Below are 57671 nucleotides of genomic sequence, written 5' to 3'. Positions count from 1 at the left end.
GTTCTGAATATCAAAATCACCCTAGACCTATTTTTGAAGATATTTATAAAACATATATTGAGATGCATAAATTATATCAAAAATATGGATTCAAACCATTTATTATCGGTAGTGGTAGAAATTCACTTGATACTGAAGCGTACTACGGAGAAAAAAGAAATGATTAAATGCGGTTTATTTATAGCTTTTGAAGGAAATGATGGTGCAGGTAAATCAACGATTTCACGCGAAGTTTATGATATTTTATCTCTAGATTATAATAATATTGTTTTTTTAGATAAAAATTATCCTTTACTACCATCTGGGTATAGTATGTATCACATGGGAAAAATACGAGATATCCTTTGGGATTATGACATTTCAGCTCCATTGGGTGAACTTGGTAACCGGCATTGGATTCTATTGATAGCATCATGGTTTTCTGTTTTAGATAGTTTAATTATTCAACCTTGTTTATTGCAAGGTAAAATTATTATATGTGATAGTTGGTATTATAAATATCTAGCAAGATTCTTACTTAAATCCACGGAATTAGCAAAATTAAGTAAATCGGTTCTATCTATAAACACAAAACCAGACATGGTTATATATCTTGATGTTCCGCCAAACATTGCTGAAAAAAGGAAAAAAATATTAAAACCCAGTGAATCTGGAAAATTAGAGACAAATGAAAAGTATGATTTTATAGAATATCAAAAACACGTTCTTAATCAATACCAGACGTTTTATGATGACACTTGGAAAATTATTGATACTGACACATTAACTAAAGATGCAGTAATTAAATTAATAGTGGATATTATTCAAGTGGAAATGCTGAAAAAAATGTAATTACTGCAAGCTCTATATTTACTGAGGTTATTTTAGCTGGAGGGAAATAATGGATAAAGAATTTAGAAAATTAATATTAGCCTCCTCAGGAAATTCTTTCACCTTGTATTTGGAGATGATAATATCATTCACGCTAATCACATATCATTGGAACGGTGGAGCGATATACTCATCTTTATATACAATTTCATATGCTGCATCGTTACTATTTCTAACGCCCTATGTTTCGTCATTTGTGGATGAAAATATAAAACCAAAAAAGTACATTATTATCATTTCGTTACTTTGCGGTGTTATTACCACTTTTCAATACAACATTGATGACATTAATATATATATTCTTTATTCTTTTATTAAAAACATCCTTCGTTTATTTTTAGGACCTTCTAATTTTTTAATATTAAAAAACATATCAACCAACCAATTTGAAAAAAACTTTAGTTATTGGCAGATTTTATTTCAAATATACAAAATGTCGGCCCCGTTATTTTTAGGTTTTATTCTTATCTATTACTCAGTAAAACAAATTATTATTTTAATATCAGTGCTTTATTTTATTTCAGCAGTCTTATTATATTTTTGTTTCAGAACCATTGATTAATGTTAACCGCAAAAAAAACAAGATATCACTAATTAATTACTTTAATATGATGGAAGATAATAGAATATTGTTTTCATTTATTGTTATTTCCATTTTAACTTGTTTTGGCTATCTATCAGATAGTCTAATAGCTCTTAGCTTTATGAAGCAGGGATTAAATGGAAGCCATTATAGTTTTGCTATGTGTCTTTCAGGTGTTTCAGGTGTTTCAGGTGTTCTAATTGGTTTAGTATTTGGAAAGTATAAGATTAACATATCTTTAAATATTATGTTATCTTCATTCTTTTTGTGGGGGTCGGGGTATCTTTTAATAGGAATAACAAATCAATTTAACGATTTATTTCCTGATAAAATTAATTTATTTTTTATATTTTTAGCAATGGTAATAATAGGAGTAGGATCGTCTATGAATAATATTATTGTTACCATTTATATGCAGAAATTCGCAACGAATGATAACTCGGCTAAAATATTTGGCTTAACGTCAATTTCTGTTGGTTTTTCCATGTTTATTGGCCCTTTGATAGGTTCCACAATATCTTATTTTTTTTCCATAAGCATCGTTTTTTTTACAACATTTATAGGTATTTTTTTAACCATAATTGTGGTTGTTTTAATAAATCGTAAATCCACGTCATGACACAGTTTTACTGAGGGCCAGTGGAGAGTGTATTAGAGAAGGTATTAAAAGACAATTTAATGTTGTAAATAAATTTTTTGTTGTTTTTTAGATATGCCAAGTTTATTTATATTCATAACTTGGCTATTTAAATTAATATGAATTATGATTAATAAAAAATAAATTTATGATGGAGCGAGTTAAAGTTTAACTTAAATAATTGAAGTGAAATGGTTAGTGCTAAAATATATATTCGGCACTATGGGTGATGAATTTATATTGAGGGTTTTTGGTGTGATTTTATATTATGTAAGAGTTGATGGTTTATTCGGAAAATTAATTTACACTTAAGGTGTTAATTTTTTAATAATGTATTGCATAGAGTTTTCCTTAATATGGAAATATACTTTTCATGAGTTGTTAAGATTGTTTTATGAGCCGTGTAAATAATTTGATTTATTTTAAGTAATCATTTGACTGATTATTATGTCGGGTTATTTAGTGATGAGGATGAATATTTTTGTATCTAGGTAAATATTGAATGTGTGGAATTGTTCTTCCAGGAAAAATAATGGTTTCTATCGTGTTTTATAATTAAAGTGAGGTAAATGGATTTTACCTGAATGAATTATTCACAATAGCTATTCAGAAACGATGAAATTATGATTAAATTATCTGAGGTATTCGTCCACACTTCCTTTATCAGATTTATGCTTTGGTGACTTAAACGATTTTGAAAACTGTTTTTTAGTTTTTTATCGTATATATACCGGATAATACCTATATGTTGTCGTTCTTTTCAGGTATAGCCACTCATATTCTACTTACTTTTAGCTTCTTGGTAGTAAGATAACGCTTACAGAAGGCATTTAGAATTGCCAGAAAGTTGCTATTCTGCCTTTACTCACATTGCTAACATCTGTTTCTAGCGTTATGTTAATTAACTCAGCATCAATATATCGCTGAGAGGCCATTCGTCTTACTAAAATAAAAGTGGAAGGAACTTCCGATTTATTAACTTGCAAACAGAGCCTGGAGGAAAACCTATGGAGATGTTATCAGGAGCTGAAATGGTCGTCCGATCGTTAATTGATCAGGGCGTTAAGCATATATTTGGTTATCCGGGGGGGGCAGTACTGGATATTTATGATGCCCTACATACGGTTGGGGGCATTGAGCATATCCTGGTACGTCATGAGCAGGGGGCAGTTCATATGGCTGATGGTTATGCTCGTTCTACCGGGAAGGTTGGTGTGGTATTGATTACTTCCGGTCCAGGAGCAACCAATGCCATTACCGGTATTGCCACAGCTTATATGGATTCAATTCCAATGGTTGTATTGTCTGGTCAGGTAGCCAGTTCCTTAATTGGTAATGATGCATTCCAGGAATGTGACATGGTGGGGATCTCCCGCCCGATCGTGAAACACAGCTTTTTAGTGAAAAAAGCGGAAGATATTCCGAAAGTGCTGAAAAAAGCTTTCTATTTGGCCGCCAGTGGTCGTCCGGGGCCGGTAGTCATTGATTTACCAAAGGACACGGTAAATCCGGCAGTGAAACTCCCCTATATTTATCCTGAGCAGATAAGCATGCGCTCTTATAATCCGACGGTGCAAGGGCATAAAGGGCAGATTAAACGGGCACTAAAAAAACTGTTGAATGCGAAGAAACCCATCATATATGTAGGTGGTGGGGCAATTAATGCAGATTGTTCCGCAGAATTGCTGGTATTGGCAGAAAAATTCAACATTCCTGTTGTAAGCTCCCTGATGGGGTTAGGCAGTTTTCCGGCCACTCACCAGCAAAGCCTGGGAATGCTCGGTATGCACGGTACATTTGAAGCTAACAAAGCAATGCATAATTCCGATGTGATTTTTGCTGTTGGCGTACGTTTTGATGATCGTACAACCAATAACTTGGCGAAATATTGCCCGGAAGCAACTGTTTTGCATATTGATATCGATCCAACGTCAATTTCGAAAACTGTTGCCGCAGATATACCTATTGTTGGTGATGCTAAACCGGTGCTGCGGCAAATGTTGGAATTGTTGGAGACAGTGGAAGATACACAGGACCCGGATGCACTGAAAGATTGGTGGTTATCTATTCAGCAATGGCGTAGCCGTAAATGCCTCAATTTTGATCGCAGTGGTGAAAAGATTAAACCGCAAGCGGCTATCGAGGTTCTCTATCGTCTGACTAAAGGTGAAGCTTATGTCACTTCGGATGTTGGGCAGCATCAGATGTTTGTTGCATTGCATTACCCATTTGACAGGCCAAGACGTTGGATCAGTTCTGGTGGTTTAGGGACAATGGGATTTGGCTTACCGGCTGCGTTGGGGGTCAAATTGGGGAAACCGGAAGCAACAGTAGTCTGTGTGACGGGGGATGGCAGTATTCAGATGAATATTCAGGAATTGTCCACGGCGTTGCAATATGGGCTGCCAGTACTGGTTCTGAACTTGAATAACCGTTTCCTGGGGATGATAAGACAATGGCAAGACATGATTTATGCAGGCCGTCACTCTCAGTCCTATATGGAATCTTTGCCTGATTTTGTCAAACTGGCTGAAGCTTATGGTCATATTGGCATTTCTATCCAGAGTTATGACGAGCTGGAAGGTAAATTGGCAGAAGCTTTGAAAGAGGTGACTGAAAATCATCGGCTGGTATTTGTTGATGTCACAGTGGATGAAACTGAACACGTATATCCTATGCAGATCCGTGGAGGAGCAATGGATGAGATGTGGTTAAGCAAAACGGAGAGAACCTGATTATGCGCCGGATTTTATCTGTATTACTTGAAAACGAATCAGGGGCTTTGTCCCGTGTTGTTGGTCTGTTTTCCCAGCGTGGCTACAACATTGAAAGTTTAACTGTAGCACCAACTGACGATCCAACATTATCACGGATGACAATTCAGACTAAGGGCGATGCCAGGGTACTTGAACAGATTGAAAAGCAATTACACAAGCTGGTGGATGTGTTACGAGTCAGCGAGTTGGCATCGGGTTCTCATGTAGAACGTGAGATTATGTTGGTGAAATTGCAGGCCAGTGGGTATGGACGTGAAGAGATCAAGCGCAGTACCGATATTTTCCGTGGGCAGATCATTGATGTGACTTCTACCTTGTATACTGTGCAACTGGTAGGAACCAGCGATAAACTGGATGCATTTCTGGATGCCGTTCGTGACGTTGCTGAAATTGCTGAAGTTGCTCGTTCCGGTATTGTCGGTGTATCTCGTGGGGATAAAATTATGCGATGAAAAATCGCAAACTGCGGGGCAATATACATACATTTATGAGGCTCTGCGATAAAGTAGGGCCTTTTTTGGTGTCTATGAAGGAGTTAATGTGAAACTGGATGAAATCGCCCGCCTTGCAGGTGTTTCACGCACAACGGCCAGTTATGTGATTAATGGTAAAGCCAAACAATACCGTGTCAGTGATAAAACGGTAGAAAAAGTGATGGCAGTGGTCAAAGAGCATAATTACCATCCTAATGCTGTGGCAGCCGGTCTCCGTGCAGGACGCACTCGTTCTATTGGTCTGGTTATCCCAGATTTAGAAAATACCAGCTATACCCGCATTGCGAATTATCTCGAGCGCCAGGCTCGTCAGCGTGGTTATCAATTATTGATAGCCTGTTCAGAAGATCAGCCTGATAATGAAATGCGCTGCGTTGAGCACTTGTTACAACGCCAGGTGGATGCAATTATTGTTTCTACCGCATTACCGCCGGAGCATCCTTTTTATCAGCACTGGGCAAACCGCTCTTTACCTATTGTTGCGCTTGATCGTGCATTAGAAAATGAACATTTTATCAGCGTAGTGGGCGATGACTTTGAAGATGCAAAGATGTTGGCACAAGAGTTTCGTCAATTCCCCGCTGAATCTGTGCTGTATCTCGGCGCATTACCTGAACTGTCAGTCAGTTTTTTGCGTGAACAGGGATTTCGTGAAGCGTGGGAAGATGACCCTCGTCAGGTTATGTACCTTTATTCAAACAGCTATGAGCGTGATGCAGCGGCTGAAGTGTTCGCCAAGTGGTTGGAAACTCACCCAATGCCACAGGCGTTGTTCACTACCTCTTTTGCTCTGTTACAGGGAGTCATGGATGTTACGCTTAAACACAGTGGCCGGTTACCAAATCAATTGGTTATTGCGACTTTTGGTGATCATGAATTATTGGATTTCCTTGAGTGTCCGGTGCTTTCTGTAGCGCAGCGTCATCGTGAAGTGGCGGAACGGGTATTGGAACTGGTATTGGCGAGTCTGGATGAAAAACAGAAACCAAGACCCGGTATCACACGGATACATCGTGACTTATGCCGGCGAGGAAGCTTGAGTCGGAAATGATAATAAAAGCTCCTCATTAATTCTTTGATGGGGCGCTTTTGCTACCAGATTTGTAAAAGAAGTATGCAAGAACAACGTTAAGGCAATTTTTATCTGAGTGTTTCAGCGTACTCAAATGCAATTTCTTCCATACATAAATTGTTTAGTAGAAGAAAGGGCTGATAACAATGTCTTTTCAGATTGATGTTTGTCTGTTTTCTGCTTTGCTTTTACTGTTATTTATATATTAAATTGATTTTAATAATATTTATTGTGTGATGTTTTCATTGCCAATTGGTTTTAACGTTGAATGCATCAAATGAAATGATAAATATTTTTGTACATTCGTTGAATAGTAATGAAATGTAAATTATGTAAATAAATTAATAACACAATTATTTTTTCATTATTTTAGCGCAAACATTTATTCTCTTTTACTTGTAAAATTATTCAAAATTATCATGGCTTTAATTATTATTGATATTGCTAAATTTAATAATTATTCTCCTTAACTGCCAAAATTCTTCTACCAAATATAGCTAAAGCGCATCGGCTCTGGCTTGACAAGGTTTTCGTCCCATCCGTAAACTCCTTATTGTGGGGATTAGTGGGATAAAGTGGTAATTTTTGATCGCCTAAGGCAACCTGAAGATGTTTCGTGGAGCAACGTTGGTTAATCTCGATAGCAAGGGGCGGCTCGCCGTACCTACCCGATACCGGGTTATGCTAAACGAGGAATCACAAGGGCAAATGGTTTGTACCATTGACCTCCATCAGCCATGTCTGTTGCTTTATACACTACCTGAATGGGAAATTATTGAAGAAAAACTCTCCCGCTTATCCAGCATGAATCCGGCGGAACGCCGGGTACAACGTTTGCTCTTAGGTCATGCCAGTGAATGCCAAATGGATAGTGCAGGACGTCTTTTGTTAGCGAATACACTGCGTCAGCACGCAGGGCTAGCCAAAGAGGTCATGCTGGTTGGTCAGTTCAACAAATTTGAACTGTGGAATGAGCAGACTTGGTATCAACAGGTTAAGGATGACATTGCGGCTGAGCGATCTACTCAGGAACCTTTATCAGTACGGCTACAGGATTTATCACTATAAACATGGCAAACAGTCATTTTAAACATACCAGTGTATTGCTGGATGAAGCAGTCAATGGACTGAATATTCGTGAAGATGGAATCTATATTGATGGCACATTTGGTCGTGGTGGGCATTCGCGTCTGATTTTGTCGCAACTGGGGACGGCAGGTCGTTTAATTGCCATTGATCGTGATCCGCAGGCAATTGAAGCGGCAAAAGCGATCACCGATCCGCGTTTTTCAATAATACATGGGCCGTTTTCTGCATTGGCTCACCATGTAGAAGATGCCGGGCTGACCGGAAAAATCGATGGTGTATTACTGGATTTAGGTGTTTCCTCACCTCAGTTGGATGATCCGGAGCGTGGTTTTTCTTTTATGCGTGATGGGCCACTGGATATGCGGATGGATCCGACTCGCGGGCAGTCAGCGGCAGAATGGCTAATGAAAGCTGAAGCGGATGATATTGCATGGGTGTTAAAAACGTTTGGTGAAGAACGTTTCGCTAAACGTATTGCCAGAGTAATTGTTACACGTAATCAGGAAGAGCCAATTACCCGGACGAAAGCCCTGGCCGATTTGATTGCTCAGGCCAGTCCGGTGAAAGAGAAGCATAAGCATCCTGCGACAAGGAGCTTCCAGGCTATCAGAATTTATATCAACAGTGAGCTGGAAGAGATTGAGCAGGCGCTGAAGGGGGCATTACAGGCGCTTGCACCACAAGGGCGGCTTTCAGTTATCAGTTTTCATTCACTGGAAGATCGGATTGTTAAACGATTTATTCGTCATAACAGTCGTGGTCCACAGGTGCCGGCAGGATTGCCACTGACAGAAGAGCAATTGAAAGCGCAAGGTGGGCGTAGTCTGAAATCTGTTGGCAAGATGAAACCCTCAGAGGAAGAGGTAGTTGATAACCCACGGGCTCGTAGTTCTGTCCTACGTTTTGCTGAAAAAGTTAGTGAATAATGGCAGGTGAACGTCACGGGTTAACCGGTATTATCGGCAGTGATTTGCTTAGAAATGCCAAAATACCGTTGATCCTTCTAGTCGCTGTTATAGTTTCAGCCATAAGTGTTGTCACTATGACACATGAAACCCGTTTGTTGACGGCTAAAAGAGAACATCTGGTATTGGAACGTGATGCGTTGGATATCGAGTGGCGTAATTTGATCCTTGAAGAAAACGCCCTTGGTGATCACAGCCGAGTTGAACGGATAGCCGTTGAAAAAATGCATATGCAGCATGTTAATCCTGCACAGGAAAACATTGTTGTTTCACAGTGAGTCAATTGATGATTATAAGGTAAGCAATGAAAGCATCACGCTTCGCGAAGTTGAAACGGCAAGAAGATAAAGCCAGTTTTGTTAGCTGGCGTTTTGCCTTGCTGTGTGGAGGTATTGCCCTTGCTTTAATTTGCTTGCTGCTGAGAGTGGCTTACCTGCAAGTTATCAATCCGGAGCAATTGGTTAAAGAAGGGGATTTGCGTTCCCTGCGCGTACAGTCAATTCCGACTGCTCGCGGAATGATTAGCGATCGTATGGGGCGACCTCTGGCTGTCAGTGTGCCGGTAAATGCTGTTTGGGCAGATCCGAAAGAGGTATTTGAAAAAGGGGGAATGACTGATGATACCCGATGGAAAGCTTTGTCGGATGCGATTAATCTGCCGGTTGAACAACTTACCAGCAAAATTAGTGCTAATCCTAAAGGTCGCTTTGTTTATCTGGCGCGTCAGGTTAACCCATCGGTTGGTGATTATATTCATAAACTGAAATTGCCGGGAATTTATTTGCGTCAGGAATCCCGGCGTTATTACCCGTCAGGTCAGGTTACTGCTCATATTATTGGTGTGACTAACGTTGATGGTCAGGGTATTGAAGGTGTCGAAAAAAGTTTTGATCACTGGCTGACAGGTCAGCCGGGTGAACGGACGGTACGCAAAGACCGCTTTGGTCGTGTCATCGAAGATATTTCCTCTGTTGATAGTCTGGCGGCACACAATCTGGTATTGAGCATTGATGAACGTTTGCAGGCATTGGTTTACCGCGAACTGACCAACGCGGTTGCCTTTAATAAAGCGGAGTCCGGTACAGCGGTATTGGTGGATGTTAATACCGGCGAAGTGCTGGCAATGGCAAACAGCCCATCTTATAACCCAAATAATCGCATCAATACGTCAAAAGAAGCGATGCGTAACCGTGCTATCACCGATATTTTCGAGCCGGCTTCAACAGTTAAGCCTCTGGTGGTCATGGCCGCGCTGAATGATGGTATTGTTAAAGAAAATACCGTTATTAATACAGTGCCTTATAGGATCAGCGGCAAGGAAATTAGAGATGTGGGCCGTTACTCAGAATTATCTATCACGGGTATCTTACAAAAATCAAGTAACGTTGGTGTTTCTAAGCTGGCGTTAGCGATGCCTGCGACAGAGTTAGTGGATGTTTATTCACGCTTTGGGTTGGGAAGACCGACCAATCTGGGGTTGGTCGGAGAAAGCAGTGGCTTATATCCAATAAACAGGCAACGGTGGTCAGATCTTGATAGGGCCACCTTTTCTTACGGCTATGGGTTGATGGTTACGCCATTACAGTTAGCGCGGGTCTATGCAACGATTGGCAGCATGGGTGTTTATCGCCCCTTGTCGATTACTAAGGTTGATCCACCCGTGCCAGGTACAAGGGTATTTCCTGAGCCAATTATGCGCACGGTCGTCCATATGATGGAAAGTGTGGCTTTGCCCGGTGGTGGTGGAACACCCGCAGCGATAAAAGGTTATCGGATTGCAATCAAAACCGGCACTGCGAGGAAAGTCGGGCCGGATGGCAAATATGTTAATCGATATATCTCTTACACCGCAGGTATTGCTCCTGCAAGTAATCCAAGATTTTCACTGGTTGTGATCATTAATGATCCACAAGCAGGTAAGTATTACGGCGGTGCGGTTTCTGCGCCGGTATTTGGTGCCATTATGGGCGGTGTTCTGCGCATCATGAATGTGGAGCCGGATGCTTTGGCGGCAGGTGATAAAAATGAATTTGTGATTAATAAGAAAGAGGATACAGGTGGCAGATCGTAATCTACGCGATTTACTCGCGCCATTGGGTATTGATGCCCCAGAGTGCGTGTTACGCGAAATGACATTGGACAGCCGTAAATCGGCTGCCGGAGATCTGTTTGTTGCCATTAAAGGGCATCAGGCAGATGGTCGACACTACATTCCTCAGGCCATCGCACAAGGTGTCGCGGCGGTTATTGCAGAAGCCCTGGGCGAAGCTGATAACGGGACTGTGCAGGTTATGCACGGTGTTCCGGTTGTTTATGTGAGTGATTTGAATAATAAGTTATCACAATTAGCCGGTGAGTTTTATCGCCATCCTGGTAATAAATTGCGTCTGATTGGTGTTACTGGAACCAATGGAAAAACAACCACTACTCAATTAATTGCTCAGTGGAGTCACGGATTAGGTGAAACTAGTGCAGTAATGGGAACTGTTGGTAATGGATTACTGGAGCGAGTGGCGCCGAGTGAAAATACCACCGGTTCAGCCGTTGATATTCAACTGGATCTGCAACAACTTGTTCGGCAAGGGGCGACCTTTGCGGCAATGGAGGTTTCTTCTCACGGGCTGATTCAGGGTCGGGTGGCTGCGTTGCCATTTGAGGCGGCGGTATTCACCAATTTGAGCCGTGATCATCTTGATTACCACAGTGATATGGAGCACTACGAAGCAGCTAAGTGGTTGTTATTCTCTATTCACAATGTGAAACAACAAATCATTAATGTTGATGATGATATTGGCCTGAAGTGGTTATCCCGTTTATCACAAGCAGTTGCTGTGACGATGGAGAACCGTCTGCCGGAAAACTGGCAGGGGCGTTGGTTGGCGGCTCGTGAAATAAAATATTACGATAAAGGTGTCTCTATTACTTTCGAGTCTAGTTGGGGAGGCGGTACAATTGATAGTTCTCTGATGGGAGCATTTAACGTCAGTAACTTGTTGTTGGCACTTTCTACTTTATTAGCATTGGATTATCCACTAGAAAAACTACTTGAAACAGCTTCCTGCTTAGAACCTGTCTGCGGGAGAATGGAAGTATTCACTGCACCGAGTAAACCAACTGTTGTTGTCGATTATGCTCATACGCCTGATGCATTGGAAAAGGCGTTGGTAGCTGCTCGTTTGCATTGTAAAGGTAAGCTTTGGTGCGTTTTTGGTTGTGGTGGTGATCGTGATAAAGGCAAACGCCCTTTGATGGGAGGCGTAGCAGAGCAGTGGGCTGATTATGTGATTGTGACTGATGATAACCCGCGCAGTGAAGAACCACAGGCAATCGTTGCTGACATTCTGACGGGTTTTCTTGACCCGGGGCGAGCAATAGCGATTCATGGCCGTGTTGAAGCGGTAACCAGTGCCATCATGCGGGCAAGAGCAGATGATGTTGTATTGATCGCGGGTAAAGGTCATGAAGATTATCAATTGGTAGGTCATCGTCGCTTGGATTACTCAGATCGATTGACTGTTGCCCGGTTGCTGGGGGTGATCGCATGATTTCCCTTACACTGCAACAACTGGCGCAAGTTACTGATGGCGTACTGAAACAGGTTACTGAACAGCAGGCCGCAGATATCTATATCAGTGATGTTACTACTGACAGCCGCAAAGTTGGAAATGACAGTCTGTTTATTGCATTGAAAGGTGAGCGTTTTGATGCCCATGATTTTTCTGTTGATGCAGTAAATGCGGGGGCCAGTGCTTTGTTGGTCAGCCGTGTACTGGATGTTCATTGTCCGCAAGTCGTGGTCAAAGATACTCGTCTGGCTATGGGTAAATTGGCTGGCTGGGTTCGTCAACAGAGTCACGCTCGTGTCGTTGCGCTGACAGGGTCATCCGGTAAAACATCGGTGAAAGAGATGACCGCTGCGATTCTGCGTCAGTGCGGTAATACGCTCTATACTGTGGGTAATCTGAATAATGATATCGGTGTGCCGCTGACATTGTTCAGACTGACAGAACAACATGAGTTTGCCGTGATTGAATTAGGTGCAAGCCATATTGGTGAGATTGCCTATACCACGGAAATGACCCGACCAGAAACGGCACTGGTAAATAATCTGTCTACTGCACACTTGGAAGATTTTGGTTCTCTGGCGGGTATTGCAAAAGCGAAAGGGGAAATTTTTGTCGGTCTTCCAGAAAATGGTACTGCCATTATCAATATGGAAAGCAATGATTGGACGCACTGGCAACAAGTTATCGGTGACAAAAAAGTACAGCGTTTTTCCATACAACAAGCATCAGATACTGATTTTTACGCTACAGATATTCAGGTCAAACAGTTGACTACGGACTTTTGTCTGCATACTCCCGCTGGCAGCACAGAAATCACTTTGCCATTACCGGGAAAACACAATGTTGCCAATGCGTTAGCTGCCAGTGCGTTGGCAATTTCTGTTGGCGCAACGTTAAAAGATGTCCGTCTTGGCTTATCCGGGCTGAAACCTGTATCAGGTCGGTTGTTTCCAATCAATCTGGCAGAAGGAAAATTGCTGCTTGATGACACTTATAACGCCAATGTCGGTTCGATGACCGTTGCGGCTCAAGTGTTATCACAAATGCCGGGTTACCGGGTAATGGTTGTTGGTGATATGGGTGCGTTGGGTGAACAATCAGAAGACTACCATCGTCAGGTTGGTGAAGCTGCGGCTTTGGGGGGTATCGATAAGGTATTCAGTGTGGGCGCGTTAAGTGTTCACATTAGTGAAGCGAGTGGATGTGGACAGCATTTTGCGGATAAAGCCGCGTTGGTTGCAGCGTTGGTTCCACTATTACAACAACACACAGTGATTTCCGTTTTAGTTAAAGGTTCGCGCAGCACTGCGATGGAAGATGTCGTCAGCGCATTACAGGAGAGCTTCACATGTTAGTTTGGCTGGCCGAATATCTGGTCAAGTATCACACCGGCTTTAATGTCTTTTCTTATCTGACGTTTAGAGCCATCGTCAGCCTGCTGACTGCACTGGCTATCGCATTATGGATGGGGCCGCGTTTAATCGCTTTCCTGCAAAAATTACAAATTGGGCAGGTTGTTCGCAATGATGGGCCGGAATCTCACTTTAGCAAGCGTGGTACACCGACGATGGGGGGATTGTTGATCCTGTTTTCAATCACGATTTCTGTACTGTTGTGGGCTCGTTTGAATAACCCCTATGTCTGGTGTGTACTGACTGTTCTGATTGGCTACGGCATTGTTGGTTTCGTGGATGATTATCGCAAAGTTGTGCGCAAAGATACTAAGGGGTTGATTGCCCGTTGGAAGTATTTCTGGCAGTCCGCTCTGGCATTGGGTGTGGCATTTACGATGTACAGTGTTGGGAAAGATACCCCAGCAACGCAATTAGTCGTGCCATTCTTTAAAGATGTGATGCCGCAACTGGGTGTGCTTTACATTCTGTTGACCTACTTCGTGATTGTCGGGACCAGCAATGCGGTGAATCTGACTGACGGGTTGGATGGTTTGGCAATTATGCCAACCGTTTTTGTTGCGGCGGGTTTTGCCCTTGTGGCATGGGCAACAGGTAACGTCAATTTTGCCAATTATCTGCATATTCCTTACCTGAACTATGCGGGTGAGCTGGTTATCGTCTGTACTGCGATTGTTGGCGCTGGATTAGGTTTCCTGTGGTTCAACACTTATCCGGCTCAGGTTTTCATGGGTGATGTGGGCTCTTTGGCATTAGGTGGTGCACTTGGAACCATTGCTGTGTTGCTGCGCCAGGAATTTTTGCTGGTAATTATGGGTGGTGTATTCGTAGTAGAAACCCTATCAGTCATCTTGCAAGTGGGTTCTTTTAAACTGCGTGGACAGCGTATCTTCCGTATGGCACCTATTCACCATCATTATGAATTGAAGGGCTGGCCGGAACCGCGCGTTATCGTGCGTTTTTGGATTATTTCTCTGATGTTAGTACTGATTGGCCTGGCAACATTGAAGGTACGTTAATCATGGCAGATTATTTGGGTAAAAAAGTCGTCATTATCGGGTTGGGGTTAACCGGCCTCTCCTGTGTTGACTTTTTTATGGCGCGAGGTGTGATCCCCCGTGTGATGGATACCCGTTCAACACCGCCTGGCAGAGATAAATTACCTGATGATGTTGAGTGTCATAGTGGAAGCCTAAATGTTGGTTGGTTAATGGATGCTGACTTGATTGTTGCAAGTCCAGGGGTTGCTCTGACAACAGTCGAATTGCAGGCTGCGGCTAATGCAGGCATTGAAATTGTTGGTGATATCGAGTTGTTTTGCCGTGAAGCAACAGCACCGATAGTCGCAATTACGGGTTCTAATGGCAAAAGTACTGTCACCAGCCTGGTTGGTGAAATGGCGAAAGTGGCTAATTGGCAGGTGGGTGTTGGCGGTAATATTGGCCTTCCCGCATTAGAATTATTGAAGAAATCCTGTCAGCTTTATGTTTTAGAACTTTCTAGCTTCCAGTTGGAAACCACATATAGCCTGAAAGCAGCGGCAGCTGCTGTGCTTAATGTGACTGAAGACCATATGGACCGTTATCCGCAGGGCTTATCTCAGTACCGGGCAGCTAAATTGAGAATTTATCATCAGGCGAAGAGATGCGTTGTGAATGCTCAGGATGCTCTGACATTACCTGAAACGGGTATGGACAGCCGTTGTATCAGCTTTGGTGTCGATTGTGGTGACTACCAGTTTGATAGTGAAAGTGTACTTTTGAAAATCCACAACCAATTACTGCTGGCGACAGATGAAATTAAACTGACAGGGCGGCATAACTACGTCAATGGATTGGCTGCACTGGCGTTAGCCGATGCGGTTGGGATTCCCCGTAAAGCTAGTTTGGCGGCATTGAAAGTTTATCCGGGGCTTAACCATCGTTTCCAACTTGTCCATTTGAAGAATGGGGTGCGCTGGATTAACGATTCTAAGGCGACGAATGTTGGCAGTACGGAAGCGGCGCTTAATGGTCTGAAGGTGGATGGCACTCTTTATTTGTTGTTGGGGGGGGAGGGTAAGTCAGCAGACTTTTCACCGCTCAAGCCTTTTCTTAGTGGAAATAAAGTTCGGCTTTACTGCTTTGGCCTTGATGGGAAACGACTGACACAACTCCGTCCAGAAATGGCGACATTGACTGAAACGATGGAACAGGCGATACGCGATATTGCACCGCGATTGGTTGCCGGCGACATGGTGCTGTTATCTCCTGCTTGTGCAAGCCTTGATCAGTTCCGTAATTTTGAACAGCGCGGTCATGAGTTTGCCCGTTTGGCAGAGGAGTTGGGCTGATGTCTATTCCGGGGTTCAGTAGATTAAAAGACTGGGTTATTGGTGGTCGTGAAACTGATGTCACCAATATGGTGTTGTACGATCGCACACTGGTTTGGCTGACACTCGGATTGGGGATTATCGGTTTTGTCATGGTGACTTCGGCATCAATGCCGGTTGGGCAGCGTCTTGCAGAAGATCCTTTTCTGTTTGCCAAACGTGATGCGATTTACCTATTGCTGGCTTTCGGGTTGTCATTAATCACACTACGTATTCCGATGAATTTCTGGCAGCGCTATAGCAACCTGATGCTGCTTATTTCCGTTATTCTGCTGCTGGTTGTGCTGGTGGTAGGAAGCTCAGTAAACGGTGCATCGCGTTGGATTGCTCTTGGGCCTTTGAGAATTCAGCCTGCTGAATTATCGAAACTTTCTTTGTTTTGCTATCTCGCCAGTTATTTGGTGCGCAAAGTAGAAGAAGTACGGAATAACTTCTGGGGATTCTGTAAGCCAATGGGCGTGATGGTCGTGTTGGCCGTATTACTTTTGGCTCAGCCTGACCTGGGAACGGTGGTAGTGCTATTTGTAACAACATTAGCCATGTTATTTCTGGCGGGAGCAAAACTATGGCAGTTTCTGGCGATTATTGGTTCAGGGGTATTCGCGGTAGTTTTGTTAATTATTGCTGAACCTTACCGTATACGCCGTGTAACTTCCTTTCTGGATCCCTGGGAAGATCCGTATGGCAAAGGTTATCAGTTAACGCAATCTTTGATGGCTTTTGGTCGTGGGGAGTTTTTAGGGCAGGGGTTAGGAAATTCAGTACAGAAGCTGGCATACCTGCCGGAAGCACATACTGACTTTATTTTCTCTGTTTTGGCAGAAGAATTAGGTTACGTAGGTGTGGTTTTGGTGTTGTTAATGATATTCTTCGTCGCTTTTCGCGCGATGACTATAGGTCGTCGCGCATTGCAGATGGATCAGCGTTTTTCCGGTTTTCTGGCTTGTTCGATTGGTATCTGGTTCAGCTTTCAGGCTCTGGTTAATGTTGGGGCAGCTGCGGGTATGCTGCCGACTAAAGGGCTGACTTTACCTCTGATTAGTTACGGTGGTTCAAGTTTGCTGATTATGTCGACAGCTATCGTATTGCTATTAAGAATTGATTTTGAAACACGCTTGGCAAAAGCACAGGCGTTTGTAAGGAGTCCACGATGAGTGGCAAAACCCGACGTTTGATGGTGATGGCAGGTGGAACCGGAGGGCATGTCTTTCCGGGTCTGGCTGTGGCTCATCATTTAAAAGACCAAGGCTGGGAAGTTCGCTGGTTGGGAACAGCCGATCGCATGGAAGCTGATTTAGTGCCAAAACATGGCATTGAGATTGAATTTATTCAGATTTCTGGCCTGCGTGGTAAAGGGATCAAAGCACTGTTAGTCGCGCCGGCACGAATTTTCAAAGCAATTCGTCAGGCAAAGGCGATTATACGTCGTTATCAGCCAGATGTTGTGCTCGGAATGGGGGGATATGTTTCTGGTCCGGGTGGCATTGCTGCGTGGATGAGTGGCGTTCCGGTTGTCCTGCATGAGCAGAATGGTATTGCCGGGCTGACAAACCGGTGGTTGGCGAAAATTGCGATAACTGTTTTACAGGCATTTCCCGGTGCATTTCCAAAAGCGCCTGTTGTTGGGAACCCTGTTCGCGAAGATGTGCTGGCATTACCTACACCTGAGCAACGTTTGACAGGGCGTGAAGGCCCAATTCGGATTTTGGTTGTTGGTGGCAGTCAAGGGGCGAGAATTCTAAACCAGACGATGCCTGAAATTGCTGCCCGTATGGGTGATAAAATTACTGTCTGGCACCAGACAGGTAAAGGGGCTAAAGAAAGTGTTCGGAATGCCTATAACAGTTCAGTTAAATGCAAACATAAAGTTACTGAATTTATTGACGATATGGCGCAAGCTTATGCTTGGGCTGATCTGGTGATTTGCCGTTCTGGCGCGTTGACAGTCAGCGAAATGGCAGCGGCTGGATTACCTGGGATTTTTGTCCCATTTCAGCATAAAGATCGCCAGCAATACTGGAATGCGTTACCACTGGAAAGAGCTGGCGCGGCAAAAATACTGGAGCAACCACAATTTACGGTTGATGCAGTCATCGAATTATTAATTCAGTGGCAACGTCCACAATTGTTGAAAATGGCAGAGAAAGCCCGTTCAGCAGCAATTATTGATGCAACTGAGCGAGTATCGGCGGTATTAATCAATGCCGCGAAAAAATGATTCAGATCGTCTTAAACAGGACGGTGAAGTAAACCCATATAGTGAAGAAAAAAACGTGAATACACAACAATTGGCGAAATTAAGAGCTTTCGTGCCTGAGATGAGAAAAGTCAGGCACATCCACTTTGTCGGCATTGGTGGTGCTGGCATGGGAGGGATCGCCGAAGTGTTGGCTAATGAAGGTTATCAGATTAGTGGATCTGATTTGGTGCCAAATCCAGTCACTCGGCAACTCACTAAACTGGGTGCTCAGATTTACTTTAACCATCGTCCTGAAAATGTACTGGATGCCAGTGTTGTTGTGGCTTCAACCGCAATACTGGCGGATAACCCGGAAATTATCGCTGCGCGTGAAGCTCGAATTCCGGTCATTCGCAGAGCAGAGATGCTGGCAGAACTGATGCGCTACCGTCATGGTATTGCTATTGCCGGTACTCATGGCAAAACAACAACAACAGCGATGGTTTCCAGCATCTATGCACAGGCTGGCTTAGATCCCACTTTTGTTAATGGTGGTTTAGTTAAAGCCGCAGGAACACATGCTCGTCTTGGCAGCAGCCGCTATTTAATTGCGGAAGCTGATGAAAGTGATGCTTCTTTCCTGCATTTACAGCCAATGGTAGCGGTAATTACAAATATCGAAGCGGATCATATGGATACTTATCATGGTGACTTCGAAAACCTGAAACAGACGTTTATCAATTTCTTGCACAATTTACCTTTTTACGGGCGTGCGGTGATGTGTATTGATGATCCGGTTGTCAAAGAGTTAATCCCCCGTGTGGGACGCTATATCACGACTTATGGCTTTAGTGAGGAAGCAGACGTACGTATCACTCATTATGAGCAAAAAGGGGCTCAGGGATATTTTACTGTCAGTCGTCAAGATATGGCTGATCTAAAGGTCGTATTGAATGCACCGGGTCGCCATAATGCGCTGAATGCAGCAGCAGCAGTTGCTGTTGCGACTGAGGAAGGCATTTCTGGCAACCATATTCTGGCTGCGTTGGCAGGTTTTCAGGGTACCGGGCGTCGTTTTGATTTTCTGGGGAGTTTTTCTCTGAAACATGTTAACGGCAAAGAGGGCAGTGCAATGCTGGTTGATGATTATGGTCATCATCCAACGGAAGTGGATGCAACTGTTAAAGCAGCCCGTGCTGGTTGGCCGGATAAACGTATCGTGATGGTATTTCAGCCTCATCGTTATACCCGGACCCGTGATCTTTACGATGACTTTGCCAATGTATTGAATCAGGTCGATGTATTACTGATGCTGGATGTTTACTCTGCTGGTGAAGCCGTTATTCCAGGGGCGGATAGCCGCTCGTTGTGCCGTACAATCCGTAGCCGCGGTAAGTTGGATCCCATTCTGGTATCTGATCCGGAAAAGGTAGCTGCTGTGTTGGCTCAGGTACTGGACGGTAATGATTTAGTTCTGGTTCAAGGTGCCGGGAATATAGGCAAAATAGCACGTAATCTGGCTGAAACAAAATTACAGCCATCTTTGAATGAGGAAAAACACAATGGCTGAGAAAGTCGCGGTACTGCTGGGAGGAACTTCCGCTGAACGTGAAGTTTCACTGTTATCGGGACAAGCCGTGCTGGCTGGATTGAAAGAAGCAGGTATTAATGCACATCCGGTTGATACAAAAGATTTTCCTGTCACTCAGCTGAAAGAGGCGGGGTTTGAGAAAGTTTTTATCGCGCTTCATGGGCGTGGTGGGGAAGACGGTACTTTGCAAGGTGTCTTAGAGTTTTTGCAGTTGCCTTATACTGGTAGTGGCGTGATGGCTTCTGCATTATCGATGGATAAATTGCGGACAAAACAGTTATGGCAGGGGATCGGGCTAACTGTTTCACCTTATGTTCCAATTAATTCTAAGCAATTTGAACAATTTACTGATTTGCAACTCAAAGAGTATATAGCCGATTTAGGTTTGCCATTAATTATTAAGCCAAGCCTGGAGGGTTCCAGTGTTGGAATGACTAAGGTGAACGAGATTTCAGAGTTGCGTGGTGCGCTGGAAACGGCATTTCATTATGACACTGACTTGCTGGTAGAAAAATGGTTGTACGGCCCGGAATACACGGTAGCTATCCTCGGTGATATGGCTTTACCTTCTATTCGTATTCAGCCCGCTGCTGTTTTTTATGACTATGATGCAAAATATCTGTCTGAGGAAACAAAGTATTTTTGTCCAAGTGGCTTAAGTGATGAAAAAGAGCAACAACTGACAGAACTGGCACTTAAAGCTTATAAGTCAGTTGGATGCAGCGGCTGGGGCCGGGTGGATATCATGATGGATACTGATGGTGGTTTCTATCTGCTGGAAGTGAATACTTCCCCAGGGATGACCAGTCATAGTCTGGTGCCGATGGCGGCACGTCAGGCCGGGTTAAGTTTTTCACAGTTGGTGGCAAAGATTCTGGAGTTGGCTGATTGATATGTCTCAAGCGGCCCTGAAAGTAAGGGAACGGGATAACGAAAATAACAGTTCCCGCCCCAGTAATGGCTCTTATTTGGCAGGGCTTATTTTCTTCCTGATGGTTCTTGGGACCATTGTTTGGGGGGGCTGGGCAGTCCTGAACTGGATGAAAGATGCTAATAGATTGCCTATTTCAAAACTAGTGGTAACGGGTGAGCGTCACTACACTACCAATGATGCTATCCGGCAGGCAATTTTGTCATTAGGGCAACCGGGAACTTTCATGACGCAGGATGTGAATATTATTCAGCAACATATTGAACGGATGCCGTGGATCAGACAAGTCACTGTTCGTAAACAGTGGCCTGATGAACTGAGAATTCATCTGGTAGAATATGTTCCTTATGCGCGTTGGAATGACTCACAGATGCTGGATGCAGAAGGGCTGGTATTCAGTATACCGGCTGAATGGGAAGCTAAAAGTAGTTTTCCGATGCTTTATGGTCCACAAGGCAGCGAGAAAGAGGTACTGGATGGCTATCGGGCTATGGCTAAACTTCTTGCTGCCAATAAATTGAAACTGAAAGTGGCGGCAATGACTGCACGTCGCTCTTGGCAACTGACACTGGATAATGATATCCGGCTGAAGTTGGGAAGAATGGATACAACAGGCCGTATTAAACGTTTTATCGAGCTTTATCCGCTGCTACAGCAGAACACAGAGAAAAGAGTAGATTATGTGGATTTGCGTTATGACAGTGGTGCGGCGGTAGGTTGGGCACCTTTACTAATTGATGCTCCTAATGCCCGGGTCAATGGGCAATAAACAGTTACTGGCAATAATATAGAGGCAGGCAGAACAACAATGATCAAATCGACGGACAGAAAATTAGTAGTTGGCCTTGAGATTGGCACAGCAAAGGTATCTGCCCTTGTTGGTGAAATTCTGCCCGATGGTATGGTTAATATTATCGGGGTGGGAAGCTGTCCATCCCGCGGTATGGATAAAGGCGGTGTAAACGACCTGGAATCGGTTGTTAAATGTGTACAGCGGGCTATCGATCAGGCTGAATTAATGGCGGATTGCCAAATTTCTTCTGTTTATCTGGCGTTATCTGGAAAACATATCAGTTGTCAGAATGAAATCGGGATGGTTCCTATTTCTGAAGAGGAAGTCACCCAGGAAGATGTAGACAATGTTGTTCACACTGCCAAATCCGTTCGTGTACGTGATGAATACCGGATTCTGCATGTTATTCCTCAAGAATATGCGATCGATTATCAGGAAGGCATTAAAAATCCGGTGGGACTTTCCGGCGTGCGTATGCAGGCGAAAGTTCACTTGATTACCTGCCATAATGATATGGCGAAAAATATTGCAAAAGCCGTTGAACGCTGTGGTTTAAAAGTCGACCAGCTTATTTTTTCCGGGCTGGCTGCCAGCTATGCTGTGTTGACTGAAGACGAGCGTGAACTGGGTGTTTGTGTGGTAGATATTGGCGGCGGGACGATGGATATTGCAGTGTATACCGGCGGAGCACTGCGTCATACCAAAGTCATCCCTTATGCAGGTAACGTCGTCACCAGCGATATTGCTTATGCCTTTGGTACTCCACCAAGTGATGCAGAAACGATAAAAGTACGCCACGGTTGTGCGCTAGGTTCGTTGGTTAGCAAAGATGAAAGTGTGGAGGTACCAAGTGTTGGTGGGCGCCCACCACGTAGCTTACAGCGCCAGACACTGGCTGAGGTCATTGAGCCGCGTTACATCGAATTACTGAATTTAGTGAATGATGAAATCCTGCGATTGCAGGAACAGTTACGCCAGCAGGGTGTTAAACACCATCTGGCTGCGGGTATTGTCCTGACCGGTGGTGGTGCTCAGATTGATGGTTTGGCTGAATGTGCCCAGCGTGTATTCCACGCTCAGGTGCGTATTGGTCAACCTCTTAATATTACTGGTCTGACGGACTATGCGCAGGAACCCTATTATTCAACAGCAGTAGGGTTGCTGCATTACGGAAAAGCCTCTCACCTTAATGGTGATGCGGATATTGAAAAACATGCTTCAGTGAGTCGCTGGTTTAAAAAAGTCAGTAGCTGGCTGAAAAAAGAGTTTTAATTTTATACAGAGACTGCATCTGTTTTTTTGGTCTCGATATAAAGGCACAAAGCGGAGAGAAACTATGTTTGAACCAATAGAATTAACCAATGACGCGGTGATTAAGGTCATCGGCGTCGGCGGGGGCGGCGGTAACGCTGTTGAGCACATGGTGCGCGAGCGCATCGAAGGTGTTGAATTCTTTGCAGTAAATACGGATGCTCAGGCATTGCGTAAAACTGCTGTCGGCCAGACTATCCAGATTGGTAATGGTATTACTAAAGGTCTGGGGGCTGGTGCAAACCCGGAAGTTGGCCGTACTGCTGCGCAAGAAGATCGTGATGCATTGCGCACTGCTCTTGATGGCGCGGATATGGTATTTATCGCTGCGGGTATGGGCGGTGGTACTGGCACCGGTGCAGCACCTGTGGTAGCTGAAATTGCAAAAGAACTTGGCATTTTGACGGTTGCCGTCGTTACCAAACCTTTCAATTTTGAAGGTAAGAAACGTATGGCCTTTGCTGAACAAGGGATCACTGAACTATCCAAACATGTGGATTCATTGATTACCATTCCTAATGACAAACTGCTGAAAGTTCTTGGTCGCGGTATTTCATTATTGGATGCTTTCGGGGCGGCGAATGACGTCTTGAAAGGGGCGGTTCAGGGTATCGCTGAACTGATCACACGTCCAGGTCTGATGAACGTTGACTTTGCTGACGTGCGTACTGTGATGTCTGAAATGGGCTACGCGATGATGGGTTCGGGTATTGCACAGGGTGAAGACCGTGCAGAAGAAGCTGCTGAAATGGCGATTTCCAGCCCGCTTCTGGAAGATATCGACTTGTCAGGTGCTCGTGGTGTTCTGGTTAACATTACCGCTGGCTTTGATCTGCGTTTGGATGAGTTCGAAACTGTGGGTAACACTATTCGGGCATTTGCATCGGATAATGCAACCGTTGTTATCGGTACTTCTCTGGATCCAGATATGAATGATGAGTTGCGTGTAACTGTGGTTGCTACGGGTATTGGTATGGATAAGCGCCCTGAAATTACGCTGGTTACCAATAAAGTATCTCAGTCAAGCGTAATGGAACACCGTCATCAGCAAATGTCTGGCGGTATGTCTTCGTTGTCAGAAGAAAATAAACCCGCTGCAAAAGTGGTGAATGACCAAAGCGCACAAACTAGCAAGGAACCTGATTATTTGGATATTCCTGCATTTTTGCGTAAACAGGCCGATTAATAGCTAAAAAATTGGATTCTCCGCTTTTTGTGCTAAACTTCCCCGCCAGCCATAGTGTATAGTGGTTGGCAGGATGGATAACATTGCGAGATAAAATGATGATCAAACAAAGGACACTTAAACGTATTGTTCAGGCGACTGGTGTCGGTTTGCACACCGGTAAGAAAGTCACGCTGACAATGCGCCCAGCACCGGCTAACACCGGGGTCATCTATCGCCGCACTGACTTGAATCCACCGGTTGATTTTCCGGCAGATGCAAAATCCGTGCGTGATACTATGCTCTGTACTTGTTTGGTAAATGAGCATGACGTGCGAATCTCAACGGTCGAGCACCTGAATGCAGCGCTTGCAGGGCTGGGTATTGATAATATTATTATCGAAGTTGACGCGCCAGAAATTCCTATTATGGATGGCAGTGCCAGCCCGTTTGTTTTCCTGCTGTTAGATGCGGGTATTGAAGAGCTGAACACATCTAAAAAATTCCTGCGTATTAAAGAAGCTGTGCGTGTGCAAGAGAGCGATAAGTGGGCAGAGATGACACCTTATAATGGTTTCAGTCTGGATTTCACTATTGACTTTAATCACCCTGCGATTGATTCAAGTTCTCAACGTTACTGTCTGGATTTTTCGGCAGAAGCGTTTGTTCGCCAAATCAGTCGTGCGCGTACTTTCGGTTTTATGCGTGATATTGAGTACTTACAATCTAAAGGCTTATGTTTAGGCGGCAGCTTTGATTGTGCAATTGTTGTTGATGACTATCGCGTGCTCAATGAAGATGGCCTGCGTTTTGAAGACGAATTTGTCCGCCATAAGATGCTGGATGCAATTGGTGATCTGTTTATGTGTGGCTACAATATCATTGGCGCATTTACTGCGTTCAAATCTGGTCACGCACTGAACAATAAACTGCTCCAGGCAGTTCTGGCTCAAGAAAGTGCATGGGAACTGATCACTTTTGAAGATGAAGCTGAAATGCCGCTGGCTTTTCGTGCTCCATCAACTGTAATGGCATAACGCTTAGTGTGCCAGAGGATAACTCAATGATGCATCTCAGTGGGTTATGCTATCAGTGATTTGGTTCTCGCTGATGTTCTTTACTCAGCGTTAGTATTTCTTCTTAGCTGTGCTGGCACTCTCTCCGGCCAGTGCAGCTAATCGTTCTAACCTTTCCTTCAGCTTTCTTGGACTACGATTCGCTAATATAATGAGTTCCTTAGCACTTTCCTGGCTTAACTGACGTACCGGTAAGGTTTTGTGATTGTCACTCATTGTTTTTGCGAAGCTCTGCGCACTATTGTTATGCTTAATCATTAGTGATGGGTTAATCCTGATGTCGATAGAAGACAATGATGGTAGAATTTCACTCCTTAACGCAGAGAGTAACGTTGGCAGCTCGTAACGCAATCTGGTCATCCAACTGGCGTTTCCTGCTTCCAGTATCAGAATTTGTTTGCGATAATTGGCGACCCGGCACCACGGATGTAGCTGTGCGGGAAGCAGGCTGGTAACGGCACGGTTAAGTTTTAACAAAGCGACGGCACGTTGTTGGACAACATGTAGCGGGTTTTTCTCAACGGCAGCAGCGTCTTCAAAAAGAACATCTAATGATTGTGGGCGGCTATCGCGCATAATAAAAATAGCTCCGATATGATGAAGGATTAATGGGTATTCTAAATCTTTGGCGACAATTTGGCAGAGGTTATTTCTGGTCACATCTGTTATTAGGGGTGGTTGCGGCAAGTATTGGCGTTCCTTCCATTTTCTCGGGTGTTACGGATAATATTCCGCAAACTAATACGTCACCCAGCCAGAGTTGGCAAAATCAGGCTCTATCGGCTTTTGATAACCTGTTCTCATTGCAAAATGTTCAACGTCAGCCTGCCAATGGTGTTAATTACTGGCAACAATATGCTGTACGCAATGTTATCCGGCAGCTTTCTTTTGCTTTTTCTGTTTCCCAGCCTATGAGTAATGAAACAGCAAAACAAAGTACCCGGTTAAGCTCTTCCTGTATTCAGCAGCTTGTGCTGGAAACGCTGAATGCATTGTTAATTAGGGAACCTGAGCCGGTTTCAGATATACAGTTTCTGACTGTTACACCACAATCTTCTCATACCCTGGTGTTTTGGATTGCCAAAGCTCAAGGTATTCGTGCAGGCCCTGCTGCTTACCTCTGAATCTTCGTTTTTTTATAAATTTCGAAATAAATAACTATTTGCTGGCTGCGAGATAGCAGCCTTATCTGAGATGTAACTAACTATGCTGATTAAATTATTAACTAAGGTTTTTGGTAGTCGTAATGATCGTACACTGCGTCGCATGCGTAAAGTTGTTGATGTCATCAACCGCATGGAACCCGAATTTGAAAAATTGTCTGATGAAGAGTTGAAGGGTAAAACAGTCGAATTCCGTACTCGTTTGGAAAAAGGTGAATTGCTGGAGAATTTGTTACCTGAAGCATTTGCAACAGTACGCGAAGCGAGTAAACGTGTATTTGCTATGCGTCATTTTGACGTTCAATTACTGGGTGGTATGGTTCTGAATGAGCGTTGTATTGCTGAGATGCGTACTGGTGAAGGTAAAACACTCACAGCGACTTTGCCTGCTTATTTGAATGCACTAACTGGACGTGGTGTTCACGTAGTCACCGTGAATGATTATCTGGCACAGCGTGACGCTGAAAATAACCGTCCATTGTTTGAATTTCTGGGATTGAGCGTGGGTATTAACCTGCCAGGTATGCCCGCACCCGCTAAACGCGAAGCATATGCAGCGGATATTACCTACGGCACAAACAACGAATATGGCTTTGACTATCTTCGTGACAATATGGCATTTAGCCCGGAAGAACGTGTTCAACGTAAATTACATTATGCGCTGGTGGATGAAGTTGACTCCATTCTGATTGACGAAGCGCGTACTCCATTGATTATTTCCGGCCCGGCTGAAGACAGTTCTGAACTTTATATCAAGGTCAATAAGCTGATCCCCAAACTGATTCGTCAGGAAAAAGAAGATTCAGAGACTTTCCAGGGAGAAGGCCACTTTTCTGTTGATGAGAAATCCCGTCAGGTTAACTTGACGGAACGCGGCTTGGTTCTGGTTGAGCAATTGTTGATGGAAGCCAAATTGATGGCAGAAGGTGAATCTCTGTATTCGCCAACTAATATTATGTTGATGCACCATGTTACTGCTGCTCTGCGTGCCCATGCTCTGTTTACCCGTGATGTTGACTACATCGTGAAAGAGGGTGAAGTCATTATTGTCGATGAACATACTGGCCGTACTATGCAGGGGCGTCGCTGGTCTGATGGGTTACATCAGGCTGTCGAAGCTAAGGAAAGTGTAGAAATTCAGAATGAAAACCAAACATTGGCTTCGATTACTTTCCAAAACTACTTCCGTCTGTACGAAAAATTGGCCGGTATGACCGGTACCGCCGATACAGAAGCATTTGAGTTCAGCTCTATTTATAAGCTCGATACCATTGTGGTGCCGACAAACCGCCCAATGATCCGCAGTGATTTGCCGGATCTGGTTTATATGACTGAAGCAGAAAAAATTGAAGCTATCATTGAAGATATCCGCGAACGTACCAGTAAGGGGCAGCCAGTATTGGTGGGAACGATTTCTATTGAAAAATCTGAACTGGTTTCCCGTGAGCTGACTAAAGCCGGTATTGAGCACAACGTGCTTAACGCTAAATTCCACGCAATGGAAGCGGATATCATTGCTCAGGCGGGTCAGGCGAGTGCAGTAACTATTGCGACTAACATGGCTGGTCGTGGTACAGATATTGTGCTGGGTGGTAGTTGGCAGGCAGAAATTGCTAAATTGACGGAACCAACAGAAGTTCAGATTGAAGAGATCAAAGCTGCATGGCAGGAGCGCCATGATATCGTTCTGGCTGCGGGTGGTTTGCACATCATTGGTACCGAGCGTCACGAGTCCCGTCGTATCGATAATCAGTTACGTGGGCGTTCTGGTCGTCAGGGAGATGCCGGCTCATCTCGTTTCTATTTGTCAATGGAAGATTCACTGATGCGTATTTTTGCATCTGATCGTGTCACTGGCATGATGCGTAAACTGGGTATGAAACCCGGTGAGGCGATTGAGCATCCGTGGGTAACCAAAGCTATCGCCAATGCTCAACGTAAAGTAGAAAGCCGTAACTTCGATATACGCAAACAATTGCTGGAATACGATGATGTTGCTAACGATCAGCGTCGTGCTATTTATGCTCAACGTAACGATTTGCTGGATGTCAGTGATGTTAGTGAAACTATTAGCAGTATTCGTGAAGATGTATTTAAAGCAACTATTGATGCTTATATTCCGCCTCAATCTTTGGAAGAGATGTGGGATGTAGAAGGCTTGCAGCAGCGTTTAATGGCTGATTTTGATTTGGAGCTACCGATCAAAGAGTGGTTGGATAAAGAGCCTGATCTACACGAAGAAACTTTACGTGAGCGTATCCTTGAACAGGCTGTTGAAATCTATAAACGTAAAGAAGAGATTGTCAGTACTGAAATGATGCGTAACTTCGAGAAAGGTATCATGTTGCAGACGCTGGATATGTTGTGGAAAGAGCATCTGGCAGCAATGGATTACCTGCGTCAAGGTATCCATCTGCGTGGCTATGCTCAGAAAGATCCAAAACAGGAATATAAACGTGAATCTTTCGCCATGTTTGCAAACATGCTGGAATCGCTGAAATATGAAGTGATTAGCACATTGAGCAAAGTTCAGGTGAGATTGCCGGAAGAGGTAGAGGCTCTGGAGCAGCAACGTCGTGCGGAAGCTGAACGTTTGGCAAGACAACAGCAATTAAGCCACGAAGTTGAAAAAGGTGCATTGATGTCTAAAACAGAAGCTCAGATTGTCAGTGGTGATCGTAAAGTGGGACGTAATGATCCTTGTCCTTGTGAGTCTGGTAAAAAGTACAAACATTGCCACGGGCGCTTGCAGTAATGATGAAAAGGCGGGAAACCGCCTTTTTACTGTTAGTTTTAAGCGGGTGACTTTGGATGTGAACCTTGATTTTTGGTTGCTTAGTAACCGAAAAAAATAAATGAAGATGATAGTAATATGGAAAAGAAACACCTGTATATAGCCGCTGGGATTATTAGAAACTCACGACATGAAGTTTTTATTACTCAGCGTCATGCAGATACTCATATGGGCGGCTTTTGGGAATTTCCTGGCGGGAAAGTTGAAAAAGAGGAAACATCTGAACAGGCTTTAGTGCGTGAGTTACAGGAAGAAGTTGGTATTACCGCGACTCATTATGAATTGGTAAAAACAGTTGAACATGATTTTCCTGACAGACTGATTACCCTGTATTTCTTCTTGGTGGATGGATGGGAGAACGAACCTTTCGGCAAAGAAGGACAACTTTCCCGGTGGGTATTACAGAAAGATTTAATTGCTGACGAATTCCCACCTGCTAATCGCAGCATTGTTGCATTACTGACTACTTAAATTGCAAATAGCCGCATTATGATTAACGCGGCTATTTATTATTGTTCCGGTTGTTCACTCCAATCATCACAATCGGAGTTTTCACTTTGGCTTGATATCCGTTTCTCTTCATTTGCCCATTCGCCTAAATCAATTAACTGGCAGCGTTTACTGCAAAATGGGCGGTATGGACTTATTTCTCCCCAAACCACACTTTTACCGCATGTTGGGCATTCAATCGTTAATAATTCAGACATAATCGCTCTCCTGATAACTCGCTTGTCATGTTAGCAGCATGCTAATTCAAATGGTAAATGGATGGGCACGGATCCTTGTTCACTATCCAATGGTAAAAAACGGATAGCAAAACGGGTTTTGTGACCGGAAATTTGAGGAAATAGTAAAGGTTTTAATGGTAAACGTAATCTCAGTAAATCGGCACCTTCTGCCGTATCCTGATGAAAACCGTTTTTACTGATTTCAGAACGGAAAATAGCAGATTGGCGGATGAGTTCTAAAATACTTTCCAGCGCTTGTTGGAGTGGTAACAAACTATCAATCCAGAAGGAAACCATTTTATCTCTTTCTGACTGTGGCAAGTGAAGCCATAAATGCAAGGTGGGTAGATCAAAACCACAACAGCCACTTGGAATACTGAGGCGCTGGCGCACCATACTGATAATTTTATCTTCTTTAAGGGATTGCCCGAGCCGTGGTGCTTTGCTTAATGCAGCAGCCCGATCTTTCAATTTTAATCTGAAACTATTGACGATATTAACATCAACATCAGGTATTTCAGCCCATTGTTTTAATTTTGCCTGTTGGCGTTCTAACTCTTTTAGCAATTCTGACCGTACTTCCCCCCGTTCCAGAACTTCAAGTAGTTCAGCAACCGTGCGGAAAAAGGCGAGGCTGCTTGCCAGCGAGTCTAAATGGCGTTGGCTGGTGAGTTGGTGTAAGGAGGATTCAATTCGCAACCATGATCGCATTTTTTCGTTTAGTGGGTGTTCAAAAATGATTGTAGGAGTTGTGTCACTCATCATGATTATCCTGTCTGGCTGATTCAGCTAATCTTAAATATTGTTGATGTAGTTCGGCGACACGAGGAGCAATTGCCTGTACGTTATCATGATTTGAGATAACGTCATCGGCATAAGCCAGTCTTTCACTACGGGATGCTTGTGCGGCCAAAATATTTTCGACTTGTTGGTAGCTAATACCATCACGGGTAGCTACCCGGCTGATTTGTACTTCAGGTGAAACGTCAACGACAAGGATCCGATTTGCCAGATGCCCTGCATTATTTTCGACTAATAATGGAATAACCCAAATAACATAAGGTGCAATTATCTGTTCTAATTGCCGTCTGGTTTCTTGACGTATCAGAGGATGAAGAAGTTGATTAACCCACTGTTTTTCTTGTTTATTTGTGAAAATTTTCTGGCGCAACAGTGCCCGGTTAAGACTGCCGTCTGGCATCAATATGTCATGACCAAAGTGTTCTATAATGGCTTGTAAAGCAGGTGTTCCAGGAGCAACGACTTCTCTGGCAATAATATCTGCATCAACAAGAGGAACACCGAGAGCGGCAAAAGCGTTGGCGATAGTGGTCTTACCGCTGCCAATCCCACCTGTGAGTGCAATAATATAAGTCATCCTATCCCTTCATATTACTTGATAGTATTTCGGGATTGTAACCGAAAAGGGGGCAGATGACCTAGAGGCAAAACTATAGAATCGCTTTTACTTCAAGTGAGTACCGTACCTAGCTGAAAAATAGGTAAATACATTGCGAGCAATAGTATACCGACAATAGCGGCTATTATGACTATAAGTATTGGTTCTAGTAACTGAGTCATATTATCAGAAATTTCCAATGCTTGTTGTTGGTACCAGTTGGCGAGATTTCCCAATAACAGTTCCAGATTACCAGATTCTTCTCCAACACTGACAAACTGTTGACACAGTGCAGGAAAACAAGATTGTTGCTTCAGTGTTTCACTCATTGGTATCCCTTGATTAATTTGGACTCGTAAGAATTTGGTCGCTTTTAAAAAGACTGGGTGATTTATTGATGCAATAGCACTGTCTAACCCTGCGGTGAGTGTCAGGCCGGCTTTTTGTGTCATAAACAAAATATGAAAAAGTTGCCCTAGTTGCTGACAACTAATTAAGTTCGTAATAACGGGTAAACGTAATATCAGATTTTTCTCACGGATAATCCATATCGTATGGCGTTGGCGTAATTGCAAGTAAAATAGGAATAGTGTTATTAACCCAATAGCGCTATAGACACCATATTGAATCAGCCAATTGGAAACCATTAGTAAAGTGCGGGTCAGCAGAGGAAGTTGTGCGTCAAATGAATGATAAATATGTTCAAATTCAGGTAAGACAAAAATCAGCATCAATAAAATAATGATGCTGGCAACAACAGTAATAATCAGAGGATAGCGTAGTGCTTTTGTTATTTTTTTCTGCAATGTGTCTTGTTGTTCCTGTTGTTTAACTAATAATTGACAGCAGGTTTCTAATTGTCCGGTTAGTTCGCCAACAGCAATGAGTTGGCAAAATAGCGGTGGAAATAGAGATGGATAGTCTTTTAGTGATGCGGAGAGTGATTCTCCCCGGGTAATTTTCTTACTAATATCTGACAATATACAATGCCATAATGGATTACTACATTCACGGATAAGGATATTCAGGCAATTTAGTAATGGCATTCCTGATGATAATAGTGTTGCTAATTGACGAATAAAATTCAGACGGTGGGTAATCTGTTGCTGGTGGTAAAATATCCATTTTTCACATTTTATATTATAAGGCTGTAATCCAGCATGGATAAGTTGCTGATATAAAACTTTCCGGTTATCACATAATGATTTCCCTTTTGATATTTCGCCTTTATTGTTAACTGCTTGCCAATTATAAAGATAATGAATTTTCATTACTCTTCCTGCCCTGTGACCTGGTAAATTTCTTCCAGTGTAGTGATTCCTTGTTCTACTAACAAAATACCCGATGAAAGTAAGGTATCTTTTCTTTGAGCCATAATAATATTCTGTATATTTTGGTGATTCTGTTCTGATAATATTTGTTGAATTTCATGTGTTATTTCCAAAAATTCATAAATAGCAGTTCGGCCATAATAACCAGAAAAGCAATGTTCACAACCAACAGCTAGCCATTGCCTGATAAATAAAGAATTATTTTCAATATTAATAATCGTTTCTTCTGTTTGTTGATTGCGGCAATGAAGACATAATTTTCTGACAAGCCGTTGGGCGATAATTAATTTGATACAAGACGCTGCCATATAACCTGAAATACCCAGATTCTGTAGGCGGGATAATGTATCTACGGTAGAATTAGTATGTAGTGTAGAGAGCACCAAATGGCCTGTTTGTGCTGCTTTTACTGAGATTTCGGCTGTTTCGCTGTCACGAATTTCTCCTACCATGATAATATCTGGATCCTGTCGTAATAATGCCCGTAATACTTTGGCAAAATTGAGTTCAATTTTACTGTTCGTTTGTGTCTGATTAATGCCGTTAAGTGGGATTTCAACGGGATCCTCTACACTGCAAATGTTCTTTTTATTTTTATTTAGATATTGTAAGCAGCTATATAAGGTTACTGTTTTTCCACTGCCCGTTGGGCCGGTAACTAAAATCATTCCTTGTGGTAATGCTAGTTTTTGTCGGAGCTGATTTAATAATTGATCAGGAATACCTAATTGATCCAGAGACAGTTGCCGCATGGTATTTAATATCCTGAGCACAACTTTTTCTCCATGTATTGTTGGCAGGGTGGCCATACGGATAGCGTAGTTGTGCCGAGCGTCATACCAATCAAATTGTCCATCCTGAGGTAGTCGTTTTTCAGCAATATTTAATTTCGCCATTATTTTAAGACGTGCGGCAATACTTGCATTCATTTGAGGAGATGGTGAGGACAAGAGATGTAATGCACCATCAACCCGGATACGAATACGATAACCTTGTTGGAATGGTTCAAAATGAATATCAGATGCACGCCGTTGAATTGCAGTTAATAAGGTTTGATTAATAAGTTGAATGACTGGTGCATCATTATCATCTGCATTGATATCAGTTGTGGTAGGTAATAAAGATACCTCCTCCTCGGGTAAATGGCTGAGTGAAACATTTTGGTGTAATATTGATTCAATTTTCGCTAGCGGCCAAATTTCTATATTAACGATACACCCGGAAATAAAGCGTAATGCTGCCAGTAAATCATCATTAGGTAATTCGCTGCTGGCAATTGTTATTGTATTATCATCTTTTTTTATAACAACAGATTGATGGCGCTGACAAATGTCATGAATTTCTCTTTCCATTAATATGGTTTCTGCTGCCGAAAGTGAGTTCATTGTTACTTCCTGTGTAAATAGATATTTATAAGGGTGATGAATTAGAATTTGAATACTTCCTGACAACGGTTCTTTAATGAACTATTTGCCGCTTCACATTTATTAATCCATCTGGTCGTACTTGTTTGTGTATTTTGTGTCGGATTCAAAATAACCCTGAGGTCTTTCAGGCTTTGCTGACCATTAATGGTGATTTCTCCATCTTTAACTGAAATGCTTCCGATATATCGGCTATTATGGTGACTGGGAATTGATACTGATCCTGAGTTGCAGCCTTTAAAATCTTCAGTTTCAAAACTGCAAAGTTCTATACCTGATTTATAAGGTACAATAGCTTGTAACATATCTGTTAAGGCTGCTTTCTGAATATATCCCTGATAACTGGGAATACCAATAGCACTTAAGATGGAAATTATGGCAATAGCAACCATAATTTCCATTAGAGTAAATCCTTGTTGTTGGTTCATCTTTTTCTCCGTGTTGTTGTATTGCGACATAAATAATGAAGGAAAGAGAAAAAAATAAAACAGGATATATAGAGGTTATGGAGTTAGCTCGAAAAAAGATTTTTGGATTGCAATATTTTCAGAAATATTTACGGTGGTGTTCGCAAATCTGTGAGTTATGGATTGCTGATTTACACCACCATCAATATTATTGTTGATGTTTACTGAAAGCGCATGGATAGATCTAACGCTTTGATATGCTTGGTTAATGCTCCAACAGAAATGAAGTTAATGCCTGTTTCAGCATAGCTGCGCAGGGTGTCTAGGGTTATATTACCTGATATTTCTAAAGCGACTTTACCTGATGTGATGGCGACAGCTTCTTTCATCATTGGAATAGTAAAATTATCTAACATAATAATATCGACATTGGCTTTCAGTGCCAGAATCAGCTCATCTAGGGTTTCGACTTCGACTTCAATAGGGACATCTGGGTGAGAATCACGGGCTTTATCTACAGCCTGTTTAATAGAACCATTGGCAATAATATGGTTCTCTTTAATAAGGAAAGCATCAAATAACCCAAGGCGGTGATTACTGCCCCCTCCGCAAAGTACCGCATACTTTAGGGCTGTGCGTAATCCTGGGAGTGTCTTGCGGGTATCGAGTAACTGGGTTTTTAAACCGGCAAGAAGGCGGACATAATGACTGACTTCTGTTGCAACACCAGAAAGAGTCTGAATAAAGTTAAGGGCGGTGCGTTCACCAGTCAGCAATACAGGTGCGGGGCCTCGTAATACACAGAGTTTTTGGTTGGCTGTAATTGAATCACTGTCTTTTACCAACCATTCAATGGAGGCTTGGTCACCTAACTGAGTGAAAACTTCATTCAGCCATTGTTGCCCACAGAAAATACCCTCTTCCCGGGTAATAATTATTGCTGTGGCTTGTTTATCTGCCGGAATTAACTGGCCGGTAATATCAGAAGTGAAATCTGTATTGCCGCCCAGATCTTCTTTTAGTGCGAGGGTTACACTGGCAGGAATGTCGTTCTGTAAGCGTTCCATCAGAACAGCACGGCGCTGATCTGCACTGTAATTTTGTTTTGTCATTAAAAAGCTCCAGAAGTGGTAACAATATTGATGGTCTTAACATGCTACCCTGTTGTGTAGCGAACAACTACTATCTTGGTTTTGTCATCAGATTGAATGAGTAAAAAATGCGGTTGCATGAGGGGCGAAGTTTGGTGGCCTTTATCTTGAGCAATTCTTCACTGGGACATTGAATACAGCAGGTGATTTAGGCGGGAATATCTGGATATAAAAGAGCATATCACTGGTCATAATGATATTGTTGCGGGAAGAAAAACAGATCTTTGGACCTTATTTCGATTGGACACATTATCAGCAATTGTTGCAGGAGTAGGAAAGAATGACCCTCTTTATACTGTTGTTAGTGTTGGCGTGGGAACGAGTGTTTAAAATGGGTGAACATTGGCAATTGGATCATCGTCTTGAGCCATTTTTCACCAACATGAAGTCTTTTTCATTACCGAAAAGCCTATTGATGACATTAGCAGTCATGTTACTTACATGGCTACTGATTGAAATGCTTGATGATTTTATTTTTGGGATCTTTGAACTGATTTTATGGGTGTTGATTTGTTTGCTGTGCATAGGCGCGGGGCGCTTACGGCATGATTATCGTGAATATTTTCGTATTGTTCATCAGGGTGACAGGGAGCAGTTAAGAGAACATCTCGCTCGTCTCGCCATCATTCATGGCTTACCCTCTGATGCCAGTAAAGAAAATGAGTTACGGGAGATGCAAAATGCGCTTCTATGGATAAATTTTCGTTATTACCTGGCACCGATTTTTTGGTTGATTGTGGCAGGTCAATTAGGGCCGGTTGCTTTGATGGGATATTGTTTCTTAAGAGCTTATCAGGGGTGGTTGGCACAATATGGTACGCCACTTCAGCGCGCGCAATCTGGTGTTGATAGTCTGTTGAACTGGCTGGACTGGATCCCTGCTCGTCTGGCTGGAATTGCTTATGCCTTATTAGGGCATGGTGAGCGGGCTTTACCGGCGTGGGTTGCCTCTCTTAGCGATTTGAGAACTTCACAATATAAAGTGGTATGCCAGCTTGCTCAGTTTTCATTAAGCCGCGAACCCCATCTTGACGCAATTCTAACGCCTGTTGCAGCGGTGACATTGGCGAAAAAGGTGACTTTTTCTATCATTGTCGTGGTTGCCTTTCTGACAATTTATGGCGCATTGGTTTGATTTGTTTGTAGTCTCAATAGCTTAATTATCTATAAAGGGAGCTGTGTAAATGGTTCCTTTTTTCTTTTCTATCAATAAATTAATTATATCTTCCAACTATAATCACGATGATTTATACATCATTCTGGGTAATGTTCTGTTTATTTCATGATAAAAACTTATTGTAATACGATAACTTTTAAAGTACTTTAGCGAGAGTTTAGTTGAACATGTATATGGAATGACACAATGTGTGGTAAACAGGAGTTTGTAACGAATCCCAGAATCAAGCTACTCAGCTTTCTGGCTATTATTATTGCTGCTGTTATGGCAATTGGTGATATGGGGTTCCATATTGCGTCTTGGTCGTTATGGCATGATACCACTCGTCAAGCTGTTCTTCAGGCATATAGCGATCTGATGCCTGCATTAATTGCAAAAGGATTTAAGCAATCTTTATTAAGTGAGGTGCTTTATATCTCGCTGGATACAATACCTCTAATCATATCAACTGTTTCTTATGTATTAATCGGAATTTTATTTTTCCGGCTTGCTAAAGGTGAAATATGGAGTAACCGTAATATTTCCGCTTCATGTATTATTGGTTTCCTGATGATTCTGGAGCAACTACTTTACCCTGTGATTAATACATTACAAGGAATGGCGTTATCTGTGGATTTAGTAAAAGGACAGCGGGTATTTAGTTTCTCGTTTGGCGTTAATTCAGAGTCTCTATTTATTATTATGTTTGGTGTATTCCTTCTAATATTTAGCCTAATTATGCACGAATCAAAGAAAATAAGCGATGAACAACGTTATTTTATCTGAGAATCATCATGAGTATTATAATAAGATTGGATGTGATCTTAGCGAAAAGGAAAGTAAAGTCTAAAGAATTGGCTGCAATTATCGGTATTACTGAGCAAAATTTATCATTGTTGAAAAATGGTAAGATAAAAGGTATCCGTATTGATACGCTGGAAAAAATTTGTAAATATTTACAATGCCAGCCTGGGGATATATTGGAGTATGTAGAAGATGAAGAGGATAACAGCTAATTAAGTCACTGTGGGTCTTTTTGTATCTTGTAAGATGGAACTTAACATTAATTAGTTTTAAATGCATGAAAATATCACTTATTTCATGCTTTTTATCTAGCTTATTATTCCTAAGTGTTCACGGAGCACCAATAAAGACAATTTTTTCCAGTAATGAAGGGATATTTTACTCTATAGGGAAATATTGTTCTGATATCCCATGGAATGCCAGAAAGATAAAATGCATATGTAGATATTACTTACTCGATCGTAAGAAGTAATCTCTCTTTTTATATGGTTTTTTATTTAAGTTAAATTTTTATAATATATACGGAAAATTAAGGATGTTGAGAATGAATAAATTTCTCATTGCTTTATTATCAATATTTGTGATTACGGGATGTTCCACGCTACAGTTAAGTGATGCTTATATTTCAACCTGTGGTTATCTTGAATGTAATGTTAAAGATATAATTTCGGGTGAAGAAGTCAAAGTCAATACCCCGCATCCTGTGCCTGATTTTGATAAAAACACATCAATCCAAGACAGACAAATTATACAATCTGGTGGAAGGCCATCTTTTGAAAAAGAGAGTTACCGTATTAGGGGAACTTTTAAATTCTAATTTAGTTTCCCTGATTATTTTCTTTAGTTTTATTTGAGGCATTTTTTTATGAATATCATAAAGAAAATCACCATTATTCCTTTAATTATATTATTTACTTTATTAACTGGTTGTACATCGTGGGAAAAACCAGGAGCAACTAAGTATGAAAGAGACAGGGATTATGCTGAATGTAAGGCACTTGGTTATTCTCAATTACCATCAGACTGGACCAGCGAAGTTGTTCATTCTTTCGAGACAAAACGTTTTTCCTGCAAAGATAAAGATGAGAAAGAAGATAAATCTTGTAATTATTATATTACTGTGCCAAAAACTGAGGTTAATCGTTGGGATAAAAATGAATCTGCAAGGCGTTGGGTAATTTCATCCTGTATGTATAAAAAAGGGTGGCATGAAGAAACCCGCTATTGGTTTTAATTAATATAGTACGTTTTTACATCAGCAAGAGTTATGTAGGGCTGTTGCTGGTGGTTCCTCACATATTTTGCAAATATTCCTTTCTGATCACAGGTTTTAACCATTCTGTTTTGCTGATTTGAGCTACATTTATAATCTAATGGAATAGTCGTTGTGTTTAAAATCAACAAGTGATGATTTTGTATCTAAACTTTTTAAATGAATATTCAACTATTTCCTTGCTGTAACGATTCATTATATCTATTTATACGTTTCAAAAGGTTAGGTTCAAAGATTATTGTAGAGGATTTATTTGCCTATTAGTTATCAATTTTTGCTAATTTTTAAAAAAAATTGTTAAAATTTGCAGGTTTTTATGATTTAGCTCAAGGTCTTTATGGACAGCTGGTGAATACTTTGTTACTTTTATGGCCCTGTAGTTTAAATTGGTATTACCAATTGACTCCGGTAGGGACCGAAGCAATGTTTATCCATTAACTGGCTTACAGTAAATATGGCTTATAGCAAAATCCGCCAACCAAAATTATCAGATGTTATTGAGCAGCGTCTCGAGCATCTCATCCTTGAAGGATCTTTACGTCCAGGGGAGAAATTGCCACCTGAACGTGAGTTGGCGAAACAGTTTGATGTGTCACGCCCTTCACTGCGCGAAGCTATTCAACGGTTAGAATCCAAAGGTTTTCTCTTGCGCCGTCAGGGTGGGGGAACATTTGTTCAGAGTAACTTATGGCAAAGTTTCAGTGATCCATTGGCACAACTGCTGGCTGGTCATCCAGAATCTCAGTTTGATCTCCTTGAAACCCGCCACGCTTTGGAAGGTATCGCAGCCTATTACGCGGCATTGCGTGGGACTGACGAAAATTTTGAACGCATTCGGGAACATCACCTGATTATTCAACAAGCACAGCAAAGTGGCGATGTTAATGCTGAGTCCGATGCTGTTCTGCAATATCAGCTCGTTGTTACCGAAGCGGCGCATAATGTGGTTCTCCTTCATTTATTGCGTTGTATGGCTCCTATGCTGGAACAAAATATCCGGCAGAATTTTGAGTTTCTGTATACCCGTCGGGAAATGCTGACAGCAGTCAGTGATCATCGAGCGAAAATTTTTGAAGCTATTATGGCGAGGCAACCAGAGAAAGCTCGTGAGGCTTCCCACCGCCATTTAGCCTTTATTGAAGATGTTTTATTGGATCTCAGTCGTGAGCATACCCGTCGGGAGCGATCATTGCGGCATCTCCAACAACATCCGGAATAAAATTAGCTGTGCAGATCCTGAAGTTTGCTGCGTCTGCATAGCTAGTCGAGTCCCTTTACTGAGGGCGCTAGCGGCAACAACAGTGAGGGCCTATCTTCCCGTCATGACCGGCTGAACGTCAAAGGGTATGACGGGAAGATAGGCTCCAAGACAATCATTAGAAACAGATAACAGATAAGGAATACACCATGTCAGACATTTTGAAAAATGACGTGGATCCGATCGAAACTCGCGACTGGTTACAGGCGATCGAATCGGTCATCCGTGAAGAGGGTGTTGAGCGTGCCCAGTTCCTGATTGATCAGGTATTAAACGAAGCACGTAAAGGTGGCGTGAATGTTGCGGCAGGTGCTGCTAACCGCGATTATATCAACACCATTGCTGTTGAGGATGAGCCTGCTTACCCTGGCAACCTGGAGCTGGAGCGCCGTATTCGCTCTGCTATTCGCTGGAATGCTGTGATGGCTGTTTTGCGGGCATCCAAAAAAGATCTGGAATTAGGTGGTCATATGGCTTCATTCCAGTCTTCAGCAACTATGTATGAAGTTTGTTTCAACCACTTCTTCCGTGCCCGTAATGAAAATGACGGCGGTGATTTGGTTTATTTCCAAGGTCACATCTCTCCGGGCGTCTACGCGCGTGCTTTCCTTGAGGGCCGCCTGACTGAAGAGCAGATGAATAATTTCCGTCAGGAAATTCATGGTAACGGTCTGTCTTCTTATCCGCATCCAAAATTGATGCCTGAATTCTGGCAATTCCCGACGGTTTCAATGGGATTGGGGCCAATTGGTGCTATCTACCAGGCTAAGTTCCTGAAATATCTGGAACACCGTGGTTTGAAAGACACCTCCAAGCAAACCGTTTACGCATTCCTGGGTGACGGTGAAATGGATGAGCCGGAATCCAAAGGTGCGATTACTATCGCAACCCGTGAGAAGCTGGATAATCTGGTATTTGTTATCAACTGTAACCTGCAACGCCTGGATGGTCCGGTTACGGGTAATGGCAAAATCGTTAACGAGCTGGAAGGTATCTTCAACGGTGCGGGCTGGCAGGTTCTTAAAGTTCTTTGGGGTGAGCGTTGGGATGAGTTGCTGCGTAAAGATACCAGCGGCAAATTGATCCAACTGATGAACGAAACTCTGGACGGCGATTACCAGACGTTCAAATCCAAAAATGGTGCTTATGTCCGTGAGCATTTCTTCGGCCGTTACCCAGAAACGACAGAATTAGTCAAAGATATGACTGATGATCAGATTTGGGCGCTGAACCGTGGTGGTCACGATCCTAAGAAAGTATTTGCTGCCTTGAAAAAAGCGCAGGAAACCACCGGAAAACCAACCGTTATCCTGTCTCAGACCATCAAAGGTTACGGTATGGGTGATACGGCTGAAGGCAAAAACATTGCTCATCAGGTTAAGAAGATGAATATGGAAGGCGTTCGCCATTTCCGTGATCGTTTCAATGTCCCTGTTGCTGATGAGCAAATCGAAAACTTGCCATATGTGACTTTCGATAAAGACTCTGAAGAGTATAAATACCTGCATGAACGTCGTGCAGCGCTTGGTGGTTATTTGCCAAGCCGTCGTACTCATTTTGAAGAGAAGCTGGAACTACCAACGCTGGAAGATTTTGGTGCATTGCTGGAAGAACAAAACAAAGAGATTTCTACCACTATCGCTTTTGTTCGTGCACTGAATGTGATGTTAAAGAACAAGTCAATCAAAGATCGTCTGGTTCCAATCATTGCCGATGAAGCGCGTACTTTCGGTATGGAAGGTCTGTTCCGTCAGATTGGCATCTATAGCCCTAACGGCCAGCAGTATACCCCGCAAGACCGTGAGCAGGTTGCTTACTATAAAGAAGATGCAAAAGGCCAGATCCTGCAAGAAGGTATTAATGAGCTGGGTGCAGGTTCATCATGGTTGGCGGCGGCAACTTCTTACAGCACCAACAACCTGCCAATGATTCCGTTCTACATCTACTACTCTATGTTCGGGTTCCAGCGTATTGGCGACCTGTGCTGGGCAGCCGGTGACCAACAGGCTCGTGGCTTCCTGATCGGCGGTACTTCAGGTCGTACAACCCTGAATGGTGAAGGTCTGCAACACGAAGATGGTCATAGTCACATTCAATCTCTGACTATTCCTAACTGCATCTCTTACGATCCGGCGTTTGCTTATGAAGTGGCTGTGATTATGCATGACGGTTTGGAGCGTATGTATGGTGAGAAACAAGAGAACATTTACTACTACATCACCACGCTGAACGAAAACTACCACATGCCGGCGATGCCACAAGGTGCAGAAGAAGGTATCCGTAAAGGTATCTACAAACTGGAAAGCCTGGAAGGTAGCAAAGGTAAAGTTCAGTTGTTAGGTTCTGGTTCTATCCTGCGTCATGTTCGTGAAGCCGCGCAGATTCTGGCTAACGATTATGGTGTGGGTTCTGACGTGTACAGCGTCACTTCATTCACTGAACTGGCGCGTGATGGTCAGGATTGTGAACGTTGGAATATGTTGCACCCAACAGAAACGCCACGTGTACCTTATGTTGCTCAGATCATGAATGAAGCACCGGCAGTGGCTTCTACTGACTACATGAAACTGTTTGCAGAACAAATTCGTAACTTCATCCCTGCAAGCGAATTCCGCGTATTGGGTACTGACGGTTTCGGTCGTTCCGATAGCCGTGAAAACCTGCGTCATCATTTTGAAGTTGATGCTTCCTACGTAGTAATTGCTGCTCTGGGTGAACTGGCTAAACGTGGTGAAATTGATGTGAATGTTGTGGAAGAAGCAATCAAGAAATACAACATTAATCCAGAAAAAGTTAACCCGCGTTTGGCATAAGAGGTAAAGATCAATGACTATCAAAATCAACGTACCGGATATCGGTGCAGATGAAGTTGAAGTCACCGAAATCATGGTGAAAATTGGCGATACAGTGGAAGCTGAACAATCGCTGATCACGGTAGAAGGTGATAAGGCTTCGATGGAAGTTCCATCCCCTCAGGCGGGTGTTGTTAAAGAAATCATCGTTGCGATTGGCGATAAAGTTGAAACTGGCAAGCTGATTATGATTTTTGCTTCCGCAGAGGGCGCTGTAGAAGCTGCACCTGCTGAAGAATCAGTGGCGATACCATTATCCTCTCGTATGGCAGAACCAGAACCTGTGGTTTCTGCGGACAGAGATGTTCATGTACCCGATATCGGCGGTGATGAAGTTGAAGTGACCGAAGTGATGGTCAAAGAAGGCGATACGGTTACAGCAGAGCAGTCACTGATCACCGTAGAAGGCGATAAAGCCTCTATGGAAGTACCGGCACCGTTCGCCGGTACGGTTAAAGAGATTAAAATCAAGGCCGGTGATAAAGTGAAAACCGGTTCTATGATCATGGTATTCGAAGTGGTGGGTGCAGCACCTGCACCTGTGGCTTCTGCTCCGGCTCCAGTGGCTGAACCTGAGAAAGCTATTCCTGTTCTGGAGAGCAGAAGCAGCTTTGCAGAAGAAGATAAAAACGATTTCATTGAAAATAGTGCTTATGTTCACGCAACGCCGGTGATCCGTCGTCTGGCGCGTGAATTCGGCGTTAACTTGGCTAGAGTGAAAGGTTCAGGTCGTAAAAACCGTATTCTGCGTGAAGACGTTCAGTCTTACGTGAAAGACGCGATTAAACGTGCTGAATCTGCGCCTGCATCAGCCGGTGGTGGTCTGCCGGGTATGTTGCCTTGGCCGAAAGTTGATTTCAGCAAATTTGGTGAAATTGAAGAAGTTGAACTGGGTCGTATCCAGAAAATTTCGGGTGCTAACCTGAGCCGTAACTGGATGATGATCCCACATGTTACACAGTTCGACGAAACAGACATCACTGAGGTTGAAAACTTCCGTAAACAGCAGAATCAGGAAGCTGAGAAGAAACAGCTTGGCGTGAAGATTACCCCACTGGTGTTCATCATGAAAGCGGTAGCAAAAGCGCTGGAAGAGATGCCGCGTTTTAACAGCTCTATCTCGGCAGATGGTCAGAAACTGACGCTGAAAAAATACATCAACATTGGTGTGGCAGTTGACACACCTAATGGTTTGGTGGTTCCGGTGTTCCGTGACGTCAATAAGAAAGGCATCATTGACTTATCCCGCGAGCTGACAGAGATGTCTAAGAAAGCCCGCGCAGGTAAACTGACTGCATCTGATATGCAGGGTGGATGCTTTACTATTTCAAGCCTGGGCGGTATCGGTGGCACAGCATTTACGCCAATCGTTAACGCACCGGAAGTGGCTATCCTGGGCGTATCCCGTTCATCCATGAAGCCGGTCTGGAATGGTAAAGAGTTTGTACCACGCCTGATGTTGCCTATGTCACTCTCCTTCGATCACCGAGTGATCGATGGTGCTGATGGTGCGCGTTTCATTACATTTATTAATCATGCAATGAGCGATATCCGCCGTCTGGTGATGTAATCTCAAAGGCCGGCCATGTGCCGGCCTGATTGTTATTGTTGTGGCAGGGAAACCGCTTGCATCTGGTTGGTTTGTTGCGAGTTCTGTCACGTTAACGCGCTTTTCAGGTTATTAACAATTCTGTAAACTGCTCGCGGTGTGTAGGTCCCGGTGGAATATATCGTTTTTTGGCGTCTGACCCGCCGGACAAACAATTAAGAGGTCATGATGAGTACTGAAATTAAAACCCAGGTTGTGGTGCTTGGGGCAGGTCCAGCAGGGTATTCTGCTGCTTTTCGTTGCGCGGATTTAGGTTTGGAAACCGTCCTGGTGGAACGTTACTCTACCTTAGGTGGTGTTTGTCTTAACGTTGGTTGTATCCCTTCTAAGGCATTGCTTCATGTAGCAAAAGTTATTGAAGAAGCTAAAGCTCTGGCCAATCACGGCATCGTTTTTGGTGAACCAAAAACTGACATCGAAAAAGTCCGTGTCTGGAAAGAAAAAGTTATCAATCAGCTGACCGGTGGTCTGGCTGGTATGGCTAAAGGCCGCAAAGTTAAAGTTGTTAATGGTGTTGGTAAATTTACTGGTGCTAACACGCTGGTTGTTGAAGGTGAAGGTGGCGCAACAACGATTAATTTTGATAATGCCATTATTGCCGCGGGTTCCCGTCCTATCCAATTACCATTCATCCCTCATGATGACCCTCGCGTATGGGATTCAACCGATGCACTGGCGCTGACAACGGTTCCTGGGCGTCTGCTGGTGATGGGCGGCGGTATTATCGGTCTGGAAATGGGAACCGTTTACCACGCTCTGGGTTCTCAGATTGATGTCGTTGAAATGTTGGATCAGGTGATTCCTGTGGCTGATAAAGATGTGGTGAAAGTATTCACCAAGCGTATCAGTAAACAATTTAACCTGATGCTGGAAACGAAAGTGACTGTAGTAGAAGCTAAAGAAGAGGGTATCTACGTCACGATGGAAGGCAAAAACGCACCGGCGGAACCGCAGCGTTATGACGCGGTTCTTGTTGCTATCGGTCGTGTACCTAACGGTAAGATGCTAGATGCGGGCAAAGCGGGTGTTGAAGTTGATGACCGTGGCTTTATCCATGTTGATAAACAAATGCGTACCAATGTACCGCACATTTTTGCTATCGGTGACATTGTTGGTCAGCCAATGCTGGCGCATAAAGGTGTTCACGAAGGTCATGTTGCGGCTGAAGTGATTTCTGGTAAGAAACATTACTTCGATCCAAAAGTGATACCATCCATTGCTTACACTGAACCAGAAGTTGCATGGGTTGGCCTGACTGAAAAAGAAGCGAAAGAGCAAGGCATTAGCTATGAAACGGCAACTTTCCCGTGGGCCGCTTCTGGCCGTGCGATCGCTTCTGATTGTGCTGAAGGTATGACCAAACTGATTTTCGATAAAGAAAGTAACCGTATTATCGGTGGCGCCATTGTAGGTACTAACGGTGGTGAACTGCTAGGTGAAATCGGTTTGGCGATTGAAATGGGTTGTGATGCAGAAGATATCGCGTTGACTATTCATGCACACCCAACGCTGCATGAATCTGTCGGTCTGGCGGCTGAAATCTTTGAAGGCAGTATTACTGACTTGCCAAATGCTAAGGCAAAGAAAAAGAAATAATTTCTTAAATCGCCTGATGTAATCAACTAAGCGGCTTTCATTTCTGGAAGCCGTTTTTTTATATCTGGTATGATCTGTTCAAAAAATAGGGTATAAAAAGTGTGGTTTTTGTGGGTGCTACTGGTAAAAATCAGCGGAATAATCTGTTTTAATAGTGTTATCTACTACTAATTCAGAATATTACTATCAGTTAATGTTACTTTTATGTGAACGAATTAACATCGCATTCAAATTTTGGTATGCTGAGCGCCCGAAGCTGGGCATAACTTAACTTGAACTGATTAGGTTATGCTGGCAATCCTCTGACCTGGCACCCGGAACCATAACTAACAGCTTGTCCCTGTGGGCGTTGCGTTATTGTTACGAAAACACAATAGTCTGATGATACAGGTTCTAAGGCGGGTGCAGACAGCCGGGTAGATAAATAACAATGAGAGCGAGGAGAAAGTCGTGCTAGAAGAATACCGCAAGCACGTAGCCGAGCGTGCAGCCCAAGGCGTCGTCCCTAAGCCATTGGACGCGGCGCAAGCGGCGGCGCTGGTTGAGTTACTGAAGAGCCCACCAAAAGGTGAAGAAGATTTCCTGTTAGATCTATTGATTAACCGTGTTCCCCCTGGTGTTGATGAAGCGGCATATGTAAAAGCCGGCTTTCTTGCCGCCATTGTAAAAGGTGAAACCACTTCACCGCTCATCACGCCAGAAAAAGCGGTTGAACTGCTTGGAACTATGCAGGGTGGTTATAATATTCATCCCCTGATTGATGCTCTGGGTAATGAAAAATTGGCTCCCATTGCAGCTAAAGCGCTCTCTCATACTTTATTGATGTTTGATAACTTCTATGATGTAGAAGAAAAAGCGAAAGCCGGTAATCCACAAGCCAAACAAATTATGCACTCTTGGGCGGATGCGCAGTGGTATCTGGAACGCCCTGAGCTGGCAGAAAAAATCACAGTTACTGTATTTAAAGTGACTGGTGAAACAAATACGGATGACTTATCTCCTGCGCAGGATGCATGGTCACGTCCTGATATTCCATTGCATGCTCTGGCCATGCTGAAAAATGCCCGTGAAGGCATAGAACCTGATCAAGCTGGCAGTGTTGGCCCGATCAAACAGATTGAAGAGCTAAATAAGAAAGGTCACCCGCTGGCTTATGTCGGTGATGTGGTCGGTACAGGTTCTTCCCGTAAATCAGCTACTAACTCAGTGCTGTGGTTTATGGGGGAAGATATTCCATTTGTACCAAACAAGCGCGGTGGTGGCGTTGTTTTGGGTGGTAAAATTGCGCCAATCTTCTTCAATACGATGGAAGATGCCGGTGCATTACCAATCGAGATAGATGTGACCAAACTGAATATGGGGGATGTGATTGATATCTATCCCTATAAAGGCGAAGTACGCAAGCACGAAACCAATGAGTTACTGGCTGAATTTGAACTGAAAACCGATGTGTTGCTGGATGAAGTTCGTGCGGGTGGTCGTATTCCACTGATTATTGGCCGTGGTTTGACCAGTAAGGCGCGTGAGTCGCTTGGCTTACCGCAAAGTGATGTATTCCGTCAGGCGAAAGCGGTTGAGAAGAGTAACCGTGGTTTCTCCTTAGCTCAGAAAATGGTTGGTCGGGCATGTGGCACTGTGGGCATTCGTCCTGGTGAATATTGTGAACCTAAAATGACCTCTGTGGGTTCTCAGGATACTACCGGTCCAATGACCCGTGATGAGCTGAAAGACCTGGCATGTCTGGGCTTCTCTGCGGATTTGGTGATGCAGTCATTCTGCCATACAGCTGCTTATCCTAAGCCGGTTGACGTCACCACTCACCATACTCTGCCGGATTTCATCATGAACCGTGGTGGTGTTTCCCTGCGTCCGGGTGACGGCATCATTCACTCATGGCTAAACCGTATGTTGTTGCCTGATACCGTAGGTACGGGGGGAGATTCTCATACCCGTTTCCCGATAGGTATTTCCTTCCCGGCTGGTTCTGGTTTGGTGGCGTTTGCGGCTGCGACTGGCGTGATGCCTCTGGATATGCCTGAATCTGTGCTGGTTCGTTTTAAAGGGCAGATGCAGCCGGGCATCACTTTACGTGATTTGGTACATGCAATTCCTTACTATGCGATTCAGCAAGGTCTTCTGACCGTTGAGAAGAAAGGTAAGAAAAACATCTTCTCTGGCCGTATTCTTGAAATCGAAGGTTTGCCAGATCTGAAAGTTGAGCAGGCATTTGAGCTTGCGGATGCTTCGGCAGAACGCTCTGCGGCAGGTTGTACGATTAAACTGGATAAAGCGCCGATTATCGAATATCTGCAATCTAATATTGTATTGCTGAAATGGATGATTGCTGAAGGTTATGGTGACCGCCGTACACTGGAACGTCGTGTAACGGGCATGGAAAGCTGGCTGAAAGATCCTCAATTGCTGGAAGCCGATGCTGATGCGGAATACGCTGCGGTTATCGAAATCGATCTAGCTGAAATCAAAGAACCAATTCTGTGTGCACCGAATGATCCCGATGATGCACGTTTGCTGTCTGACGTGGCTAACAGCAAAATTGATGAAGTCTTTATCGGTTCTTGCATGACTAACATTGGTCACTTCCGTGCTGCCGGTAAATTATTGGATCAGCATAAAGGCCAATTGCCAACTCGCTTGTGGGTTGCTCCACCAACCAAGATGGATGCGGCTCAACTCACTGAAGAGGGTTATTACAGCATCTTTGGTAAGAGTGGGGCACGGATTGAAATACCGGGTTGTTCCTTGTGTATGGGTAATCAGGCACGTGTTGCTGACGGTGTAACGGTGGTTTCCACTTCAACCCGTAATTTCCCGAACCGTTTAGGAACGGGAGCGAACGTCTATCTGGCATCAGCCGAACTGGCTGCGGTGGCTTCTCTGTTGGGACGTTTGCCTACACCGGAAGAGTATCAGCAATTTATGGATAAAGTTGATGAGACCGCGGAAGATACTTACCGTTATCTCAATTTTGATCAACTGAATCAATACACTGAAAAAGCGGATGATGTGATTTTCCAAACTGCAGTGTAATTCCGGTATATTGCAATTACTGTAAAACATGGGAGGTAAAAACCTCCCATTTCAAAGACAGTTGTTAAGAAAAACCGTTTTTTATCTGTCAGCGTGGTGTTAAAATTTGGAAAAACTGGCAAGGGCATCATGAAAAAATAGGTAAAAACTTTAATCATTAAAGGTAAAAAGGGGTGATTAAGGTTTTTTTAAAGTGGGTAAAAATTCGATTTTATGCCGATATTGGAAGAGAAAACATTAGGAAAAACGAGAAAACCCAGGTATTAGTTTAATGGCAAATGGGCGTTAAATATGGGGATAAACAGAATTATTTACAAGCTCTAATCGGTATGTCTAATGATTCTGAGGCATGTCGACAATATTTTTTACGTCAATCATTGATTAGTAAATGGTTATTTTCTGGCGATGTAAATATTTTCCTTAATCTTATCTAAGCTACTTCATAATCAAAGACGATGATGTCATCAATAGAATCCATAATGAGTTCTTTTAGGTTGTTATGCGCTGGATGAGGCAGATAGTTTGAAAATAGCTTTGTGATCATAAAATGTCATTGTGACCGCGTGTGTAAAACCTTTGTTCTTGTTTTCACTACTGATATTATTTCCCCACTCAACAGAAAAAATACCTTTGATTTGATGCTGTATGGAAATAAAGGCCTCTTTTATCGCCGCTAATTGTTGTTCTTTTATATCGGATGTGAATTTTAACAAAAGGATATGCCGTATCATACATGGTTCCTGAAAGTGTTTTTTTCTCCAGACAAGATAGAAAATAAATAGCTGTATTGCAATATTCTTGAATGTATCTCATCAATCAGAGGCAAAACGTTCGATTTTGCTGTTTTTGTTTCCCTGAGATATTATTAATGAAGAGAACGCACCGGAGGTAATGATGGACTACGAATTTTTGCTGGGTGTCACTGGGCAGGTGACTAGCCGATTCTCAATGGATCACGAAGCTATTGGTCAGTGGCTGAATGAAGAGGTTAAAGGTGACTTGACTGTGCTGGATAAGATCACCACAGCGCTGGCTGAAATCAAGGGCAGTGAACGCCAATGGCAACTTGTGGGTCATGAATATACGCTGCTAATGGATGACGAAGAAGTTATGGTTCGTGCTAATCAGCTTGAGTTTGAAACTGATGAGATGGAAGAGGGCATGAGTTATTACGATAATGAGAGTCTGGCTTTTTGTGGTACCAAGGATTTTATTGATATGTTGTCCGATTATCGGGATTTTATTTTGCGAAAAAACGACTGGTAACCATTTGTATATAAACCAGAATAATTTTCTGGCGCGATAGGTTTTTTTCTTGCTATCGATACCTGCTATGAAGAATAGCAATTAGGTAATTTTGTTAATTATAGTTGAATAGCTAAATAATCAAGGTGGTTTTAATGGAAGATATCAGTCTGTCTGGTGGTATTAATGAGGCTACAAGCTGGTTTATTAATCATCAGGACTTAATCATTCAGTATCTGGTCAATATGGTTGCTGCTGTTCTGATCCTTGTTTTGGGGTTGATGGCAGCAAAATTAATCAGCAAGGGTGTGAAAAGAGTTATGTCGTTGCGTGGCATTGATGTAACTGTGTCAGATTTCCTGGCTGCGATTGTCCGTTATTCGGTAATTGCGTTCACGATTATCGCTGTTTTGGGCAAATTAGGGGTTCAGACAGCATCGGTGATTGCGGTTATCGGTGCCGCGGGTTTAGCCGTTGGTTTAGCTTTACAGGGGTCTTTGTCCAACTTTGCTGCCGGTGTATTGTTGGTTGCTTTCCGGCCAATCCGGGCCGGTGAATATGTTATCTTGGGTGCAGTTGAAGGCACTGTGATTCAGGTGCAGATTTTCTCTACAACATTGCGTACAGCCGATGACAAAATTATTGTTATTCCGAATGGGAAAATTATTGCAGATAATGTTATTAATACCAGCCGTGAACCGAACCGTCGGACGCAAATAATGGTCGGGGTTGCCTATAATGCTGATATTGATGAAGTCAAAAAAGTGCTGGGTGATGTTATTGCGGCAGACAGCCGTATTCAGCATAATCGCGGTGTAACAATCCGTTTGCATGAAATGGCACCTTCTTCGCTGAATTTTATTGTGCGTGTATGGACGACCAATGGTGATGCTTGGGACGTTTATTGGGATTTGATGGAAAACTTTAAACGTACATTGGATAAACACAATATCGGTATTCCTTACCCGCAAATGGATGTTTATTTACATCAAAATCAGGTTGTGGCGCAGAATAGGATGAACGATTAAAGTCTGCTTATTATTATGATCCTCTTCGCATATGTTGAGGTGTCGATGTTGGTGCTATTGTTGGTATAACTCAGTCCGGTTGGCGATTTATTAGTTTTGCGATTGCTCAGACCGGATTGAGTTACTTCGAAATGTGAGCCATTGGGATAGACTCTAATCGTCCGGTATCAGTCATTCAACAAAGCTCAATTTCTTTTGTCATCCATAATACAGTATTAATACCATCTAATTGCAAATCGATGGGTTTATACCCAACTTTTATATAGAGTCGTAAAATATACTCATTATTTTTATAGAGTTGTATAGCCAAGCCAACCTTTTTTACGTTAAGTCGCTGATGACAAATTTCCTCTAACTTGCGAGAGAAGTGAAGTGCTATGCCATTTCTCCTCCACTTTGGGTTAATCCAGAGGTCATGGAGTTCAATTATTCCCATGTCATTAAATGATGTACGCTCAGATATCAAGAGAATGTGTGCCATTCCTACAAACTCTGTATTATGACGACATATTAGCACTATTCTCTTTGATTCTTTAATTTCATGTTGGCATAACTTAAAGTATCCAATAGGTCTTACCTCTCCTGAGTTCGTCATTATATCATGTATATCAATGACTTCTTCATTGCTTAATTTTGATTCTACAAAAGTGAATTTATTCATTTCGTTTTCATTAAAGTGAGTATTTTTATTATGATTTTCCATCATAAAGCCCCTGAGATTGTATTAAGTAGCTTGTCAGTTCCGCAACATGCTAATGTATCTGAATACATTTTATTGTGCTTCCTGTTAGTTATTCTTGTTTGTGGGCACCCACCGTGACATAGATGAAACCATTGGCATTTTTCCATGTTGTTATTATTATCAATTTCTTCTTTTTCTGATTTTTCATAATGTAAAGAATTATCTAGTAATGTTTTTAAATCACTATCCAGCAATGATCCATAGTAAAAATTTTCACTCCCGACGTATTTGTCACATGCAGATACAGTTGCATTTGGCTCAATTGTAACAACTTCTTGATGGCATTTTTCTGACCAATAACATGACATCAGAACATTGTTAGCACCTTTTAAAACACCAACGAATGAGTTAAACAAAGGAATGTTAATTGTGTCTTTATATTCCTTCCACCAAATCAGGAATAGTTCTGAGAGGAAGTCCATGTATTCGAAGTAATTGATATAACTGTCACCTGGATATTCTCCAGGAAGTAACCTGTTATCTGGAACTATATCTAGGAAAACGAGATCATTGAGGTTTATTTTTGCGAAATAGTCTAATAGTTCTTTTTTATTTGATTCAAGTATAAGTCGATCAACAACAACTAACCCCCCATATTTAATGTTGTTATCTCTGAATGTTTGTATTGTTTTCTCTATTCTTTTAGAAGTACCGACACCTTTTAGATCAACTCTTCTGCTATCATTAATCTCGGGATGACCATCAAGGCTTATTCCAACACTAATCTTCAATCTTTTTATCAATGAGATCCATTTTTCACTTATATTTACAGCATTTGTTTGTATCGCGTTAGTGATAAATTGGTTGTCTCTCTTAATATGTTGTTGCAACCAAATGAATTTTATGAAAAATTCGGGTCTTAATCTTGTAACTTCACCACCATGCCATACAAATTCCACTCTAATTAAATCAGGAATATCAAGGAGCCTTTTAGTTATGGCAACTAAGCTACTAAAACTCATTGTGTTATTTTTCCCTTCAGCCCATGAATGGCAGTAGGAGCACCTTAAATTGCATAATCTGGTCGCTTTGGTAACAACAACAAGTTTATTAGATCCTAACGGCTTTACTTCTATTTTCTTCCGCATTTCATTTTCATAAATTTCTATTTCCTCATCAGAAAGGATATCTTGGATTGGAATTTTCTTTATATCTTCATATGCATATAGCTCATAAGGGATTTTAGATCTTTTTTTAGTGTAATTAGCACTCATATCGCCATTTACATCTATGTTTCTTACTTCTATTTTTTCTTTCATCTTAGCCTCTTTTAAGTATTATTGTTGTAGATGGTTTTTCCTCAGACTGTGTGAAGCTATTAATATGTATATACAATACATTAGTATTGAAAATGAGAAATAAAATAGCGCTAATCGGATTTGTCTTGAGTATAAGTACTGACTACCAATGCCATTGTTTAAATTACATTATTATTTAGAATCTATAAGTCCATTGAGAAAGCTCAGGATAGTTTTCGTATTCTGATTTATCTCTGTTATTATTAATCTCTCTATCATTATCTCTATTTTTACATTGTTTTATGTTATTTTCCCCTTGAGGGGGTAATTTAGCATCGTGATTTTTTGTGGATATGTTCATATATAAACCCCATTTTCTATTGGCGCTTGATAGTCAGTAATTAAAGGGTAGTTAATGTTTTTAATAAATGCCAATAATCCATTCGTCTTTTATAGTTTTTTTTATTGTTATTTGATTTTATAGAATAAATAGTTGAGTGATTTGATGATAGAGAGGTATTGATATCTGAATTCAGACTTGAAATACTTTATGTGAGGAGATCTCAGATAGCAGGAGCGATAATAATGATGATTGTTAACAGCGTGAAATCAATAAATTTTAAAAAATAATCTTTTTCTTTTGATTTCTATATAATTGACGGGTTTATTCATGTTTGAATGTGTATTTTCCTGATTTTTTTAATTAATCAAATATTTTTACTGCAAAAATCTGGCTTTTAATGAGTGATTAAAATTACTTATGATCTATTAGAACTATTTGTTTCCTAGAATGAGCTATTCTTCTTAATATTCTGAACATTGGAAGAGTAAAGTGAATAATTATTGAGGAGTTTTTTTATGTTATCGACATTTGTGCAGGGTTTTTTTCTCAGTGCTGCAATGATTTTGCCTCTTGGTCCACAAAATGCCTTTGTTATGCAGCAAGGGAGCCGAAGACAATTCCATCTGATGAGTGCCACTTTGTGTGCTATCAGCGATGGTTTTCTGATTGGTGCCGGCGTATTTGGGGGGAGTGCATTGCTTGGACAGTCAACTTTACTACTGCAATTTGTCACTTGGGGAGGGGTTGCTTTTTTATTGTGGTATGGCTGGAGGGCCTTTCGTGTGGCTCTGCTTGCGAATGCTGAGCTCACACAGACTGGCAATATAGCGAGAAGTCGCTGGCGGGTCATTGCGATTATCTTTGCTGTCACTTGGTTAAATCCACATGTCTATCTGGATACTCTGGTTATACTGGGAAGTATTGGTAGTCAATTATCTTCAGAACTCAGGCCTTGGTTTACTTTTGGTGCTGCAAGCGCTTCCATTAGCTGGTTTTTTGCTCTGGCATTCCTCGCTGCTTGGTTTTCCCCGGTACTGAGTAAGCCACGTTCTCAACGAATTATTAATGGATTTATCTGTATTGTCATGTGGTATATAGCTTGGCAACTTGCTAAACAGGGATTGATAATTTCTGGTTAACCTGGACACTTTTTTGCATACAGTGTGTGTGTTAGTGTTTTATTTATCCCATGCATGTTTCGGTTTTTCCGGGGATAAACTCTTTTTTTGACAGATTTTCTACGGAGGTTGTGGTGAAATTAAAATCATTAGGGTTGGCTGCAATGTTAAGTGCAGGAGGCGTACCTCTCTCTGCGCAGGCAGCTGATTTACCCGTGGTCCCTCATATTGTGACTTCTGGTAATGCGGTAATTAAAGCAGAACCGGATATGGCAACATTGATGATTAACGTCGATATTTCTGCCAAAGATGCTTCTGGTGCTAAAAAACAGGTTGATGAGCTTGTTGCTAAGTATTTTGATTTTCTAAAAGAGAATGGTATTGAAAAGAAAGATATTAATGCGGCGAATCTGCGTACTCAACCTGACTATGAGTATGACAGAGAATCCGATAAGTCTGTGCTAAAAGGTTATCGTGCAATCCGTTCGGTGGAAGTGAAGGTTCGTAAGTTGGATCATCTTAATATTTTGCTTGATGGCGCATTAAAAGCGGGTTTGAATGAGATCTCATCCGTTCAGTTTGGTGTGGACGATCCACAAAAATATCGTGATGAAGCCCGACAGAAAGCTATTCAGAATGCGATTGAGCAGGCTGATGTGTTAGCGAAAGGCTTTAACAGTAAACTTGGCCCGATATACAGCATCAATTATCGAGCGCCAGATATTTCCTATATGAAATACCGCAATAATGATGTTGTGCTGGCAGGAAGTGCGGCTGCTGGCGTGGGAGAAACTTACCAACAGGACACCATCAGCTTTAGCGATCAGGTTGATGTTGTGTTTGAGTTAAAACCTTAATCCGTGTCATCCTGTCTTAACATCTGACGCCCAATTTTCAACAGGGCGTCAGTCACTTTTTTCATGGTTCTGCTTTCCGGTGCGAAACGATGCCAATAGAGCATCCGGCGCTGACATAAACCCGGTGTCAGGTCGAGCAGTTTGCCCTTTTTCAGTTCCTGATCAATTTGTAAATGAGGGATCATACAACAGGTAGAACCCTGTTTTGCCAGTTGCACAAAAGCTTCAGATGAGTTGACGATATGGCATGGAACACTGCCCGGCGATAAATCGAAGTTCTGTTGTAAAAATGCCTGATGCATATCATCCAGGTGATCGAATGCTACTGCAGGTGCCTTCAGTAGTGCTGAACGGGTAACCCCATTTGGAAAATATCGGGTAGCAAATTCTGGTGACGCAACAAACAGGTAATCCAATGCCCCTAGTTTATCGACCAGACAACCAGGTAATGGTTGTGGTTGAATACTGACTGCACCAACGACTTCACCTCTTCTTAATTGTTCTTGAGTACGGGTTTCATCTTCAACCTGAATATTCAGCCGAATCGGTAAATCACCGAGCACTGGGTGTAATGCCGGTAACAGCCAGGTAGCCAGGCTATCGGCGTTAACTGCCAGTGAAAGCAGCAGTGGAGTATCTGTACCCGATTCATCGCCTAACCATTGTTCTTCCAGTAATTCTACTTGATGCAGTAGCGCCAGCAGCTTTTGCCCTTGTTCGGTGGGGCGTGGAGGAACGGTGCGCACTAACAGAGGCTGACCGAACAGATTTTCCAACTGCTTGATACGTTGGGAAACTGCGGATTGAGTGATACAGAGTTTCTGGGCTGCGCGTTCGAAACCACGCTCACGGATCACAGCATCCAAGGCTTGCAGTGTTCGGTAATCAGGGCGTTTCATTACAGAAAGATTCTCCATTGATTGTTCTGCATAGCACTATGCCATATTTTTCCGGTGGATGAGGCAAATTATCTGGTGTGCCATAAATCCTGTCTTATCAATGATAGCCGATACTGGTACTGGGCTCATCTCCAGCTTGAATAGATGTTGTTGATTAGTGGCCTTATTAACTGGGAATATTATATTACAGAAGTGAGCAATCGTGATAACTGCTTCAGCTTGTGTATAAAGTTTGTCACATCAAGGGAACCTCTCCAAGTTGAGTTTGTTCCAGCTGGAGCCGCTTTATCTACATACGATCTGAACGATAAGAGCTTTAACATTTATGTGCTAGAAAACTTTGTTAAGGATTCTGAAAATCACCCATTGAGAAGAAAAATGCTTTTGTATACTCTGTATACGACATTGATTTTCATGAATATGGTTGATGGTGAAATTGTAAGGATCCATGAACCAGTTGAGGATAAAATAGCTTACTATTGTTCGTTTGGTTTTGAGCTGGAGCGTTGTGGATATGTGATGTCATGTGACATCAAAACGTTAATCGAAAAGGTGAAGAGCAGGTCCGAGAGTTTAGCTCTTTGATAGTTAGTATCTGGATGCGTACTATAATGTTCAGGCAGAGCAACTGTTTTTTCATATTTGTCCTGCATGATGAATCAATTTAGTCATAAAGTTGCCTTAGCGGTGTTGCTATGAAAGCACAAAAAGAACCGATGTTCGATACTGTTCAAACCTACAAAAAGGCTGGAGAATCCTTAGATTTCCTAATGAAAGTAGGTCCAGCTTTGGAAGAGAAAGCGCAGGCACCGAGCCAGGAGAAGCAAGGTCGTCATCGCAGCAAAGCGGCTGCATAAATATCAGTCTTTTTGTAGCCCGCCTTATGGCGGGTTCTTTAATCACTCAATATTAATTCTCATGATTTACCGCATGCCGTTTAATTGCAGTTTCTTTGTTGTTGTCAATGCTTATACTAGCTGACAGGCTTTCCTTGTAACTGATATAGGCAGTGAATTGATATGACTCAGGATGAACTGAAAAAAGCAGTAGGTTGGGCAGCGCTCGAATTTGTCACTCCCGGAACGATTGTCGGTGTGGGGACGGGTTCAACGGCTTCGCATTTTATTGATGCTCTTGGCTCGATTAAAGACCAGATTGAAGGGGCTGTATCCAGCTCTGAGGCTTCTACCGAAAAACTAAAAAGCCTGGGAATTCCTGTATTCGACTGTAATGAAGTGGATTCCCTTGATCTTTATGTTGATGGCGCCGATGAAATCAATGGCAATATGCAGATGATTAAAGGCGGTGGTGCCGCATTGACTCGCG

Annotated in this window: 56 protein-coding genes (2 of these 56 running past the window's edge); 43 read left to right on the top strand and 13 right to left on the bottom strand. The window is 42.6% G+C overall.

The features are described from left to right. The 23 genes from C5470_RS10395 to lpxC form a co-directional block, all read left to right on the top strand. A protein-coding gene (locus C5470_RS10395; RefSeq protein ID WP_242687903.1) for a radical SAM protein crosses the window boundary here: on the top strand, nucleotides 1–167 show its final stretch. Its footprint begins 700 nt before the window's first position; the window shows 167 of its 867 coding nt (coding positions 701–867); the start codon falls outside the window, past its left edge; it ends in the stop codon at nucleotides 165–167. Beyond that, on the top strand, nucleotides 160–831 hold the full coding sequence (locus C5470_RS10390) for a dTMP kinase (RefSeq protein ID WP_166288501.1): 672 nt from the start codon (nucleotides 160–162) through the stop codon (nucleotides 829–831). The genes C5470_RS10395 and C5470_RS10390 overlap by 8 nt, the downstream gene beginning before the upstream one ends. A gap of 49 nt (nucleotides 832–880) precedes the next feature. After that, a complete protein-coding gene (locus tag C5470_RS22785; RefSeq protein ID WP_242687901.1) occupies nucleotides 881–1432 on the top strand; it encodes a hypothetical protein in 552 nt (183 codons plus the stop codon). Nucleotides 1433–1478: 46 nt separating this feature from the next. Further along, a complete protein-coding gene (locus C5470_RS22780) occupies nucleotides 1479–2072 on the top strand; it encodes an MFS transporter (protein WP_242687899.1) in 594 nt (197 codons plus the stop codon). 1025 nt (nucleotides 2073–3097) lie between these two features. Beyond that, on the top strand, nucleotides 3098–4825 hold the full coding sequence (ilvI, locus tag C5470_RS10380) for an acetolactate synthase 3 large subunit (protein ID WP_166288498.1): 1728 nt from the start codon (nucleotides 3098–3100) through the stop codon (nucleotides 4823–4825). A 2-nt stretch (nucleotides 4826–4827) separates the two neighbouring features. After that, nucleotides 4828–5319, top strand: coding sequence for an acetolactate synthase small subunit (ilvN, locus tag C5470_RS10375; RefSeq protein WP_023043363.1), 492 nt, complete (start codon nucleotides 4828–4830; stop codon nucleotides 5317–5319). A gap of 88 nt (nucleotides 5320–5407) precedes the next feature. Continuing rightward, nucleotides 5408–6412, top strand: a complete 1005-nt coding sequence (cra, locus tag C5470_RS10370) for a catabolite repressor/activator (protein ID WP_166288495.1) — start codon at nucleotides 5408–5410, stop codon at nucleotides 6410–6412. Nucleotides 6413–7042: 630 nt separating this feature from the next. Continuing rightward, nucleotides 7043–7501, top strand: coding sequence for a division/cell wall cluster transcriptional repressor MraZ (gene mraZ, locus C5470_RS10365; RefSeq protein WP_021323947.1), 459 nt, complete (start codon nucleotides 7043–7045; stop codon nucleotides 7499–7501). Nucleotides 7502–7503: 2 nt separating this feature from the next. After that, nucleotides 7504–8448, top strand: a complete 945-nt coding sequence (rsmH, locus tag C5470_RS10360) for a 16S rRNA (cytosine(1402)-N(4))-methyltransferase RsmH (RefSeq protein ID WP_166288492.1) — start codon at nucleotides 7504–7506, stop codon at nucleotides 8446–8448. Next, on the top strand, nucleotides 8445–8765 hold the full coding sequence (gene ftsL, locus C5470_RS10355; protein ID WP_166288585.1) for a cell division protein FtsL: 321 nt from the start codon (nucleotides 8445–8447) through the stop codon (nucleotides 8763–8765). Before rsmH ends, ftsL begins: the two co-directional genes overlap by 4 nt. A 26-nt stretch (nucleotides 8766–8791) precedes the next feature. Beyond that, the gene (locus tag C5470_RS10350) at nucleotides 8792–10558 is read left to right on the top strand and encodes a peptidoglycan glycosyltransferase FtsI (RefSeq protein ID WP_166288489.1); all 1767 of its coding nucleotides are present in this window, start codon (nucleotides 8792–8794) and stop codon (nucleotides 10556–10558) included. Next, nucleotides 10545–12032 carry a UDP-N-acetylmuramoyl-L-alanyl-D-glutamate--2,6-diaminopimelate ligase gene (gene murE, locus C5470_RS10345; RefSeq protein ID WP_166288486.1) on the top strand — a complete coding sequence of 496 codons (1488 nt, stop codon included), beginning with the start codon at nucleotides 10545–10547 and terminating at the stop codon, nucleotides 12030–12032. The genes C5470_RS10350 and murE overlap by 14 nt, the downstream gene beginning before the upstream one ends. Continuing rightward, the gene (gene murF / locus C5470_RS10340) at nucleotides 12029–13408 is read left to right on the top strand and encodes a UDP-N-acetylmuramoyl-tripeptide--D-alanyl-D-alanine ligase (RefSeq protein WP_036842740.1); all 1380 of its coding nucleotides are present in this window, start codon (nucleotides 12029–12031) and stop codon (nucleotides 13406–13408) included. Before murE ends, murF begins: the two co-directional genes overlap by 4 nt. Further along, nucleotides 13402–14484, top strand: a complete 1083-nt coding sequence (gene mraY / locus C5470_RS10335; protein ID WP_166288482.1) for a phospho-N-acetylmuramoyl-pentapeptide-transferase — start codon at nucleotides 13402–13404, stop codon at nucleotides 14482–14484. Before murF ends, mraY begins: the two co-directional genes overlap by 7 nt. Nucleotides 14485–14486: 2 nt before the next feature. Beyond that, nucleotides 14487–15797 carry a UDP-N-acetylmuramoyl-L-alanine--D-glutamate ligase gene (murD, locus tag C5470_RS10330; RefSeq protein WP_166288479.1) on the top strand — a complete coding sequence of 437 codons (1311 nt, stop codon included), beginning with the start codon at nucleotides 14487–14489 and terminating at the stop codon, nucleotides 15795–15797. Continuing rightward, nucleotides 15797–16990, top strand: a complete 1194-nt coding sequence (ftsW, locus tag C5470_RS10325) for a cell division protein FtsW (protein ID WP_036842745.1) — start codon at nucleotides 15797–15799, stop codon at nucleotides 16988–16990. Before murD ends, ftsW begins: the two co-directional genes overlap by 1 nt. Further along, a complete protein-coding gene (murG, locus tag C5470_RS10320; RefSeq protein WP_166288476.1) occupies nucleotides 16987–18054 on the top strand; it encodes an undecaprenyldiphospho-muramoylpentapeptide beta-N-acetylglucosaminyltransferase in 1068 nt (355 codons plus the stop codon). The genes ftsW and murG overlap by 4 nt, the downstream gene beginning before the upstream one ends. 55 nt (nucleotides 18055–18109) lie before the next feature. After that, nucleotides 18110–19585 (top strand): UDP-N-acetylmuramate--L-alanine ligase, encoded by a 1476-nt coding sequence (gene murC, locus C5470_RS10315; protein ID WP_166288582.1) that lies wholly within the window; start codon nucleotides 18110–18112, stop codon nucleotides 19583–19585. Further along, on the top strand, nucleotides 19578–20498 hold the full coding sequence (locus tag C5470_RS10310; RefSeq protein ID WP_166288473.1) for a D-alanine--D-alanine ligase: 921 nt from the start codon (nucleotides 19578–19580) through the stop codon (nucleotides 20496–20498). The genes murC and C5470_RS10310 overlap by 8 nt, the downstream gene beginning before the upstream one ends. A gap of 1 nt (nucleotide 20499) precedes the next feature. After that, a complete protein-coding gene (gene ftsQ, locus C5470_RS10305) occupies nucleotides 20500–21306 on the top strand; it encodes a cell division protein FtsQ (RefSeq protein ID WP_036842751.1) in 807 nt (268 codons plus the stop codon). A 39-nt stretch (nucleotides 21307–21345) separates the two neighbouring features. Beyond that, nucleotides 21346–22602 carry a cell division protein FtsA gene (gene ftsA, locus C5470_RS10300; RefSeq protein WP_012777290.1) on the top strand — a complete coding sequence of 419 codons (1257 nt, stop codon included), beginning with the start codon at nucleotides 21346–21348 and terminating at the stop codon, nucleotides 22600–22602. 64 nt (nucleotides 22603–22666) lie between these two features. Continuing rightward, complete coding sequence (gene ftsZ / locus C5470_RS10295) at nucleotides 22667–23827, top strand: cell division protein FtsZ (protein ID WP_166288470.1); 1161 nt, start codon at nucleotides 22667–22669, stop codon at nucleotides 23825–23827. A gap of 98 nt (nucleotides 23828–23925) precedes the next feature. Beyond that, on the top strand, nucleotides 23926–24843 hold the full coding sequence (lpxC, locus tag C5470_RS10290) for a UDP-3-O-acyl-N-acetylglucosamine deacetylase (protein ID WP_166288579.1): 918 nt from the start codon (nucleotides 23926–23928) through the stop codon (nucleotides 24841–24843). 90 nt (nucleotides 24844–24933) lie between these two features. On the opposite strand, the gene C5470_RS10285 is transcribed toward lpxC, so the two are convergent. Next, nucleotides 24934–25458 carry a DUF721 domain-containing protein gene (locus tag C5470_RS10285; RefSeq protein WP_166288467.1) on the bottom strand — a complete coding sequence of 175 codons (525 nt, stop codon included), beginning with the start codon at nucleotides 25456–25458 and terminating at the stop codon, nucleotides 24934–24936. 32 nt (nucleotides 25459–25490) lie between these two features. On the opposite strand from C5470_RS10285, the gene secM reads away from it, so the two are divergent. The 3 genes from secM to mutT all read left to right on the top strand — a co-directional run bounded on the left by secM (nucleotide 25491) and on the right by mutT (nucleotide 29310). After that, nucleotides 25491–26006 carry a secA translation cis-regulator SecM gene (gene secM, locus C5470_RS10280; RefSeq protein ID WP_166288464.1) on the top strand — a complete coding sequence of 172 codons (516 nt, stop codon included), beginning with the start codon at nucleotides 25491–25493 and terminating at the stop codon, nucleotides 26004–26006. Nucleotides 26007–26088: 82 nt separating this feature from the next. Beyond that, nucleotides 26089–28800, top strand: a complete 2712-nt coding sequence (secA, locus tag C5470_RS10275) for a preprotein translocase subunit SecA (protein WP_166288461.1) — start codon at nucleotides 26089–26091, stop codon at nucleotides 28798–28800. A gap of 117 nt (nucleotides 28801–28917) precedes the next feature. Further along, nucleotides 28918–29310 (top strand): 8-oxo-dGTP diphosphatase MutT, encoded by a 393-nt coding sequence (gene mutT, locus C5470_RS10270; protein ID WP_166288458.1) that lies wholly within the window; start codon nucleotides 28918–28920, stop codon nucleotides 29308–29310. 38 nt (nucleotides 29311–29348) lie between these two features. Here the strand turns inward: mutT and yacG are convergent, their stop codons facing one another. The 7 genes from yacG to nadC all read right to left on the bottom strand — a co-directional run bounded on the left by yacG (nucleotide 29349) and on the right by nadC (nucleotide 35240). Continuing rightward, the gene (gene yacG / locus C5470_RS10265; RefSeq protein WP_166288455.1) at nucleotides 29349–29546 is read right to left on the bottom strand and encodes a DNA gyrase inhibitor YacG; all 198 of its coding nucleotides are present in this window, start codon (nucleotides 29544–29546) and stop codon (nucleotides 29349–29351) included. 30 nt (nucleotides 29547–29576) lie between these two features. After that, nucleotides 29577–30329, bottom strand: a complete 753-nt coding sequence (zapD, locus tag C5470_RS10260) for a cell division protein ZapD (protein ID WP_166288576.1) — start codon at nucleotides 30327–30329, stop codon at nucleotides 29577–29579. Next, nucleotides 30322–30945 carry a dephospho-CoA kinase gene (coaE, locus tag C5470_RS10255; RefSeq protein ID WP_166288452.1) on the bottom strand — a complete coding sequence of 208 codons (624 nt, stop codon included), beginning with the start codon at nucleotides 30943–30945 and terminating at the stop codon, nucleotides 30322–30324. The genes zapD and coaE overlap by 8 nt, the downstream gene beginning before the upstream one ends. Before the next feature lie 92 nt (nucleotides 30946–31037). Then, nucleotides 31038–32237: a protein transport protein HofC gene (gene hofC / locus C5470_RS10250; RefSeq protein ID WP_166288449.1), complete on the bottom strand. Its 1200-nt coding sequence runs from the start codon at nucleotides 32235–32237 to the stop codon at nucleotides 31038–31040. After that, nucleotides 32237–33682, bottom strand: a complete 1446-nt coding sequence (gene gspE / locus C5470_RS10245) for a type II secretion system protein GspE (RefSeq protein ID WP_166288446.1) — start codon at nucleotides 33680–33682, stop codon at nucleotides 32237–32239. The genes hofC and gspE overlap by 1 nt, the downstream gene beginning before the upstream one ends. 41 nt (nucleotides 33683–33723) lie before the next feature. Next, the gene (gene ppdD, locus C5470_RS10240; RefSeq protein WP_166288443.1) at nucleotides 33724–34149 is read right to left on the bottom strand and encodes a prepilin peptidase-dependent pilin; all 426 of its coding nucleotides are present in this window, start codon (nucleotides 34147–34149) and stop codon (nucleotides 33724–33726) included. Between the two features lie 200 nt (nucleotides 34150–34349). Continuing rightward, a complete protein-coding gene (gene nadC, locus C5470_RS10235; RefSeq protein ID WP_036842781.1) occupies nucleotides 34350–35240 on the bottom strand; it encodes a carboxylating nicotinate-nucleotide diphosphorylase in 891 nt (296 codons plus the stop codon). A gap of 319 nt (nucleotides 35241–35559) precedes the next feature. Between nadC and ampE the strand changes: the two genes are divergently transcribed. The 10 genes from ampE to acnB all read left to right on the top strand — a co-directional run bounded on the left by ampE (nucleotide 35560) and on the right by acnB (nucleotide 48875). After that, nucleotides 35560–36414: a beta-lactamase regulator AmpE gene (gene ampE / locus C5470_RS10230; RefSeq protein WP_166288440.1), complete on the top strand. Its 855-nt coding sequence runs from the start codon at nucleotides 35560–35562 to the stop codon at nucleotides 36412–36414. Between the two features lie 228 nt (nucleotides 36415–36642). Further along, the gene (locus C5470_RS10225) at nucleotides 36643–37221 is read left to right on the top strand and encodes a hypothetical protein (protein WP_036842786.1); all 579 of its coding nucleotides are present in this window, start codon (nucleotides 36643–36645) and stop codon (nucleotides 37219–37221) included. An 8-nt stretch (nucleotides 37222–37229) separates the two neighbouring features. Further along, on the top strand, nucleotides 37230–37451 hold the full coding sequence (locus C5470_RS10220) for a helix-turn-helix domain-containing protein (RefSeq protein WP_036842787.1): 222 nt from the start codon (nucleotides 37230–37232) through the stop codon (nucleotides 37449–37451). Nucleotides 37452–37783: 332 nt separating this feature from the next. After that, nucleotides 37784–38056 (top strand): hypothetical protein, encoded by a 273-nt coding sequence (locus C5470_RS10215; protein ID WP_166288437.1) that lies wholly within the window; start codon nucleotides 37784–37786, stop codon nucleotides 38054–38056. A gap of 48 nt (nucleotides 38057–38104) precedes the next feature. After that, entirely contained in the window at nucleotides 38105–38473 is a 369-nt protein-coding gene (locus C5470_RS10210) for a hypothetical protein (RefSeq protein ID WP_166288434.1), read from the top strand. A gap of 493 nt (nucleotides 38474–38966) precedes the next feature. Then, complete coding sequence (gene pdhR, locus C5470_RS10205) at nucleotides 38967–39731, top strand: pyruvate dehydrogenase complex transcriptional repressor PdhR (RefSeq protein WP_166288431.1); 765 nt, start codon at nucleotides 38967–38969, stop codon at nucleotides 39729–39731. Between the two features lie 188 nt (nucleotides 39732–39919). Beyond that, complete coding sequence (gene aceE, locus C5470_RS10200; RefSeq protein WP_166288428.1) at nucleotides 39920–42583, top strand: pyruvate dehydrogenase (acetyl-transferring), homodimeric type; 2664 nt, start codon at nucleotides 39920–39922, stop codon at nucleotides 42581–42583. Between the two features lie 13 nt (nucleotides 42584–42596). After that, nucleotides 42597–44192 carry a pyruvate dehydrogenase complex dihydrolipoyllysine-residue acetyltransferase gene (gene aceF / locus C5470_RS10195; protein WP_166288425.1) on the top strand — a complete coding sequence of 532 codons (1596 nt, stop codon included), beginning with the start codon at nucleotides 42597–42599 and terminating at the stop codon, nucleotides 44190–44192. A 207-nt stretch (nucleotides 44193–44399) separates the two neighbouring features. After that, nucleotides 44400–45827, top strand: coding sequence for a dihydrolipoyl dehydrogenase (gene lpdA / locus C5470_RS10190; protein ID WP_166288573.1), 1428 nt, complete (start codon nucleotides 44400–44402; stop codon nucleotides 45825–45827). 450 nt (nucleotides 45828–46277) lie between these two features. Beyond that, entirely contained in the window at nucleotides 46278–48875 is a 2598-nt protein-coding gene (acnB, locus tag C5470_RS10185) for a bifunctional aconitate hydratase 2/2-methylisocitrate dehydratase (protein ID WP_166288422.1), read from the top strand. A gap of 497 nt (nucleotides 48876–49372) precedes the next feature. Here the strand turns inward: acnB and C5470_RS10180 are convergent, their stop codons facing one another. After that, nucleotides 49373–49606 (bottom strand): Dabb family protein, encoded by a 234-nt coding sequence (locus C5470_RS10180; protein WP_207626944.1) that lies wholly within the window; start codon nucleotides 49604–49606, stop codon nucleotides 49373–49375. Nucleotides 49607–49769: 163 nt separating this feature from the next. Between C5470_RS10180 and C5470_RS10175 the strand changes: the two genes are divergently transcribed. Together C5470_RS10175 and mscS are read left to right on the top strand one after the other, a co-directional pair. Continuing rightward, nucleotides 49770–50141: a YacL family protein gene (locus C5470_RS10175; RefSeq protein WP_036842808.1), complete on the top strand. Its 372-nt coding sequence runs from the start codon at nucleotides 49770–49772 to the stop codon at nucleotides 50139–50141. Between the two features lie 134 nt (nucleotides 50142–50275). After that, entirely contained in the window at nucleotides 50276–51148 is an 873-nt protein-coding gene (gene mscS, locus C5470_RS10170) for a small-conductance mechanosensitive channel MscS (protein ID WP_166288419.1), read from the top strand. A gap of 175 nt (nucleotides 51149–51323) precedes the next feature. Here mscS and C5470_RS10165 read toward each other — a convergent pair whose 3' ends face one another. From C5470_RS10165 to C5470_RS10155, 3 genes are all read right to left on the bottom strand, one after another. Then, nucleotides 51324–51854: a GNAT family N-acetyltransferase gene (locus C5470_RS10165; RefSeq protein ID WP_166288416.1), complete on the bottom strand. Its 531-nt coding sequence runs from the start codon at nucleotides 51852–51854 to the stop codon at nucleotides 51324–51326. Further along, complete coding sequence (darE, locus tag C5470_RS10160; protein ID WP_166288413.1) at nucleotides 51851–53149, bottom strand: darobactin maturation radical SAM/SPASM protein DarE; 1299 nt, start codon at nucleotides 53147–53149, stop codon at nucleotides 51851–51853. Before darE ends, C5470_RS10165 begins: the two co-directional genes overlap by 4 nt. Before the next feature lie 175 nt (nucleotides 53150–53324). After that, the gene (locus C5470_RS10155) at nucleotides 53325–53489 is read right to left on the bottom strand and encodes a hypothetical protein (RefSeq protein ID WP_166288410.1); all 165 of its coding nucleotides are present in this window, start codon (nucleotides 53487–53489) and stop codon (nucleotides 53325–53327) included. A 497-nt stretch (nucleotides 53490–53986) separates the two neighbouring features. Here C5470_RS10155 and argO point away from each other — a divergent pair, with 497 nt between their 5' ends. Both argO and C5470_RS10145 read left to right on the top strand, forming a co-directional pair. Then, nucleotides 53987–54610, top strand: coding sequence for an arginine exporter ArgO (gene argO, locus C5470_RS10150; protein ID WP_166288407.1), 624 nt, complete (start codon nucleotides 53987–53989; stop codon nucleotides 54608–54610). 113 nt (nucleotides 54611–54723) lie between these two features. Next, entirely contained in the window at nucleotides 54724–55446 is a 723-nt protein-coding gene (locus C5470_RS10145; protein WP_036842820.1) for an oxidative stress defense protein, read from the top strand. Here the strand turns inward: C5470_RS10145 and C5470_RS10140 are convergent. After that, complete coding sequence (locus C5470_RS10140) at nucleotides 55443–56345, bottom strand: LysR family transcriptional regulator ArgP (RefSeq protein WP_036842822.1); 903 nt, start codon at nucleotides 56343–56345, stop codon at nucleotides 55443–55445. The two genes, C5470_RS10145 and C5470_RS10140, sit on opposite strands and share 4 nt — an antisense overlap. A gap of 192 nt (nucleotides 56346–56537) precedes the next feature. Here C5470_RS10140 and C5470_RS10135 point away from each other — a divergent pair, with 192 nt between their 5' ends. The 3 genes from C5470_RS10135 to rpiA all read left to right on the top strand — a co-directional run. Next, complete coding sequence (locus C5470_RS10135; protein ID WP_166288404.1) at nucleotides 56538–56930, top strand: hypothetical protein; 393 nt, start codon at nucleotides 56538–56540, stop codon at nucleotides 56928–56930. Between the two features lie 110 nt (nucleotides 56931–57040). After that, nucleotides 57041–57202 (top strand): hypothetical protein, encoded by a 162-nt coding sequence (locus C5470_RS10130; protein ID WP_165577068.1) that lies wholly within the window; start codon nucleotides 57041–57043, stop codon nucleotides 57200–57202. 162 nt (nucleotides 57203–57364) lie between these two features. Next, nucleotides 57365–57671, top strand: the beginning of a protein-coding gene (rpiA, locus tag C5470_RS10125) for a ribose-5-phosphate isomerase RpiA (protein ID WP_036842825.1). 353 nt of this gene lie beyond the right edge of the window; only the first 307 of its 660 coding nucleotides appear in the window; it begins with the start codon at nucleotides 57365–57367; its stop codon lies off the right edge, out of view.

Origin of the sequence: Photorhabdus stackebrandtii, from assembly GCF_011189495.1 — a bacterium.
In the GTDB taxonomy this organism is placed as follows: Bacteria; Pseudomonadota; Gammaproteobacteria; order Enterobacterales; family Enterobacteriaceae; genus Photorhabdus; species Photorhabdus khanii.
Note: the sequence above shows the minus strand (reverse complement) of the source record. Positions and strands in the feature narration are given on the sequence as shown.

Coding starts and splice junctions, on each gene's coding strand:
- C5470_RS22785 (WP_242687901.1), top strand. CDS start 881: ATGGATAAAGAATTTAGAAAATTAATATTAGCCTCCTCAGGAAATTCT.
- ampE (WP_166288440.1), top strand. CDS start 35,560: ATGACCCTCTTTATACTGTTGTTAGTGTTGGCGTGGGAACGAGTGTTT.
- ftsZ (WP_166288470.1), top strand. CDS start 22,667: ATGTTTGAACCAATAGAATTAACCAATGACGCGGTGATTAAGGTCATC.
- C5470_RS10155 (WP_166288410.1), bottom strand. CDS start 53,489: ATGAACATATCCACAAAAAATCACGATGCTAAATTACCCCCTCAAGGG.
- C5470_RS10310 (WP_166288473.1), top strand. CDS start 19,578: ATGGCTGAGAAAGTCGCGGTACTGCTGGGAGGAACTTCCGCTGAACGT.
- lpdA (WP_166288573.1), top strand. CDS start 44,400: ATGAGTACTGAAATTAAAACCCAGGTTGTGGTGCTTGGGGCAGGTCCA.
- aceF (WP_166288425.1), top strand. CDS start 42,597: ATGACTATCAAAATCAACGTACCGGATATCGGTGCAGATGAAGTTGAA.
- darE (WP_166288413.1), bottom strand. CDS start 53,149: ATGAAAGAAAAAATAGAAGTAAGAAACATAGATGTAAATGGCGATATG.
- C5470_RS10225 (WP_036842786.1), top strand. CDS start 36,643: ATGTGTGGTAAACAGGAGTTTGTAACGAATCCCAGAATCAAGCTACTC.
- mutT (WP_166288458.1), top strand. CDS start 28,918: ATGGAAAAGAAACACCTGTATATAGCCGCTGGGATTATTAGAAACTCA.
- gspE (WP_166288446.1), bottom strand. CDS start 33,682: ATGAACTCACTTTCGGCAGCAGAAACCATATTAATGGAAAGAGAAATT.
- secA (WP_166288461.1), top strand. CDS start 26,089: ATGCTGATTAAATTATTAACTAAGGTTTTTGGTAGTCGTAATGATCGT.
- C5470_RS10165 (WP_166288416.1), bottom strand. CDS start 51,854: ATGATGGAAAATCATAATAAAAATACTCACTTTAATGAAAACGAAATG.
- C5470_RS10220 (WP_036842787.1), top strand. CDS start 37,230: ATGAGTATTATAATAAGATTGGATGTGATCTTAGCGAAAAGGAAAGTA.
- C5470_RS10175 (WP_036842808.1), top strand. CDS start 49,770: ATGGACTACGAATTTTTGCTGGGTGTCACTGGGCAGGTGACTAGCCGA.
- murF (WP_036842740.1), top strand. CDS start 12,029: ATGATTTCCCTTACACTGCAACAACTGGCGCAAGTTACTGATGGCGTA.
- ppdD (WP_166288443.1), bottom strand. CDS start 34,149: ATGAACCAACAACAAGGATTTACTCTAATGGAAATTATGGTTGCTATT.
- ftsW (WP_036842745.1), top strand. CDS start 15,797: ATGTCTATTCCGGGGTTCAGTAGATTAAAAGACTGGGTTATTGGTGGT.
- secM (WP_166288464.1), top strand. CDS start 25,491: ATGGGTATTCTAAATCTTTGGCGACAATTTGGCAGAGGTTATTTCTGG.
- pdhR (WP_166288431.1), top strand. CDS start 38,967: ATGGCTTATAGCAAAATCCGCCAACCAAAATTATCAGATGTTATTGAG.
- C5470_RS10350 (WP_166288489.1), top strand. CDS start 8,792: ATGAAAGCATCACGCTTCGCGAAGTTGAAACGGCAAGAAGATAAAGCC.
- murD (WP_166288479.1), top strand. CDS start 14,487: ATGGCAGATTATTTGGGTAAAAAAGTCGTCATTATCGGGTTGGGGTTA.
- hofC (WP_166288449.1), bottom strand. CDS start 32,237: ATGAAAATTCATTATCTTTATAATTGGCAAGCAGTTAACAATAAAGGC.
- rsmH (WP_166288492.1), top strand. CDS start 7,504: ATGGCAAACAGTCATTTTAAACATACCAGTGTATTGCTGGATGAAGCA.
- ilvN (WP_023043363.1), top strand. CDS start 4,828: ATGCGCCGGATTTTATCTGTATTACTTGAAAACGAATCAGGGGCTTTG.
- coaE (WP_166288452.1), bottom strand. CDS start 30,945: ATGACTTATATTATTGCACTCACAGGTGGGATTGGCAGCGGTAAGACC.
- yacG (WP_166288455.1), bottom strand. CDS start 29,546: ATGTCTGAATTATTAACGATTGAATGCCCAACATGCGGTAAAAGTGTG.
- ftsA (WP_012777290.1), top strand. CDS start 21,346: ATGATCAAATCGACGGACAGAAAATTAGTAGTTGGCCTTGAGATTGGC.
- murG (WP_166288476.1), top strand. CDS start 16,987: ATGAGTGGCAAAACCCGACGTTTGATGGTGATGGCAGGTGGAACCGGA.
- mscS (WP_166288419.1), top strand. CDS start 50,276: ATGGAAGATATCAGTCTGTCTGGTGGTATTAATGAGGCTACAAGCTGG.
- argO (WP_166288407.1), top strand. CDS start 53,987: ATGTTATCGACATTTGTGCAGGGTTTTTTTCTCAGTGCTGCAATGATT.
- zapD (WP_166288576.1), bottom strand. CDS start 30,329: ATGAGTGACACAACTCCTACAATCATTTTTGAACACCCACTAAACGAA.
- C5470_RS10215 (WP_166288437.1), top strand. CDS start 37,784: ATGAATAAATTTCTCATTGCTTTATTATCAATATTTGTGATTACGGGA.
- C5470_RS10285 (WP_166288467.1), bottom strand. CDS start 25,458: ATGCGCGATAGCCGCCCACAATCATTAGATGTTCTTTTTGAAGACGCT.
- mraZ (WP_021323947.1), top strand. CDS start 7,043: ATGTTTCGTGGAGCAACGTTGGTTAATCTCGATAGCAAGGGGCGGCTC.
- ftsQ (WP_036842751.1), top strand. CDS start 20,500: ATGTCTCAAGCGGCCCTGAAAGTAAGGGAACGGGATAACGAAAATAAC.
- mraY (WP_166288482.1), top strand. CDS start 13,402: ATGTTAGTTTGGCTGGCCGAATATCTGGTCAAGTATCACACCGGCTTT.
- C5470_RS10130 (WP_165577068.1), top strand. CDS start 57,041: ATGAAAGCACAAAAAGAACCGATGTTCGATACTGTTCAAACCTACAAA.
- ilvI (WP_166288498.1), top strand. CDS start 3,098: ATGGAGATGTTATCAGGAGCTGAAATGGTCGTCCGATCGTTAATTGAT.
- C5470_RS22780 (WP_242687899.1), top strand. CDS start 1,479: ATGATGGAAGATAATAGAATATTGTTTTCATTTATTGTTATTTCCATT.
- C5470_RS10180 (WP_207626944.1), bottom strand. CDS start 49,606: ATGATACGGCATATCCTTTTGTTAAAATTCACATCCGATATAAAAGAA.
- aceE (WP_166288428.1), top strand. CDS start 39,920: ATGTCAGACATTTTGAAAAATGACGTGGATCCGATCGAAACTCGCGAC.
- C5470_RS10140 (WP_036842822.1), bottom strand. CDS start 56,345: ATGAAACGCCCTGATTACCGAACACTGCAAGCCTTGGATGCTGTGATC.
- lpxC (WP_166288579.1), top strand. CDS start 23,926: ATGATCAAACAAAGGACACTTAAACGTATTGTTCAGGCGACTGGTGTC.
- C5470_RS10210 (WP_166288434.1), top strand. CDS start 38,105: ATGAATATCATAAAGAAAATCACCATTATTCCTTTAATTATATTATTT.
- C5470_RS10390 (WP_166288501.1), top strand. CDS start 160: ATGATTAAATGCGGTTTATTTATAGCTTTTGAAGGAAATGATGGTGCA.
- nadC (WP_036842781.1), bottom strand. CDS start 35,240: ATGACAAAACAAAATTACAGTGCAGATCAGCGCCGTGCTGTTCTGATG.